Source organism: Microbacterium jejuense (assembly GCF_039544225.1).
GTDB classification, from domain to species: Bacteria; Actinomycetota; Actinomycetes; order Actinomycetales; family Microbacteriaceae; genus Microbacterium; species Microbacterium jejuense.
Genome location: NZ_BAABLG010000005.1, coordinates 402,255 through 457,488 on the forward strand (window position 1 = coordinate 402,255; position 55,234 = coordinate 457,488).

Consider the following 55,234-nt stretch of genomic DNA (forward strand, 5'->3'; position numbering starts at 1 on the left):
CGTCGCGGCGCGCATCGCGGACGACCTGCTCCGGCACCCTCTGGTGCGGGTGGCGCGGGTCACGATCCACAAGCCGCACGCCCCGATCACGGTGCCGTTCTCGGACGTGTCGGTGACGATCACGCGCGGCGCGGTCGATGGGACGCCGGCGTGAACCGGCGGCTCGCGCAGGGGTTCGACGGCGACGTCGATCGGCTCCCGCACGCGTCGGTCGAGGCCGTCGTGGCGCTCGGCGCCAACCTCGGCGACCGCGCCGAGACGATGGCCGCGGCGATCACCGACCTGGCGCGCCTTCCGCTGGTCGACGGGGTCCGGGCCTCAGAGCCTGTCGAGTCGGTCGCGCTGAAGCCCGAGGGGCGGGATGCCGCGGCCCCCGCCTACCTGAACGCCGTGGCCGTGCTCACCACGCGCCTCGCGCCCTCGGTGCTGCTCGCCTACCTGCACGCGATCGAGCGCCGTCACGGGCGCGTGCGCACCGCGGAGCGTTCGGCGCTCGACGCCGGCTGGGAGGACCGCACGCTCGACCTCGATCTCATCGCGTACGGCGACGTCGTGAGCGGCGACCCGCGTCTGCTGCTGCCGCACCCGCGCGCCGCCGAACGCGACTTCGTGCTGGGCCCGTGGCTGGCCGTCGACCCCGATGCGGTGCTGCCGGGCGTCGGACGCGTCGACGAGGCGCTGCGCAGACTGCAGGGGGAGCGATGAAGCGCACCGGCGCGGGCGTGCTCATCGTCGCAGCGGTCCTCGGGCTCGCTGCGGGATTCCTCGTCGACCAGATGCTGACATCGGCGGGACGCTCGACGTTCACTCCTGCCGTGACCCTGCCGATCCTGCTGGTGCTGCTCGGGGCGGTCGTGATCGCGCTCGCGGTGCCGATCCGGCGTGCGACGCACGGCACGTCGAAGGCGGCCGTCAACCCGTTCCGCGCGCTGCGGATCGCGATGCTCGCGAAGGCGTCGAGCATCGTCGGCGCGGCCATCGGCGGGCTCGGCGGCGGACTGTGGATCTTCCTCGCGACGAGGCCGGTCACGCCGTCGATAGGCTCATGGGGAACGGTGATCGCGACGACCGTGTGCGGCGCCCTGCTGGTGGCCGCCGGACTCGTCGCGGAGCACCTGTGCACGATCCGGAAGGACGACGATGACGAACAGCCCGGAGATGATTCCGGACTCGAGCCGCGACTCAGGAACCACTGACACGCCGACACCCGGTGCGACGGCGCCGGGCGCCGAGTCGTTCGAGCGGATCGCCGAGCCGAAGTCCGAGAACCGGCTCGTGCTCCAGGGCGGGGTATGGCATCAGATCTCACCCAAGTACGTCACGGTGCAGCTCATCTCGCACGGGTCCTTCCTCGCGATAGTGATCGCGGCGACGCTCGTGCTCACTCTGCTGCTGCACGTCGGCTGGTGGGCGTGGGCCGTCGGAGGCGTGCTCGCGGTCATCCAGGTGTGGACCCTCGCGATCCTGCCGCGCCAGGCCCGCTCGATCGGGTACCGGCTGCGCGAAGACGACCTGGTGTTCCGCCGCGGCATCCTGTGGCAGCGGTTCGTCGCCGTGCCCTACGGCCGCATGCAGCTCATCGACATCACGCACGGTCCGCTCGACCGCGGCTTCGGGATCGCCCAGCTCAAGTTCGTGACCGCGGCGGCGGCGACCGGCGTGGTGATCCCCGGCCTCGCGCAGTCGACGGCCGAGACGCTGCGCGACCACCTCATCGCGGTCGCCGAGAGCCGGCGCACGGGTCTATGACCGCGGTTCCTGATCCCCCCGGCGGGCCCGTGGTCCCCGAGCCCGGTCCTGCGGGCGGCGCGCCCGGGCCGGCCGCTCCCGGTGCGGAGCCCTCGGTTCCTCTGCCCGCCACGGCGCCCGCCGCTCCGCCGCCGCAGCTGGTGCGCTCACCGCTCAGCGACGGCGAATGGCACCGGCTGCACCCCTTCACGCCGCTGCTGCGCGGCGGGCTGTTCCTGATCGTCGTGATCGGCATCGTGATCTCGAACCTGCGCGACCGGCTGCTCTACATCTTCCTGCCGTGGCTCGCGCCCGGGGTCGGCGACGAGGTCGTGGAGTGGGAGGAGATGGGCGGCGACCCCGTCGACTTCATCATCGCGAACAACCTCTACGTCCTGGCCGCGGTGACGGTGCTCGCCGTGCTGATCATCCTGGTCGCGGTCTTCTACACGTCGTGGCGCTTCCACACGTTCCGGATCACCGAGGACGACGTCGAGGTGCGCAGCGGCATCCTGTTCCGCACGCAGCGGCGTGCGCCGCTGGACCGGGTGCAGGGAGTCAACCTCACGCGCCCGATGGTCGCGCGCCTGCTCGGCATGGCCAAGCTCGAAGTGGTGGGCGCCGGCATGTCGGCGAACGTCAAGCTCGAGTACCTGTCGACCGCGAACGCCGAGGCGGTCCGCGCCGACATCCTGCGGCTCGCGTCCGGGCGTCGACTGGCGGATGCCGCAGCCCCCGGCGGCGCGCGTCCGGCCAGCCGCACCGCGGCACTGGGGCTCACGGTCAGCCGCGAGCTCACCGGGATCATCGAGGGCCCCGAGGCACCCGTCGCCGAGCCCGAGTCGGTGGTGCACATCCCGCTCGGCCGGCTGGTGGCATCCCACATCCTCAGCATGTCGACCGTGGGACTGTTCTTCGCGATCGTCGCGATCGTGATCGGCGTCACGCAGGGCATCACCTGGCTGCTGTTCGGCTTCGTGCCCGCGATCATCGGTTTCGGCGCGTACTGGGTGCGATCGATCTTCAAGTCGCTGCGGTACTCGATCGCACCGACGCCCGACGGCGTGCGGATCACGTACGGCCTGACGACGACGATCACCGAGATCCTGCCGCCCGGACGCGTGCACGCCGTCGAGGTGACGCAGCCGATCATGTGGCGCCCCGCCGGATGGTGGACGATCCGCATCAACCGTCTCACCGGACGCAGCGCTTCGGACGGCAACAACGACGACTTCACGACAGTGCTGCCGGTCGGCACCGTGGCCGACGTCGAACGGGTGCTGCGGCTCGTGCAGCCGGCGATGACCGATGACGAGCGCGCGCTGGTCGTGGAGCAGGGCATGTTCGGTCCGCGCGAGGGCGACCGGTTCGTCAACACCCCGCGACGCGCCTGGTGGATCCGCCCGCTGTCGTACCAGCGCAACGGCTTCCTGCTGACCGACGACGAGCTGCTCATGCGCCGCGGGGTGGTGTGGCGCAAGATCGTGATCCTGCCGCTCGCACGGCTGCAGAGCTTCGGTCTGTACCAGGGGCCGCTCGATCGCCTGACGCGCGTGACGAACGGTCGCGCGCACGTCGTGCAAGGACCTGTCACCCCCTTCCTGGCGGCGATCGACCGCGATGCGGCACTGCAGCTGTTCGACGACGTCGCGCGGGCATCGGTGCGCGCGGCGCAGTCCGATCGCACGCACCGCTGGGCGCAGGACGAGGGCGACGCGGAGGCCGGCGCATGACCCGCGACGGCCGTCTGGGCGTCGGCGTCATCGGCGCGGGCCGTGTCGGCCCCGTGATCGGCGCCGCACTCGCCGGGGCCGGGCACGCGCTCGTGGGCGTCACCTCGGGGTCTGACTCCGAGCGCGTCGAGGCGATCCTTCCCGGCGTCCCCGTGCTCGAGGCCACCGAGGTCGCGCGCCGCAGTGAGCTCGTGATCGTCGCCGTGCCCCACGACCAGCTCGAAGGGCTGGTCGCGGGCCTCGCCGACGTGGGCGCCTGGCAACCGGGGCAGCTCGTCCTCCACACCGATCCGGCGTGGGGGACAGGCGTCCTCGCACCCGCGGTCGCGAAGGGGGCGATCCCGCTCGCCGTGCACCCTGCGATCGAGTTCAGCGGAACGTCGATGGACTTCCGGGCGCTCTCAAGCGCGTATGCGGCCGTCACCGCGCCCGGGCCGGTGCTGCCGATCGCGCAGGCGCTGGCGGTCGAGCTCGGCTGCGAACCGGTGGTCGTGGACGAGTCCGCTCGGCCCGCCTACGCCGAGGCGATCGCGACCGCCCGCGACTTCTCGCGATCGATCGTGCGGCAGGCGACGGCGCTGCTCGCCGAAGCCGGCATCCCGAATCCGGGCGCCTACCTGTCGCAGCTCGCACACACGACGATCGACCACGCGCTGAGCGAGGCCGGCTCCGGGCCAGGGAGCGACCCCGCCGCTACGATCCAAGGATGATCAGCACCGTCGACGCCCTGCGGACGCGGCTCGCCGAGGTGCGCGCGGGCGCACCCGGCGCCCGGGTCGCACTCATCTCGACGATCGGCTCGCTGCACGACGGCCACATCGACCTCGTGCATCGCGCGCGCGAGGTCGCGGACGTCGTGGTGGTGTCGCTGTTCGTCAACCGGCTGCGGTTCGGTTCGCCCGCCGAGTACGAGGCATATCCGCGCACTCCCGACGAGGACGCGCGGCTGCTCGAGTCGCTCGGCGTCGATGTGGTGTTCGCCCCTGGCGCCGACGAACTCCTGCCCGACGGCGCTGCGACCACCAAGGTGAGCGCGGGCGACTTGGGCCTGCGGTACGAGGGGAGATCTCGCCCGTACTACTTCGACGGTCTGCTCACCGTCGAGGCGAAGCTGCTGAACCTCGTGCGTCCCGATGTCGCCGTGTACGGCGAGCGGGACCGCCAGCGGGTGTTCCTCGTGGAGCGCATGATCCGCGACCTGTTCTTCGATATCGAGGTCGCCACCGTGCAGACCGTGCGCCGGGACGACGGCCTGCCGGTCTCGACGCGCGTCGGCCTGCTCGAGGACCGCGACCTCGCCGCAGCCGCGCTGCTCCCCGCCGCCCTCGATGCCGCTGCGTCCAACGCCGATCGCGGGATCGACGCGTGCATCGCCGCGGCGCAGTCGACGCTGATGGGGGAGCCGCGCATCCGTCTGGAGTACCTGAGCGTCGTCGACCCGCAGACCTTCCTGCCGGCCGACGAGGGTTCTCAGGGCCGGGCGCTGGCGCTGATCGCCGCGACCGTGGCCGGCCACCGCTTCGTCGACAACGCCGAGATCTACCTCGGCTGAGGCTCCCTCGACTGAGGCCGCCCTCGACTGAGGCCGCCCTCGACGGAGGCCCGCCGAGCGGGAAGGACACCGGCCGCTCCCGCTCGGCGCACTCCGGTGGGGCGCGCCGTCGCGTCCACACGGAGTGCCGCGGATCAGGAGCCCTTGCGGGTCCGGACCGTGCTCTCTTCGACCTTCGACCGCTTCTGCTCGCGCTTCTCTTTGAGCGACAGCTGAGCCGGTTTCTTCGCCTGCTGCTTCGACATGGTGTGCTCGCTTCCCCTGTGATAGTTGGCGGGTCCGGCCGACCATAGCCCAGTTCACAGGGGAAGTCACTTCGCGCCTGCCGCCCTCGGATCCGGCCCCTGCCGGACTCAGCGGAGCCCCGAGACGGCCCTCGGTAGACTCGACGGGTCCGCGCTCTGCGGAGAACACCCCACTGAGGAGCCCATCTCGTGACCGACACGACCCCGCCCGCCGAGCCGACCGAAGAAGACGTCTTCGAGCAGAAGGCCGTGCGGCTGGCCAAGCGTGAGCGGCTGATCGCCGAGCGGGTGGATGCCGCGGGTGGGGCGTACCCCGTGAGCCTGCCGATCACCGACACGATCCCGGGTCTGCGCGAGCGCTTCGGCGACCTCGAAGCGGGCGCCGAGACCGGCGTGGCCGCGGGTGTCGCGGGACGTGTGGTGTTCAGCCGCAACACCGGCAAGCTGTGCTTCGCGTCGCTGCAGGCCGGCGACGGCAGTCGCATCCAGGCGATGGTGTCGCTCGCGGCCGTCGGCGAGGAGTCGCTGCAGCAGTGGAAGGAGCTCGTCGACCTGGGCGATCACGTGTTCGTCTCGGGTGAGGTGGTCTCCAGCCGCCGCGGCGAGCTGTCGATCATGGTGTCGGAGTGGGCCGTCGCCTCCAAGGCTGTCCTGCCCCTGCCGAATCTGCACTCCGAACTCAGCGAAGAAAGCCGCGTCCGCAGCCGGTTCCTCGACCTGATCGTCCGCGATCGCGCCCGCGAGACGGTGATCGCCCGTGCCAAGGTGAACGCGAGCCTGCGCGAGACGTTCGCGTCGCACGAGTTCATCGAGGTCGAGACCCCGATGCTGCAGGTGCAGCACGGCGGCGCGTCGGCGCGTCCGTTCATCACGCACTCGAACGCCTTCGACGCCGACCTGTATCTGCGCATCGCGCCGGAGCTGTTCCTCAAGCGTGCCGTCGTGGGCGGGATCGACCGCGTCTTCGAGATCAACCGCAACTTCCGCAACGAAGGCGCGGACTCGACGCACAGCCCTGAGTTCGCGATGCTTGAGGCCTATCAGGCGTACAGCGACTACAACGGCATCGCCGACCTCACCCAGGAGCTGATCCAGAACGCCGCGATCGCGGTGTCGGGCTCGACGACGGTCATCTGGGCCGACGGCACCGAGTACGACCTCGGCGGCCAGTGGGACCGTCTGTCGATGTACGGCTCGCTGTCGCAGGCGGCCGGTCGCGAGATCACGCCCGAGACCCCGTTCGAGGACCTCGTGGCGCTCGCCGAGGCCGAGGGCGTCGAACTGCCGCCGCACGCGATCCACGGCAAGCTCGTCGAGGAGCTGTGGGAGCACTTCGTCAAGCCCGGTCTCGTGCGCCCGACGTTCGTCATGGACTTCCCGCTCGACACCAGCCCGCTCGTGCGCGAGCACCGTTCGATCCCGGGCGTCGTCGAGAAGTGGGACCTGTACGTCCGCGGGTTCGAGCTGGCGACCGGCTATTCCGAGCTCGTCGACCCGGTGATCCAGCGCGAGCGCTTCGTCGAGCAGGCGAAGCTCGCTGCGCGCGGCGACCTGGAGGCCATGCGCATCGACGAGGAGTTCCTGCGCGCGCTCGAGCACGGCATGCCGCCGACCGGTGGCATGGGCATGGGCATCGACCGCCTGCTCATGGCGGTGACCGGGCTCGGCATCCGCGAGACGATCCTCTTCCCGCTCGTCAAGTAGCCGCATCCTCACCGCCGGAACGCCCAGTCCGGCAGATGCCCCGCCCGCACGAACGACAGCACGATCTGGGCGAGGCCGTGGTCGGGGTCGACGTCGCACGCCCGCTGGGCGTACTCGCCGGCGTGCGTCGAGCGGCCGAGCGCCCACGACAGCCAGGCGCACATCGCGAGCGGTCCGGCCAGGGCCTCGTGCGGAGCGGATGACGCCACCGCTCGCACCAGCTGCAGGGCGACGTCCAGCCGGGCCGGCGACGGCGGCTCGCCGTCGCCCCACATCCGCATCGCGAGGTGCGGCGGGTACTCCTCGCCTGACTCCCACCGCAGCTGCGCGGCCAGCGCCTCGTCGCCCTGGGCGAGGTTGCCGCTCCACTGCACGAGCGCGATGTCGCGAAGTGACGGACGCTCGAGGCACCAGACGAGCGCCGCGTGATCGTACGCGTCGAGGGCTTCGGGATCCTCGTGCAGCACGGCCTCGAAGAGCTCCGGCAGGTCGTCGAGCCGGCAGGCCGCAGCCAGGGCGCGGGGATCGACGCGGGCGTCGTCGCGGGATGCCGGCTCGGCAGCGGTCCCGCCGACCGGTGCCGGCACCGGCCCGAGGTCTGCGGTCGGCGCATGCGCCGGAGCCGGCGGCTCAGCGGGCGCGGCCTCCGCGGCGTCGGCATCGGATTCGGCTTCGGGGGCGTCGGGGCCGCACAGCTGTGTGAGGGCGCGGCGCAGTTCGCGCAGCGCCCGTGCGACACCCTCGCGCTGCCCGGGATCGGGCTCGGGGAGATCGGCGCCCGATGCCTGGTCGCCGGCGGGGAGGGGCAGATGCCCTCCGTCGTCCTCCGGCTCGAGCTCCCCGAGGCCGCGGCCGCCGGGCGGACCGTCGGCATCGAAGGCCGACGCCCATGCGTCCGCGGCCACGCAGAGCAGGTCGCCGACCCGCAGCCCGCACGCGTCGGCGCGGAACGCCAGGGCGTCGAGCAGAGCACGGTGCGGCATCCCTTCACCCCCGAAGCCGTCGTCGGTGTAGACGATCGCGGCGATCGCGTCGGCCCCGGCCACGCGGCAGACCATGCCCACGACGGTCGAGGCGACGCGGTCCACGGACGAGGCGTCGTCGGGCGGGAGGTCGAATCGCATCGCGCCGAGGCTGCGCGTACCGCCGAACGGGATCACGACGAGGCTGCGGGTGGGCCGGAAGCCCAGCAGTCGCGGGACGAAAGAGAGGAACTGTGCGGCATCCGCGGCTTTCACGATCGTGGGGGTCATGGACGACGACTCTCGTGGCGCGTGCGGTCGTCGCGTAACCCCTGTGGAGAGAGCGCGGCGGCGCGGCCGGTCCGCGGCGCCTGTGGAGAGAGCGATACCCGCACGGCGTATCCTTGAAGACATGGATTTCTGGGCTGCGGCGTTGTGGACACTTCTGCCGACCGTCCTCGTCTCGCTGATCTTCTTCTTCGTGCTGCGCAGCATCGTGCGCGCCGACCGCACCGAGCGGCGCGTGTACGCGAAGATCGACGCCGAGGAACGAGCCAAGCGCGGCCTGCCTCCCCGGGCCGCGGCATCCACTCCCTCAGACAGCTGATCCGGCGCGTCGTGCCATCGGCCGGGCGTGTCGGCCGATCCCGCTAAGGTGAGGCAACACGTCAGCCCCGGTCAGCGCTTGAGAGGCACAGCCCGATGATCACCATCACGATCGATTCGACGTGGTGGGTGCTGACGATCCTCGTCATCGACATCGTGATCCGCGTGACGGCGGTCATCGTGGTCCCGCGCAACCGACGCCCGACGGCGGCCATGGCGTGGCTGCTGGCGATCTATTTCATCCCGATCATCGGCGTGTTCCTGTTCCTGCTGATCGGCAATCCGCGGCTGCCGCGCAAGCGCCGTCGCAAGCAGGAGCGGATCAACGACTACATCCACGACACGAGTGCGTCGCTCGACTTCGGCACGCTGCGTCCCCACGCGCCGGAGTGGTTCCGGTCGCTGGTCACGCTCAACCGCAACCTCGGCGCCATGCCGCTGGCCGGCGACAACGCGGCGCACCTGATCCCGGACTACCAGGAGAGCCTCGACGCGATGGCCCACGCCATCCGCGAGGCGCGGCACTTCGTGCACGTCGAGTTCTACATCCTGCAGACCGACGCCGCGACCGACGGCTTCTTCCGCGCGCTCGAAGAGGTCGCGGCGCGCGGGGTGACGGTGCGGGTGCTGCTGGACCACTGGGCCAACCGCGGCAAGCCGTTCTACCGCAAGACGCTCAAGCGGCTCACGGCGATGGGGGCGCAGTGGCACCTGATGCTCCCGGTGCAGCCGCTCAAGGGCAAGTACCAGCGCCCCGACCTGCGCAACCACCGCAAGCTCCTCGTCGTCGACGGGCTCGTCGCGTTCACCGGGTCGCAGAACGTCACGGCTTCCACGTACAACCTCAAGAAGAACATCAAGCGGGGCCTGCACTGGGTCGACCTCATGGCGCGCATCGAGGGGCCCGTCGTGGCATCCGTCAACGCGGTCTTCCTCAGCGACTGGTACTCCGAGACCGACGAGGTGCTCACCGAGCAGATCGACCTGTTCGACGTGACGGCGGGTCCCGGCGACCTGGACTGCCAGATCGTGCCGTCCGGCCCCGGGTTCGAGTTCCAGAACAACCTCAAGCTGTTCGCGGGGCTGCTGTACGCGGCGCAGCGCAAGATCATCGTGGTCAGCCCGTACTTCGTCCCCGACGAGTCGATGCTCCTCGCGATCACGACGGCCTGTCAGCGCGGCATCCACGTCGAGCTCTTCGTCTCCGAGGAGGGCGACCAGGCGATCGTCTACCACGCGCAGCGCAGCTACTACGAAGCGCTGCTGCGGGCGGGCGTGAAGATCTGGATGTACAAGAAGCCGTTCATCCTGCACACCAAGAGCCTCACGATCGACGACGAGGTCGCGATCATCGGGTCGAGCAACATGGACATGCGCTCCTTCGGTCTCAACATGGAGATCTCGATGCTCGTGCGCGGTGAGGAGTTCGTCGAAGAGATGCGCGGCGTCGAAGACATGTACCGGTCGCTTTCGCGCGAGCTCACCCTGGCGGAATGGGAGAAGCAGCCGCTCCGGTCGACCGTGCTCGACAACCTCGCACGCCTCACGTCCGCGCTGCAGTGAGGCATCCTCTCGGGCGATCGTGACCGGCACGTTATCGAGGCACTGAGATTCCGGGCCCGATTGCGACACCATAGGGGTGACGGATGCCTCGGGGGAAGCATCCGCAGACCACGAGGAGGCTCGCATGCCCGCCCGCTCACGTTCTCTCGCCACCGGTGTCGGTCTGGCCCTGCTCGCGGTCGGTCTGCTGACGGCCTGTGCGTCCCCGGCCGGGTCCGGCTCGACGCCGACGTCCGCGGCGCCGTCGGCTGCGGCATCCGACGGCCCGGCCAAAGAGATCGACGCCGACGTCGCGTGGCTCGACGGCGGCCGCATGATCGGCCTTGTCACGCAGGGCTCATCGACCTGCATCCCGGTCGCCGGCGACGTCGCCTACACGAACGGCGTCCTCGATGTCGAGCTGCTCGACCCGCCCGAGGCGACCGCCTGCACGATGGACCTCGTGCCGCGCGTCACCCCCGTGGCCGTCCCGCCGGACGTCGACCCCACCCAGGAGCTCGAGATCCGCTTCACCGGCGACTACACCGGTGACGCCGACGTCGACGGCGTCGCCGGGCTCACCGGCGGCGGCCAGACCGACTACCTTCCCAGCGCCGGATGGACCGGCGAGGATGGCCAGTTCGTCATCCTGACATGGGGCTCGTCCTCGTGCGTGCCGGTCATCTCGGACGTTGCGCTGACCTCGCCGACCGAGGTCGCGGTGACGTTCGCTGACCCGCCCGCCGACCAGGTCTGCACCGCCGACATGGCGCCGCGCGCCGTCGTCGCCCAGGTCGAGGGCGCCTCCGACGACGCCGAGGTCACCGCCGTCCTCACCGGCGACAGCTTCGAGGGCGTGCGCGTCCCGATCATCGGCCACGACTGACGAGGATGATCCGGGATGCCGCGGACCGCGGCATCCCGGATCATGCCGGTGGGGCGACCGAGGTCAGTCCGCACGCACGAGCAGCTCGCCGATCTCGCAGTCGAGCGCGCGGCAGATCGCCGACAGCGTCGAGTAGCGGATCGCGCGGGCGCGGTCGTTCTTGAGGATCGACAGGTTCACGACCGACACCCCCACCAGCTCCGACAGCCGGGTCAGCGTCATGCCGCGCTCGTCGAGCAGTTCGTCGAGCCGGCAGTGGACTCCGGAGGGTCCTTCGTCGTCGGCGGGGCTCATACCAGCAGGTCCGTCTCGCGCTGCAGCCGAACTCCGCGGCGGAACGCCCGCCCGACGATCCCGATCGAGACGCCGGCTGCCCACGCGGGGGCGAACGTCCAGAACTGCGCGCCGAGGTCGGCTCCCACGTCCTCGGCGCCGAGCGCCGCGAGTACGCCGTTGCGGCCCAGCGCGTCGAAGAACATCACGCCTGCCGCGCCCAGCACGATGGCCCAGCCGATGACGTCGAACGCCCGCGCCGTCGCCGGCACGAAGATCCGGCCGCGCAAGAAGCTGAACGCCACGAGCATCACCGCGGTGATCACCAGCAGCGCCGCAAGGGTGCCCAGGACGATCGACAGCACGATGGCGGTGATCGAGACCGCGTTCACGCCCGACGCGATGACCGCAACCTGAGTGATGAAACCTTCCACGCCCGCAACGTCGGAGTCGAGGGTCGCCGACACAGGCGCCTCATCGACGGAGAGCCGCCACGCGATACCGTCCGGCCGGAAGGTCACGAACGCCCGCAGCACCGCTGCGACCACGACGACGACTGCCGCGAGGGCGCCGACCACGATCACCGTCACCGCGTCCGCGGTCTCGGATCGAGTGGATGCCGCATCCCGCCTCATCGTCATCACACCAGCCCCTCGGTCTCGCGCTGCAGCCGCGTGCCCAGCTGGAACGCGGTCGCGACGAGTGCGAGCGCGAAGCCCCAGCCGATCGGCGCCAGATCCAGCTGCACCAGGAAGATCCAGAACACGTCGGTGACGGCGTCGTCCGTCGCCGACAGGTGCTCGACGAGCATCGCCCGGCCCCACGCTCCCGCGAGCTGGCCGAAGAGGCCGCCGGCGATCACGAGGCACGCCACGATGCCGATCGCGGCCGGCATCGATGCGCGGAACGGTCGGCCGCGAATGAGCGAGACGCCGAGCCACCAGGCGATCGCGCACACGCCGATCGTGGCGAGTGCGGGCAGTGCGCCCTCCAGCAGCAGCATCCAGCTGACGCCGGTCGGCAGCGACGTGAAGGTCACGTCGGCGGCGGTGTAGGTGGCGGCCGTGACGTCGGCGACCCCGTCGAGCGCCTCGACGTCGCCGCCGGTGACGGGCATCGGCACTGTCGGGCTGTCGCCGAAGACGCCGATCGCGCGCTGCACGATCGCCACCAGCGCGGCGATCCCGACGCTGACCGCGCCGGTCGCGATCAGGCCGAGCGTGAATCCCTCGGCGCGCGAGACGTGAGCGCGCGGTGTCGAGTGCATGACCATCCTCGTCTCCATATCGATAAACGTTGTTATCGAAAAACGTTAAACCCTGTGGATGCCGCGGCGCAACCCTTCGACAGGCTCAGGGGCCGTGCGCGCTGTCGATATGCCCACGGCGAACATCGCCGTTCGGTCGGGGCCTGCTGGCTACCCTCTTTGTAAGGCGCAGTGGGTCACAAGCGACCCGAGGCGCCCCGGAGGAGTGAACGATGTTCGAGAGATTCACCGACCGTGCCCGTCGTGTGGTCGTCCTCGCCCAGGAAGAGGCGAAGATGCTCAACCACAACTACATCGGCACCGAGCACATCCTGCTCGGCCTCATCCACGAGGGTGAGGGCGTCGCCGCCAAGGCCCTCGAGAGCCTGGGCATCTCGCTCGACGCCGTGCGCGAGCAGGTGCAGGACATCATCGGCCAGGGTCAGCAGCAGCCGACCGGCCACATCCCCTTCACGCCGCGTGCCAAGAAGGTGCTCGAGCTGAGCCTCCGCGAGGCGCTGCAGCTCGGCCACAACTACATCGGCACCGAGCACATCCTGCTCGGACTCATCCGCGAGGGCGAGGGCGTCGCCGCCCAGGTGCTCGTCAAGCTCGGCGCCGACCTCAACAAGGTGCGCCAGCAGGTCATCCAGCTGCTCTCGGGCTACCAGGGCAAGGAGCCCGCGGGTGTCGCCTCCGGCGCCGGCGAGCAGACCCAGGGCACCACGCAGGGCGGCTCGCAGGTGCTCGACCAGTTCGGCCGCAACCTTACGCAGGCCGCGCGCGACAACAAGCTCGACCCGGTGATCGGGCGCGAGAAGGAGATCGAGCGCGTCATGCAGATCCTGTCGCGCCGCTCCAAGAACAACCCCGTCCTCATCGGTGAGCCCGGCGTCGGAAAGACGGCGGTCGTCGAGGGCCTGGCACAGGCCATCGTCAAGGGCGACGTGCCCGAGACGCTCAAGGACAAGCAGCTGTACTCGCTCGACCTCGGTTCGCTCATCGCCGGTTCCCGCTACCGCGGTGACTTCGAGGAGCGCCTCAAGAAGGTCACCAAGGAGATCCGCACGCGCGGCGACATCATCGTCTTCATCGACGAGATCCACACCCTCGTGGGTGCCGGTGCCGCCGAGGGCGCGATCGACGCGGCCTCGATCCTGAAGCCGCTCCTGGCTCGTGGCGAGCTCCAGACCATCGGCGCCACCACGCTCGACGAGTACCGCAAGCACTTCGAGAAGGATGCCGCCCTCGAGCGCCGCTTCCAGCCGATCCAGGTCGCCGAGCCGAGCCTGCCCCACGCGATCAACATCCTGAAGGGTCTGCGCGACCGCTACGAGGCGCACCACAAGGTGCAGATCACCGACGGCGCGATCGTCGCCGCGGCGAACCTCGCCGACCGGTACATCTCGGACCGCTTCCTGCCCGACAAGGCCATCGACCTGATCGACGAGGCCGGCGCCCGCCTGCGTCTGTCGATCCTGTCGAGCCCGCCCGAGCTGCGCGAGTTCGACGACAAGATCGCCAAGGTCCGTGAAGACAAGGAGCGCGCCTCCGAGGACCAGGACTTCGAGAAGGCCGCCGCGCTGCGCGATGAAGAGAAGTCGCTCCTCGCCGAGCGCCTGCGCCTGGAGAAGCAGTGGCGCTCGGGCGACGTCGCGTCGCACGCGGTCGTCGACGAGGGCCTGATCGCCGAGGTGCTCGCCCAGGCGACCGGTATCCCGGTCTTCAAGCTCACCGAGGAGGAGTCGAGCCGGCTCGTCTTCATGGAGAAGGCGCTGCACCAGCGTGTCATCGGCCAGGAGGAGGCGATCGCCGCCCTGGCGAAGACGATCCGCCGCCAGCGCGCCGGCCTCAAGGACCCGAAGCGCCCCTCGGGCTCGTTCATCTTCGCCGGCCCCACGGGCGTCGGAAAGACCGAGCTCGCCAAGGCGCTCGCCGAGTTCCTGTTCGACGACGAGGCCGCGCTGATCTCGCTCGACATGTCGGAGTTCGGTGAGAAGCACACCGTCTCGCGCCTGTTCGGTGCCCCTCCCGGGTTCGTCGGGTTCGAAGAGGGCGGCCAGCTCACCGAGAAGGTGCGCCGCAAGCCGTTCTCGGTCGTGCTCTTCGACGAGATCGAGAAGGCACACCCCGACATCTTCAACTCGCTGCTGCAGATCCTCGAAGAGGGTCGCCTCACCGACGGTCAGGGTCGCGTCATCGACTTCAAGAACACGGTCATCATCATGACGACGAACCTCGGTTCGTCGGCGATCGCCGGCGGCCCGGTGGGCTTCCAGGTGGAGGGCGACCAGGGTACGACCTACGAGCGGATGAAGGGCAAGGTCAACGAGGAGCTCAAGCGCAACTTCAAGCCCGAGTTCCTCAACCGCGTCGACGACATCATCGTCTTCCCGCAGCTGAACAAGGACGAGCTGCGCCAGATCGTGGGCCTGTTCACCAAGCGCCTCGGCGAGCGGCTGCTCGACCGCGACATGACGCTCGAGCTGTCGGATGCCGCCAAGGACAAGCTGATCGAGATCGGCTTCGACCCGACGCTCGGCGCCCGCCCGCTGCGTCGTGCCATGCAGCGCGAGGTCGAGGACCGCCTGTCGGAGAAGATCCTGCACGGCGAGCTGAACCCCGGCGACCACGTCAAGGTCGACGCCCAGAACGGCGAGTTCGTGTTCGAGCACGGCCCGCGCGGCGAGAAGGTCGCCGTGGGCGTCGTCCACGGCGGCGAGATCACCGCGACGCCCGACCTCGCAGCCAACTCCTGAGCGCCTCGTAGCGCGAGAGACGAAGAGCGGATGCCGGCGGCATCCGCTCTTCGTCGTTCCTGACGGTTCACGGGGTTCTACGCTTGACGGGTGGCAGAGTTCACGATCCGGCCGGCGCGTACGCGCGACGTGCCCCGCATCCAGGCGCTTCTCGAACCGTTCGTGCAGCGGCGCATCCTGCTCGGCAAGGACCTGGTGGTGCTCTACGAGGCCACGCAGCAGTTCCTCGTCGCCGAGGATGCGAACGGCGATCTCATCGGCTGCGGCGCGCTGCACGTCATGTGGGAGGACCTGGGCGAGGTGCGCACCCTCATCGTCGCCGACGGCTGGCTGCACCACGGCGTCGGTCGCGCGATCGTCGACGGGCTGGAGCACAACGCCCGAACGCTCGGTCTCTCGCGCCTGTTCTGCCTGACGTTCGAGGTGGACTTCTTCACGCGCCGCGGCTTCGAGCCGATCGGCGAGCAGGTCGTGGACCCCGACGTGTACTCGCAGCTCATCCGCTCTCCGGACGAGGGCGTCGCCGAGTTCCTCGACCTCGCCCACGTGAAGCCGAATACGCTCGGCAACACCCGCATGCTCAAGCGGCTCTGATCGGGCGTTATCGAACCTCAGGGTTTCGCGGTCCGGCGCGCGCCGGTTCAGGATGCCGCCGACCGCGGTTTAGCCTGTCAACATGACCGGCACCACTGCGCGACGTCGCCACTCACCGGCGGTGTACCGTCGTCGGCGCATGGTGCTGCTCGTCGGCGTGCTGGTGGTCGTGGGTGTCGTGTGGCTGTTCATCGCGCAGCCCTGGGCGGGCGCCGAGAAGGCCGACGCCAAAGACGCCAAGACGGCCGATCAGAACCAGGCGGACTCGCTTCCGGTGCCGTCGTCGGGTGCGACCGAGGTCGCCGGCGACAGCAATGCCGGTGATGCGGGCACGACCGCGGGCGCCACCGACAATGCGACGCCCACCCCCGGTGCGACATCGACCGCCGTGCCGTGCGTGGCGAGTGCGGTCACGGTCGAGGCTGTCACATCCGCCGACACGTACTCGGGCGACGAGAGCCCGCAGTTCAGCATCAAGCTCACCAACAACGGTCCCGACTGCACGCTCAACGTCGGGACGAGCGGCCAGTCCTTCACAGTCTCCAGCGGCGACGACGTGTGGTGGCGGTCCACGGACTGCCAGAGCGAGCCGAGCGATATGGTCGTGACGATCGCCGCCGGGCAGACGGTGTCGAGCGCTTCGCCCCTCGCGTGGGACCGCACCCGTTCCGCCGTCGGCACGTGCGCCGACGAGACCCGTCCGCGCGCGCCGGGCGGGGGCGCCTCGTACAACCTCTCGGTCGAGATCGGCGGCATCCCGGCGACGCAGCCGAAGCAGTTCCTGCTCTACTGAGCCCGATCGGCACCCGCCCCCGCGGCGCGGATCCTCCGCGAAACCGCGGAGCGGGGCGTCCCCCCGGACCGCCCCGCTCCCCGCACCGGGTGTTGGCCGAACACCGGTCGTGCGTGCTTTCGATGATTGTCACCCCTATTGGTACGCTGTGTCTACCTTTGAGGCAGAACTTTTGAGGGGACGGTGGGAATTGGGGTCCACGAGAAGGCCGTTGATCGGCCTGACGACCTACCTTGAGCAGACGACGCAGGGGGTGTGGGATGTCCGAGCGGCGTTCCTCCCCCAGCAGTATTTCGACGGCGTGACCTCGTCCGGGGGCATCGCCGTGCTGCTGCCGCCGCAGCCGGACCCCGAAGAGGCGGCCGAGGCCGTGCTCGACGGGCTGGACGGACTGGTGCTCACCGGGGGCCTCGACGTCGAGCCGGCGCTGTACGGCGCGGCGCGGCATCCACTCACCGACCCGGCGCGACCCGACCGCGACGCCTGGGAGCTGGCACTGTTCCGCGGCGCGGAGCGGCGGGGTCTGCCCGTGCTCGCGATCTGCCGCGGGCTGCAGCTGGTCAACGTCGCGCGCGGCGGGACCCTGCACCAGCACCTGCCCGAGGCGCTCGGCACCGAGCGCTACCGCATCGGCGGCGGCGTGTTCGCGGTCAACGAGGTCGTCGTCGACGACGACTCGCGACTGGCCGAACTGGTCGGCCCGGGCGGACTGTCGGTGCACAGCTACCACCACCAGGGCATCGACCGGCTCGGCGAGGGCCTCGTCGCCTCTGCGCGCACCGACGACGGTCTGGTGCAGGCGTTCGAGTCTGCCGGCGACGGGTACGTCGTCGGCGTGCAGTGGCACCCCGAAGAGAACCCCGGCGACCGCCGGCTCTTCGAGGGGCTCGTGGCCGAGGCATCCACCTTCTCGCTGTCGTCCGCGCTGCGGCCATGACCGACGCGCCCCTGTCGGAGGTGCGGAAGGCCGTCTACCGGCCGGTGCGCGAGGGGAACGCCCTCGAAGACACCACCGCCCGGCTGGTGCAAACCGTGCGGCTGGGCGTCGTCCCGCCGGGGGAGTCGCTCCCCTCGGAACGCGAGCTCGCCGCGATGTACGCGGTCAGCCGCGACACCGTGCGCGAGGCCATCCGAGAGCTCGCGGATGCCGGCTATCTGGTCCGCCGTCGCGGCCGCTACGGCGGCACGTTCGTCGCCGACCCGCTGCCGCACCCCGAGAATCCGCGGCTGGTCACGGCCGAAGAGATGCAGGACGTCCTGGGCATGCGGCGCGTGCTCGAAGCCGGGGCGGTGCGCACGGCAGCCGCCCGCACGCTCGACGCCGCCGCGCGCGACGAGCTGTGGGCGCACTACGAGGCGGTGGCCGCGGCATCCGAATCGGACTACCGGCGGCTCGACACGCAGCTGCACCTCGCGATCGCCGAAGCCGCCGGCATCCCGTCGCTCGTCGCGCTCGCGGCCGAGAACCGGGCGCGGGTCAACGAGTGGCTCAACACGTTCCCGCTGCTGCGCCGCAACATCGAGCACTCCAACGCGCAGCACGAGCGGATCGTCACCCTGATCCTCGCTGGCCGGCCGGATGCCGCGGTCGCGGCGATCCTCGAACACCTCGCAGGCTCGGAAGCACTGCTGCGCGGGTTCCTCGCCTGAACGGCACCGTCGGGCCTGGTTAGGCTGGAGGGGTGGCAGGCAAGAAGCGCGCGAAGAAGGCGAAGGAACCCCTGGAGTTCCGCAACACTCAGCTGAGCGACGCTTTGCAGACGCAGGACATGGCGGCTGTCGCGTTCGCGCTGCGCCACGGCCCAACTGTCGTGCCGCTCATGCAGAAGGGCCAGCGCGACAACCCGCTCGACGTCGGCGAGGTGTGGACCTACCGCGACCCGAACACGGGCGACCTCGCGCTGCTGCTGTTCAGCGACGCCACGCACAAGCCCGAGGCGCTGCCGCCGGACGTCGCACTGCAGTCGCCGGGCTGGCTGCGCGCCTTCCTCGAGACGCATAAGGACCGCATCACGACGGTCTTCTTCGACATCGCCGGGCCGCATCCCATGCAGGCCACGCCCGCCGACATCATCGCGGCTCTCGACCACTGACCCAGGCATCCGCGACACTCCGATCGCGCTGCGCACCGTCGGCGGCTCGGTTCGGCATGCTCACGGGGTGGAATACGTCCTGGTGGGCATGGTGTGCGCGGTCGGACTCGTGATCCCCATCGCGCTGGGCTTCGTGGACCCGCACCGGCATCGCCGCCCGCGCGGGCGCTGACCCCTGGAGGAGCTGTGACCGCCGCGCCGACGCAGACGCTCGACGAGATCCCGGTGCACGACCCGTTCGTCGTCGCCGACGCGCGCACCGGCAGGTATCACCTGTTCACGGCGTTCGACGGCCGCCGCGGGCTGATCCCGGGCACCGGCGTCGTCTCGTACACGAGCGAGAATCTGCGCGATTGGTCGGGCCCGAACGTCGTGTTCCGGGTCCCCGGCGACAGCTGGGCGGATCCGGATGCCGCGCCCTGGGCCCCGGAAGTGCACGAGCACCTCGGCCGCTACTACCTCTTCACGACCCTGCATCAGCCGGCGACCGAGCTGCCGTGGCCGCAGCGCGGGACGACGGTGTTCGAGGTGCGCGCGGCCGATGACGCCGGCGGCAGGCACCCGACGGCGCGCGGCACCGTCATCGCGGTCGCCGACACGCTGGAGGGGCCGTTCGAGCTCGTGCGCACGGACCGCCCGATCCCGCCGCCGGAGTTCATGACCCTCGACGGCACCCTGTACGTCGACGACGACGGCACGCCGTGGATGGTCTACGCGCACGAGTGGGTGCAGGTGATCGACGGGACGTTCGAGGCGATCCGGCTTGCGCCGGACCTGAGCAGCGCGGTCGATGACCCGGTGCACCTGTTCCGCGCCTCGGAGGGATCGTGGCTGAAGGAGTGGACGCCGTCGGCAGGTTCACTGGCGCCCTACATCTCGGACGGCTGCCAGCTGCGACGACTGACCAGCGGTGCGCTGACGATGCTGTGGGCCTCCTACCGACGGCATCCCGACGGCCACGACGAGTACATCGAGACGTCCGCGACATCACCCAGCGGGTCGTTGTTCGGGCCCTGGGTGCACAACGGCATCCTCGTGGACGGGAACGCCGGCCACGGCATGGTGTTCGACGGGTTCGATGGCAAGAGCTACCTGATCCTGCACCGGGGCATGAACACGCCGGTCGTGCGCGCCGAGATCTTCGAGATCGCCGACGACGGCGACCAGCTGCGGATCGTGGCCGACCGTCGCGACCTGTCGCACCCCTCGGAGCGGCGGGAGTGATGCCGGCCGCGCGCGGTGACGGCAGCCGGGCTGTCGCTCGTTCTCGTCGCCTGCGCGTCTCCGCTCTGAACCTGTCTGCGGCCGCGGGGCTCAGAACTCAGGGATGTCGTCGCCGGGGCGGCCCTTCGTGCGCGCGCGGACGTCGTTGAGCGCACCGAGCAGGCGGCCCGAGCGGTTGTCGATGAGGTCGCGGTAGCCCAGGCGCGCCGCCTCGGTGCGGCGCTGTGCGGACTGCGTGACCGGGCGGATCTCGCCCGCGAGGCTCAGTTCGCCGACCGCCGCGATGTGGCGGGGGATCGTGAGGTTGTTGACGGCACCCGCCACCGCGAGCGCGATCGCGAGGTCGGCGGCCGGCTCGGTGAACCGCACCCCTCCCACCGTCGAGACGTAGACGTCCTTGTCGGACGTCTTGACGTCGACGCGCTTCTCGAGCACCGCGAGCACGGTAGCCACGCGGGCGGCGTCGACCCCGTTCACGATCCGCCGCGGGTTCGGCGACTTGCTGTCGATGACAAGCGCCTGCACCTCGACGGGGAGCGCCCTCCGGCCTTCGAGCGCGATCGACACGCACGTCCCCGGCTCTGTCGTGCCGTGCCCGAGGAACAGGGCGCTCGGGTCGGGCACCTCGGCGATGCCGGCGCCGGTCATGTCGAAGCAGCCGACCTCGTCGGTCGGGCCGAAGCGGTTCTTGAGCGCGCGCACGAAGCGCAGCGACGTCTGCCGGTCGCCCTCGAACTGGCACACGACGTCGACGAGGTGCTCGAGGATGCGGGGGCCCGCGATCGAGCCGTCCTTCGTGACGTGCCCGACGATGATCGTGGGGATCGCGCGCTCTTTGGCGATGCGGATCAGCGTCGCCGCGACCTCGCGCACCTGCGACGGATGCCCGGCCATGCCCTCGGACAGCGCCGACGACACGGTCTGCACGGAGTCCACGATCAGCAGCTCGGGTGCCACCTCGTCGACGTGCCCGAGGATCGTCGCGAGGTCGGTCTCGCTCGCCAGGTACAGCTCGTCGTGCAGCGCCCCGGTGCGCTCGGCCCGCAGCCGCACCTGCGCCGTGGACTCCTCTGCGCTCGCGTACAGCACGCGGCGCCCGGCGCGCGCGGACTGCGCCGCGACTTCGAGCAGCAGCGTCGACTTGCCCACACCGGGCTCACCCGACAGCAGGATCGCGGCGCCCGGCACGATGCCGCCGCCGAGCACCCGGTCGAACTCGCCGACGCCGCTCGTGCGCCGCGGCACATCGGAGGTGTCGATGTGCGTGATCGGCTGTGCCGCCCGCGAGGCTCCGGGGGCCACCGGCGTCACGGATCGCAGGATGCCCGTCTGCTCCGCCGCCTCGACCACGGTGCCCCACTGCTGGCACTCGCCGCAGCGCCCGACCCACTTGAGGGTCGTCCACCCGCACTCCGTGCACCGGTACGGCGCGGTCTGCGTGGGGCGTCGGGGTGCTGCCATGCGTTCAGCGTACGTGCGGCGTGCGACATCGCCCGCGAGGCCCGCGCGACGGATGCCGCGGTCCGCGGCATCCGGTCCCCTCCGTCTCAGCCCAGGGCGGCCGCGAGCTCCTCGAACAGGGTCGGGGCGGGCAGGCCTCGACCGTCGAACTCGATGTCGGATGAGGCCACGACGATGATCGTGGCGTCCTGGTCGTACGAGTGGAAGACGGAGGTCGTGTAGCCGGGGATGGTGCCGGAATGGCCCCACCAGCCGTCCGGCCGGGCACCCCACCCGATGCCGTAGCCGCCCTCGGCGGTGTTGGGCGGCGGCGACGACAGGATCGAATCGCGGCGCAGCTGCAGCAGCTCGGGGGTGAGCACGCCCTCGCCGGTGAACAGCGCGTCGGCCCACAGCTCGAGGTCGTCGAGCGTCGAGATCACCTCGCCCGCGGTGTTGCCGAACGACGGGTTCCAGTCGGTGGCGTCGGCGACCGTGCCGTCGGGCTGACCCTGCACGGTCACGCCCGACAGGCGCGGTTCATCCATCGCGGCGGAGCCGTCGGGGTAGACCGTGTGATCCATCCCGAGCGGTTCGAAGAGGCGCTGGGCGAAGACATCGCCGATGGGCTGCGACAGCACCTGCTGGATGACCATGCCGAGCAGGATGTAGTTGGTGTTCGAATACATCCACACGTCGCCCGGCGTGCCATCGAGGGGGAGCGTCTTGGCGTAGTCGAGCAGCTCCTGCGACGTGAAGACGGTGCTCGGATCGCCGAAGTAGGCCGCCTGCCAGTCGGGGTCTGTCGACTACGAGGGGATGCCGCTGGTCATGTCGGCCAGCTGGCGCAGCGTCGCCGAGCCGTTGGGCGCGTCGGGCACGTACATCGAGATCGGGTCGTCGAGGCTGACGAGCCCTTCGCCGACGAGCTGCAGCAGGATCGTCGCGGTCATCGTCTTGGTGAGGCGGCCGATGCGGGTGTGGTCGGTCGCGGCCGGCGTCTCGCCGTTCTCGGGAGAGACCGTGCCCACCGTCCCGCTCCACGTGCCGTCGGGCGTGATGACCCGGGCGATGACCCCCGGCAGCCGGTCGCCGATCGGCGCCTCGTCGAGCACCGTCTGCAGCGCCGCCGCGGTGTCGGCGGGCAGCGTCTGCGCGGTCTCGGCAGGCGTGGACGACGGCGTCGCCGTCGGCGCCGGAGCGGAGCATCCGGTCATCGCCACGAGGGCGACGACGACAGAAGCGGTGAGCGCGAGGCTCCTGGACACACGTGTGTGCGATCGCACGAAGACCCCCCGGTTCGTTCCCCCAGGAGAGGCTACTGGCTCGACGCGGCAGCCGACCAGCACGGCGCGACGCCGGGGCGCAGCAGGTACAGCGAGGGGGATGCCGCGGCCCGCGGCATCCCCCTCGTCAGGTGCGTCAGCCGCGCAGCGAGTCGGCGACCTCCCGCAGCGCGTCGGCGGAGCGGTGGAACAGCTCGAGCTCGCGGGCGTCGAACTGCGTCTGGCGGATCGGGACGGCGCCGGCGGCGCTCACGACGGACGGCACCGACAGGGCGACGCAGTCGACGCCGTGGAAGTCGCGCAGCACCGGCGAGACGGGCAGCACCGCGTGCTGGTCGCCGAGGATCGCCTCGATGATGCGCGCGCTCGACAGCCCGATGGCGTAGTTGGTCGCGCCCTTGCCCTGGATGACCTTGTAGGCGGCGTCGCGCACGTCGATCGCGATCTGGTCGAGCTCCTCGGCCGTCATGCGGTCACCGCGCGGGGTGACCCATTCGAGGATCGGGACGGTGCCGATCGTCGCCTTCGACCACAGCGGGAACTCGGTGTCGCCATGCTCGCCGACGATGTAGGCGTGCACGCTCGACGTCGAGACGCCCGCGCGTTCGGCGAGCTTCCAGCGCAGGCGCGAGGTGTCGAGCACCGTGCCCGATGCGAAGATGCGCTCGGGAGGCAGCCCGGTCTGCTCCTGTGCGAGCACGGTCAGCACGTCGCAGGGGTTCGTGACGATCACGTAGATGGCGTTGGGGGCGGCCTCGAGCAGCTGCGGCATCATCGACTTCATGATGCGGGCGTTGACGCCGGCGAGCTCGATGCGCGTCTGCCCCGGGTCCTGCTTGGCGCCCGCGGTGATCACCACGACGTGCGAGCCCTCGACGACCGACAGGTCGCTGCCGCCGATGATGTCGCTGGAGCCGGTGAACTGCGTGCCGTGGGCGAGGTCGAGCACCTCGGCCTCGACCTTCTGGGTCGCGATGTCGTACAGCGCGACGTGGCGGGCAGAGCCGCGGATGAGTGCCGCGTAGGCGGTGCTCGATCCGACGCTTCCGGCTCCGACGACGGTGACTTTCGAGTTCTCGATGACGGCCATGCGGCCAGTCTGGCAGGGCGGACCGCGGCGGGGCCAGCGTGTTCCGCCGTGTCAATGGGTGAGAGTGGATGCCGCACCCCGACGCGCCTCGGCGCGGACCGTTCCGGGCGGCCGGGGGCGGCATCCCCTCGATCACGACGATGGCTGCGCGGCCGGATCGCGGGGCGGATTGCGGATGCCGAGGAACGACGTGATGCCGCCGGCGATCATGAGCGCGGCGGTCACGATCGCAGACCGGTGGAAGCCGTCGAGGTCGAGCGAGCCGCCGACGATGACCGCGAGCAGGGCGACGGTGACAAGACCGGCGACGCGGGCGACGGCGTTGTTGACCGCGGACGCGATACCCGAGCGCGCGGGCTCGATGGCGCCGAGGATCGCCGAGGTGAGCGGCGCGACGGTGAGCGCCAGGCCCACACCCATCACGATCATGCTCGGCAGCACCTGCCACCAGTACGAGAACTCGGTGGTCGTGGTCAGCAGCAGGAGGGATCCGACGCCCATCGTGAGGGGGCCGACGGTCATGAAGAAGCGGGGGCCCCAGCGGCCGCTCCAGGCGCCCGCGCGCGAGCTGAGGAAGATCATGATGACGGTCATCGGCAGGCTGGCCAGGCCGGCGAGCGTCGCGGGAAGGCCCGGCCCTTCTTGCAGGTACACGACGACGACCATGCCGTTCAGTGCGAGCGCGCCGTAGATGAAGGCCGTGGCGACGTTGCCCGTCCAGAAGTTGCGCACGCGGAACAGGTCCAGCGGCAGGATCGGGTGGGTCACGAACCGCTGCCGCAGGATGAACGCGACGAACAGGATCGCGCCCACCACGAGCGGGATCCAGATGGTCGGCGCCGTCCACCCGGCGTTCGGCTGCTCGATCAGCGCGTAGACCATGCCGCCGAGGCCCAGCGTGCACAGCACCGCCCCGACCCAGTCGATGGACGCGTCGGGATGCCGCACGTCACGGAACCCGCCGCGCGCGAGCAGGATGAGGGTCGCCGCGATCGGCACCACGTTGATGAGGAACGCCCACCGCCACGACACCAGATCGACGAGCACGCCACCGATGAGCGGGCCCACGATCATCGCCGACGTCGTCATCGCCGTCCAGATGCCGATGGCGCGGCTCTGCGCCGCACCCGTGAAGTTCGACGTGATGAGCGCGAGCGAGCTGGGCACGAGGAACGCGCCTGCCGCACCCTGCACGGCGCGTGCGATGATCAGGAACTCCGAGGTCTGCGCGGCGGCGATCGCGATCGACGCGACGCCGAAGCCGATGAGCCCGATGCGCAGCACCAGCACACGCCCGTAGGCATCGCTCACCGAGCCCGCCACCAGGATGAGCGCCCCCAGCGTGATGAGGTACGCGTCGACCACCCACTGCTGCGTGGTCAGGCCGCCGCCCAGCTCTTCGCTGATCGCGGGCAGGGCGACATTGACGATCGTGCCGTCGAGGAACGCCACGAACGACCCCAGCACGGCGATCCACAGCACGAAGCGCTGCGTCGTCGCCATGCGGTCCGGCGCTGCGGCGGCGGGGGCGTCCTCGGTCACCTGCCCCACGCTAGACCTGGCGGGTGACATCGGGACCGGCATCAGCGAACCGTCCCCGCCGTTCGACCGCCGGCATCCACCCCTTCACGGGCGCAGCCGGAATCCGCCGTCGACCCTCACTGCACAGAGGGCTAACCTGACCCCTGGAGCGGACCCCACGCGCTCCGGGAGGACGGCGCGGATGGACTACGGCATTCACATCGCGGACTTCACCTGGCGCAGCGGCGCCCACAGCCTCGGCCCCGCGCTCGCCTCCCACGTGCGCAACGCCGAGGCCGCCGGCATCCGCCGCATCACGGTCATGGACCACTTCTGGCAGCTGCCGGGCCTCGGCCCGGTGGAGCACGAGATGCTCGAGGCGTACGCGACGCTCGGCTTCATCGCCGCGCACACCGAGACGGCGCTGCTGCACACCCTGGTCTCGGGCGTGATCTACCGGCACCCCTCGCTGCTGGCGAAGCAGGTGACGACCCTCGACGTGCTGTCGGGCGGACGAATGGGGCTCGGCATCGGCGCCGCATGGAACGACGAGGAGTGCCGTGGGCTCGGCTTTCCGTTCCCACCGGTCGCGCAGCGGTTCCGCGAGCTCGAAGAGACGCTGCAGATCTGCCTCCAGATGTGGTCGGACTCCGAGGAGCCGTACGAGGGCGCGATCTGGCAGCTGGAGCGCACACTGAACTCGCCGCAGGCGATCACTCGCCCGCACCCGTACCTGCTGATCGGTGGCGGGGGAGAGAAGAAGACCCTGCGCCTGGTCGCCCAGTACGCCGACGCCTGCAACCTCGGCGTGCGCGACGAGCTGCCCACCCACAAGCTCGACGTCCTGCGTGCGCACTGCGACGACGTGGGGCGCTCGTACGACGACATCGAGAAGACCGCGATGGTGGCCATCACGCCGGAGTCGACGGCGTCGTCGCTGGCGTCGCTGGCGGCATCGCTCTCGGACCTCGGATTCACCGCGACCTACGTGTTCGCCGTCGGCATCGACGAGCCGTCACGCGTGGTCGATGTGATCCACGGGGCTCTTGAGCTCGAGTGAATCTCGACGGGATGCCGCCCCCGGCGCCGATTCGCGGCATCGGCCATCGTGACGTAAGCTTGTCGGCGGTGACGTGTCCGAGCGGCCGAAGGTGCAACTCTCGAAAAGTTGTGTAGGGTAACCCCCTACCGTGGGTTCAAATCCCACCGTCACCGCCAGAAAGTTCCTGATCAGACGCCTATTTTTTCGATGGGCGTGAACAATATGGGAACAAACGTGAACAGCCCGTGGAGATTTCCACGGGCTGTTCGTCGTTTCACGCGCTCTGCGCCGGGAGGACTGCCGAACATCCTCGCCGGGTTTCGTGCGTTCTCGGCGAGCGACGGTGGATGCAGAGTGGCGTCCCACGGTAGGGCTTCGCGTCGACATGGGGGACCGCTTTCGGGCATTTCTGGCGGGCGGGGCGTACGAGCATCGCGCGCTCTTCGCCCGCCCAGCCAAGCGCCGCCCGACTTCAACCCCCAGGCCGCTGCGGCCACATGGCAAGGCAGCTGACCAGTCCGGCGATGCACGCTGACCGATCCCGTTGCCGTGTTGGTCGAGAGCATGTCTGGGCCACACCGTGGTGTGGCCCAGACATGCTGCATGGTGGTTATCCGGCGGAGGAGAGTCCGTGGAGCATCTTCGCGATCTGCTCTTGCACCTGTGCGTCGTCGATCTCGAACATGGCGTAGCTGATTCCGGCTGACTGGATGGGCCGGTTCGGGTACTGCTTGTAGGTGGGGAGCACGCCGAGCAGCCGTTCCGCCATCTGCGGCAGCTGCCAGGTCTTCTCGGCGAAGCTGTTCATGAAGATGTCGTACCGCTCCTGCGGGTCCTGCCACAGGTCGAACAGCTCCGGGACGATCGCCGTATACGACGCGGGGCCTCGCCAGCCGTCGCGGACGTTCCAGACCGCCTTCCACTTGCCGAGTCGGACGGCGCCGGGGACGAGCTCCGTCTCGGTCATATAGAACCAGTGGTCCCGGGTCGAGGGTCCCTCACCCTTCAGCAGCGCGGTCTGGTCGTAGCTGTCGAAGATCGTCGGCTCGCCGTCGCGGTCCTCGGTCGGCAGTTCCACACCCGCGATGCTCGCGAACGTGGCCATCAGGTCCAGGGACCCGACGATGTCGGAGTTGCGACGCCCGGCCTCGATCGTTCCCGGCCACCAGGCGATCGCGGGGACGCGGCTGCCGCCTTCGTAGTCGGTGCCCTTGGTGCCGCGATACGGGGTGTACCCGCAGTCGGGGTACACATCCTGCCAGGCGCCGTTGTCGGTGGTCCAGATGATGAGGGTGTTCTCGGCGATGCCGAGCTCGCGCACCTTGTCGACGACCTGACCGACACGGTGGTCGAGCTCGACGAGGGAGTCGAGGTACTTCGACTTGGCCATGGAGGCGCCCTCGAACTCCGGGTGCGGCAGGTTCGGCTGGTGCAGCTTCGCGGTGTTCAGGTACAGGAAGAACGGGTTCTCACCGCCTGCGTGGTTCTCGATGTAGTCGAGCGCGATGTCCGTGGACTTCTCGTCGATGAGCGGGATGTTCGACGAGTCGACCTTCTCCACCTCGTGAGGCTTCTCGCCGGCCTTGCCCTCGAGCGCGCCGATGACATTGCCCCACATCTTCATCGTGGCAGGGTCGTCGAACGGGAAGTCGGGGTTGTACGCCTTATCCGTGTACGTGTACGCGTTCAGGTGGTACAGCGTGGTGTTGTACATCTCGTCGAACCCGTGCGCGGTCGGCATCGCATAGTCGGCTTCTCCGAGGTGCCACTTGCCGATCTGGCAGGTGTCGTACTGCGCCTTCTTCAACACGCTGGCCAGCGTCCACTCGGCAGCCGGCAGGCCGCCGCCCTGGCCGGGGAACGCGACCGTGGTCATACCGCTGCGGATCGGGAGACGCCCGGTCAACGCCGCGGCGCGCCCGGGCGTGCAGCTGGGCTGCCCGTAGAACGACAGGAACTGCAGGCCCTCCGCTGCGAGGCGGTCCAGATTCGGCGTCGGCGCACCACGGTTCTCGCCGCCGCCGTAGCAGCCCAGATCCCCCCAGCCCACATCGTCGGACATGAACAAGATGATGTTCGGCTTCTCGGCCATTTCTCGATCTCCTCGCCTAGGACGTTTCGGTTCGGACGCTATCAGAGGCCACGCTCCTACCGCCGACTGCTCGTCCCCACCTGGTCGGTTGCGATCAGATCTTGATGGGGAAAGACGATGACTCCCACAATGCCCACCCTTGTCGCCTGGATGCGGGCACTGGATACCTGGCTGAACGCGATCGAATCTCACATCTCTGATACGACGTGTCGCGGGCTCCGCCGATAGTCGACTGTTCACGAACCTGAGAGCTACACATCTAGGAGGCGTACCGTTCGATCATGGAGACACAGACACGAACGAGCGGCATCGATGTCGCTGCGCTGGGCCTGGGATCAGTGCTGGTGGGTTCGCTGCCTGCTGCGCTGCTGACAGACCACGCCCCGGAGCGTTACACGGTGGAGGCGGTATTCACCCGTCGCCCTGAACGCGACGAGGTGACCGAGATCCTGGGCACCGAGACCCGGGATCGACTCGCGAGGGCGGGCTACCCGACCGTCGAGGTGACGGTCTCGGACCGCCGGCTGGAGATAGCGAACACGAACCTGGAGGAACTCCGGGACGGGCTTGCGGAGGTACTGGCGGATCGCCTGGCAGAGATCAGCGCGGCGGTTCGAGCTCGACAGGATGCCGCGGCAGTCAAGTTCCACGATGCGGCGGAGACAGAGCAGGCCCGCGCCGCTGCCGTGGCGGCGCTCGCGGAGTCCGTCACATTTCAGGTATCCACGTCGGCGGGGGCGCGAGAGACCCCGACAGATCGCGAGCAGATCGACAGTTGGCGAACCGAGGGCGGGCACAGCCGCTGATCACGGCACGCGTGCCCGGCGCGCCCCCACGATCGCGGATGAGTGGGCCGGAGCAGACGGACGACGGGCGACCGCACGCGGCGGTCGTCTACAACCCGACGAAGGCGCCGCTCGAACGCATCCGCACGGCGGTTGCCGAGCACGAGCGTCAGCTGGCGTGGAAGCCGACACGGTGGTACGAAACCGCGAGCGACGATGGCGGCCGAACTGCCGCGGCGCAGGCTGCCGCGGGCGACCCGGCGGTCGTGATCGTCGCCGGCGGAGACGGCACCGTCCGCGCCGCGGCCGCGGAGTTGCGCGACACGGGCATTCCGATTGCGCTGGTCCCCTCCGGCACGGGGAACCTGCTCGCCCGCGACCTCGGCACACCCCTCAACGACATTCCCGCCAGCGTCTCGGTTGCCTTCACCGGGGCCAATCGCACGGTCGATGTCGGTGTCGCGGAGGTCGAGGACGAGGACGGCGTCCGGCAAGCGCACGTGTTCATGGTGATGGCGGGCATCGGACTCGACGCCCAGATGGCGCAGGAGACCAGCGCGGTCGCGAAGAAGCGTCTCGGGTGGTTCGCGTACGTCACGCCGATCGCACGATCGATCGTCGCGAATCGGCTCTTCCACCTGACGTACCGCATCGACGGCGGACGCAGCAGATCCACCCGCGCGCACACCGTCATCGTGGGCAACTGCGGAACCCTCACGGGCAACATGCTGCTGATCCCGGCCGCGGTCATCGACGACGGACTCCTGGATGTCGTCATCATGCGGCCGGCGGGTCCGTTCGGCTGGGCGCAGATCGGAACGAGGCTGACGCTCCAGAGCGCTGCTCGCCGCTCCCCGTTCACCCGGCGATGGCTCTCACGGTCGCCGGACCTTCACGCGCTCGGCTACGTCCAGGGCAGGCAGTTCGAGGTGCGCTTCGAAACCCCTCACGCGGTGGAGCTGGACGGTGACCCTTTCGGGCACGTCGTCCGTGCGCGCATCAGCGTCGCACCGGGTGCGCTGCACGTTCGCGTCGTGGCCCCGCCGTCGACGGCGTCGTGACCCTGCTCGATCAGGGCTTGGGGCGCCGGGCGCGCTGGCGGAGGATCCCGAAGATGAGGGTGCCGACGAAGAGCACGATCCCGATGATGCCCAGCCACATCAGGCCGTCGAAGACGAAACCGACGATCGACAGCACGACCCAGGCAACCAGCAGGATGAGAAGGACTGTCCACATGTTCCTCACCGTACGCTCCTCGCCCGACCGAAGACAGAGCTCCGCCCGTCGCGCCGATGGCGCGTGTACGCTCATGAGCAGGGCACCGAGACCCCGCGCCTGGTCATTCTGATATGAACGGTGGCGCAAGCGATGTCCACGAGTCCCGACGACCAGCCGGGTGATGCCCTCGAGATCGCCGTGGCCACGCTCACCGCCGCAAGCGACGGCGATCTGTGCTCGCCGTTGTGCGCTGCTGTCTCGATGCCCGGCGCGGTGGTGTCGACACTCGGCTCGCCGATGGGCTCAGAGACGGTGTGTGCCAGCACGAAGCTCGGCGCACGGATCGACGAGATCCAGATCGACCTCGGCGAGGGGCCGTCCTGGGAAGCTCTGCGCACGAGGCTTCCTGTCACGGCGTCCGACCTGCAGGTCGATGGCGGGGCGTTGTGGCCCGGCACATGGGCCGCCCTGCGAGAGCTCGATGTGGGAGCGCTCTTCGCGTTCCCGCTGTATGTCAGCACGCTCGGCATCGGCTCGATCGCCCTTTACTCGATGACCGCCCGCGAGTTGTCCGATGCTGACATCGAACGGATGAGCCGCCTGGCGGCCATCGTCTCGAGCACTCTCCTGAGGAGGGCGCTGAACCGTCTCGATGCACCGGACGACGGTGCGCGGGAGGAACCGTACTCCCGTCGTGAGGTTCACCAGGCGACCGGAATGGTCGCAGCACGGAACAGCGTCGGCGTGGACGACGCCCTCCTGCTCCTCCGCGGCCACGCGTTCGCGGCGGGGCGTCCGGTGCGCGACGTCGCGGCGGACGTCATCGCACGCCGGCTCGACCTGAGACTGTGATCCCAAGGCTTAGGATGACGGCATGACGGCGCTCACCCGCGAGCATCAGCTGCTGGGAACCTTCGTCACTCTGGCGGACTCCCTCGTCGACGACTTCGACATCGTCGACGTACTCCAGCGGCTCGTCGACGACTGCATCTCGCTGTTCGACGCGTCGGCTGCCGGCATCCTGCTGCTCAGCCCGTCCAACCGGCTGGAAGTGATCGCCTCCACGAGCGAGCGGAGCGAACTCGTCGAGCTGATGCAGTTGCGCGTCGGCGCGGGGCCCTGCGTCGAGGCGGCGACGGGGGGAGAGGTCGTCTCGGTCGACGACATCGATCAGATCGCCCATCGTTGGCCCGCATTCGCCACCGATGCGCGCGCTTCCGGGTTCTCGTCGATCCATGCGATCCCGCTGCGGCTGCGCGACTCGACGCTGGGATCGCTGAATCTGTTCCGCGATGAGGCTGGCGCGCTGAACGCGGCCGATGCCGCGGCCGCGCAGGCATTGGCCGATATCGCCACCATCAGCATTCTGCAGCAGCGTTTGGTCGAGGAATCCGAGCTCGCACAGGCTCAGCTGCAGCGCGCGCTCGACAGCAGGGTCGTGATCGAGCAGGCCAAGGGATACCTCGCCCAGATGCGGGACATCGACATGGATGAGGCGTTCGCACGGATCCGGAGCCACGCCCGCTCCACACAGACGCGCATCGGCGTCGTCGCGCGCGACGTCATCGACGGGCGACTGTCACTCTGACTCCTCGATGGCCGGGCGAGCAGCTAGATGGCTTGCCGCTGCTGGAGCAACGGGCACTCGAACGGATCGCGCTCGCCGAGCCCGACTCTGTTGATGTAGCGGACGACGATTCCGTAGGACTGCCAGAGGCCCTTCTCCGTGTAGGGCACACCGTGTTCCTCGCAGAAGGCGCGGATCATCCCCGACGCCTGACGTAGATGCGGTCGCGGCATCGAGGGGAACAGGTGATGCTCGATCTGGTAGTTGAGTCCTCCCATGGCCGTGTCGAGCAGGCGACTGCCACGGATGTTGCGGCTCATCAGCACCTGCCGGTGGAGGAAGTCGACCTTCACGTCGGCCGGGACGAGGGGCATCCCCTTGTGGTTCGGTGCGAACGCCATTCCCATGTAGACGCCGAACAGCCCGAGCTGGATGCCGAGGAAGGCGAATGCGATCCCTGGGGACAGCACCAGGAAGACGAGCACGACGAACCCGACGATCCGCACAGTCAGGAAGGCGATCTCGATCGGACGGTGTCGCAGCTGCTCGCGCGCGAACACACGCCGGACGCTCGACGCGTGCAGCGACAGCCCTTCGAGCAGCAGGATCGGGAAGAACAGCACTCCTTGATGCGCGATCAGCCAGCGCAGCGGACCGCTTCGGCTCGCGCGACGGCGGTCGGCCTGCTCGGGGGTGAACGCGATGACCGGGAGTTCGATGTCGGGGTCGCTGCCGATCTTGTTCGGGTTCGCGTGGTGCCGCGTGTGCTTGTGCTGCCACCAGCCGTAGCTCATGCCCACGAGGAGATTCCCCAGGACGAGGCTGGTCCAGTCGTTCCACCGGCCGGAGCGGAAGATCTGCCGATGCGCGGCGTCGTGCCCGAGCATGGCGACCTGGGTGAGCAGGACGGCGAGGACGGCGCCGGTGACCAGCTGCCACCACGTGTCGCCGAGGAGCACGAAGACGGCGAGCACGCTCGCGATGACGATCGGCGCCGCGATGAGCTTGGTCCAGTAATACCCGTAGCGGCGCCGCATGAGGCCGCTTCCTGTCACCGTCTGCGACAGCTCGGTGTAGAGGTTCGGCGCTTTCGGGGTCGTGGACCGCACGCTGGAGGCGATCGACCCGGCAGTGTTGATGGCCATTTCGTGCTCCTGTCAGATGTAGCGCACGGCGTGCGCCGAATGACAGGGTCTAGGCCATCTGACCTCAGATTACGCCCCTTCCCGAGTGTGGGTGTCGGCATGCAGCAAACACGAAGGCGATCCCCTCGAATTCGCTGCAGGGCTACCGAGCCATGTGCGCGAGAAGCTCGTCGACCTCGATCGAGCACACGCCGATGCGCGAGTCTCCGATGCCGATCGGGACCCAGACCACACCGTCCACGATGAGCCCGCCACACGAGTACACGACGTTGGGCACGTAGCCGTCGCGGCGGTCGTCGATCGGCTGCACGATCGGCGTCGACGTCCGGCCGAGGACGATCGTCGGGTCGTCGAGGTCGAGGAGCAACGCCCCGAGGGAGTATCTGCGCATCGGGCCCACTCCGTGAACGAGCACGATCCAACCGTGCGGCGTCTCGAGCGGCGGGCCGCAGTTGCCGCACTGGACCATCTCCCAGGGCTCCGACGGTGCGTGGACGATCCCGACCTGGTCCCAGATCACGCCGTCGTGAGACTTCGCCAGCGAGATGTTCTCGCCGTCGGTGCGGCTCAGCGCGAGATACCTGCCCGCCACGGGTCGAGGGAACAACGCCATCCCCTTGTCCTGAGCGGCATCGCCGGTCAGCCGATGGATGTCGAACTCGCGCAGATCCGAGGTGATGATGAGACGGGGCGCGATGGTGCGACCGTCGTACGCGGTGTAGGTGCCGCGGTAGTGGGTGGTCCCGGCGAGGCCGGTGAATCGCACGAATCGCGCGTCTTCCATCCCGTGCCGTTCCTCTGCCGCGACAGGGGTGAGCACACGCTGGCTCAGGGACGTCTCGGCAGAGAACACGGCGCGATAGACGGAGATCGCCAGCTCGCGAATCGCCTCGATGTGCCGAGCGCTGTCCGCACGCCGAGAGAGCGCCTTCGGCAGGCGTGTCACGGAGGCCTCGACGTCTGACACGGTGAACCGGTCGTCAAGCCCCTGCAGCACATTGTGCGAGATCTCATTGACGAGCCCCGCCTCTTCGACTGCGGCGCGGAAATGGGCGATGCTCCAGTCTCCTTCGTCGATCCGCGCCCGCCACAGCGGCAGCATCCGATCCAGGAATGTCCAGCGGCGGCCGGGACCGATGATGGCTTCGGCGAATTCGATGGAGGAACGGTGACCCTCCCCGATGGCGCGGAGAGCTACCGCGACACGCAGCTGCCCGGGAGCCAACCCTGTCTGGTCGGGATGCTCGATCGCGCTGGGGTTGCACAGAGCGGCTCCTTCGACGGCGTACTCCGCCGTGAAACTCGCGCCGAGCACCAGACGACGCGCGACGCTGAGGTCGACCGGGTGTGCCAGGCGGGAGCTCACGACGGCGGCGTTCTCCAGGAACAACGCGCGGATATCGGGATGCCGCGAACCGAAGTCATGTGTCAGCTCGGCCGCGAGCGCATCGATCTGTTCGTCCGGTATCGCGATGACGCGAGCGATGATCTCGCCGGCGCGAGAGTGCTCGGCGGACCATTCCTCGCCCGGCAAGAACAATTGGGCGATCACCCGATCCGGCTGCTGCCTCAACCCTGTCGCGTGGATGCGGGCTGTCATGATGCTGTCAGCACACGGTGTCGGAGCGCCTGCTGGTAGCTGCTCAATGCGGCCAATGTCGATTCTGCTCCGCGGTTCTCGTTCCTGCCGCCGGGTTCTAGCCCGTCGAAGCCGGCGCCGGTCTCGGCATCGAACATGGTGGTCCCGCTGTCGTTGAGACCGGTGAACCAACGCCACGCGAGCGCGATCGGAGGGAGCCACGCCGAGTCACCGGTGACGGAGTGTGCCGTCGCACACGCGTCCGCGAGCGCGGCGAGCTCCAGTGGCTGCTGGTCGAACGACGGACCCTTCTCCCCGGGTCCGCGCCCTGCCGTCCCGGTCACGGAGAATCGGTCGTCCGACATCTCCACGGAGAGCAGGAAGTCGAGCATCTGCAGCCCCTGGGTCGTGGCCGCAAGGTCGTCGAGAGCACTGCCTGCGGCGATCAGCGCTTCGGCGATGGAGGCGTTCCCATAGCCGAGGCGACGTTCGGGCCACCGCCACGATGGATCCGGCAGGTCGGGCATCGCCCGGATGTACTCCCGGAGAAGTGTCCGGGCGATGTGGTCGTCGGCGCGCACACGCACGATCTCCGCCGCACCGAGGGCAGCGTAGGCGAGGGTCCGCAGACTCGTCGACCGCTCGCGGGCGGCGATCCGAAACGTCCGCAGGGCGCGAGCACGGGTCCACGGGTCGCCCCGCTGCGCGGCGATCGTGCCGAGCGCCCACAGCAGTCGTCCCCACCAGTCGCCCATGGCCGGGTTGTCGGACCACTCGCCGTCAGCATTCATCCGGTTGTGCGCGAGACCGTCTGCGCGCACCGCCGACTCCAGGAAACGCAGATAGGTCGCAGCCAGTCGCCGGAGCTCGACGGTCTGCTGCCGCTCGCGCGCGACCACGATCAGCGCGCGCGCCACATCGTCGACGCAATATCCGTGTTCGCGGCGAGGCGCGGCAAGGAGAGCGTGCTCGAAGATGCCGTTGTGATCCGTCAGCGCGCAGAGGTGATCGTATGGCGGAGAGGGGACGATCATGCTGCCCTGCCGGCGGCGAGCCTCGCTGTCACGGTACGGTAGCGGTCGGCGACCGCGGACCACGTCGTCTCGTTCGTCTCGCGGAGCGCTGTTTCGCGCATGCGATCGGCGACGGCGGTGCCGGTGATGATCTCACGGAGCGCCCGCGCCGTGGCGTCAGGGTTCTGGTGCGGGACCACGATCCCGGCTCCGCTCGACAACAGCTCCACAGCGTGAGGGAATGCCGTGGCGACGACGGGAACGCCGGCTGCAACGGCTTCGGCAAGGACGCCGGAGGTCGCCTGGTCGACAGAGTCGTACGGGAGGAGCACGACATCCGCCGACGCGATCAGTGCGGCGAGCTGGGACGCCTCGAGGTAGCGGCCGTCGATGCGGACCGATGACCCGATGCCGAGGTCGCCCGCGAGACCCGCGAGCATGGTGCGGTAGCTCTCCCCGGCATGCGCGAGCACCTTGGGGTGCGTCTGTCCAGCGACGAGGTACTCGACAGTCGGCGTGATGTCCGTGAGCTGCGCCATGGCGCGGATGCCCCACTCGATGCCCTTGCCGGGCGAGAGGAGGCCCCACGTGACGACGCGGCGGCCGCTGTGCGGCTTCGATTCGCGGAGAGCCACATGCTGCACGCCATGCGGGATGACGCGAACGCGGGCGAGATCGACCGCGTAGGTCGCGGCGAGGTTGTCACGGGCGTGGATCGTCATCACGACCACCACGGACGCGAGTCGGCACACCTCCTCGAGGACCTCCCGCTGATGCGGCGTGGGCGCCACGAGCACGGTGTGGAGCACGACGACGGCGGGGATCCGCAGTGCGGCGAGCACATCGAGGACCTGATCACCGTCGCGACCGCCGTAGATCCCGTATTCGTGCTGCACGATCACGACGTCGCACGCATTGAGGGCCATGGTCGCGCGCAACGTGCTGAGGCTGTCGTCGGCGATCAGGTCGGTGCTCACGCGCGATCGCACGCGAGGATCGTGCCGATCCCGCTCTCCGGGCTGATCGAGCGCACGAACGATGGTGCCCTCGTCGTCGTGCCGGACGAGCGCGGTGGAGAGCGACTCGGTGAATGTGGCCAGCCCGCAGCGGGTCGGCGGAAAGGTGCTGAGGAATCCGTAGTGGGTCACGGCGACGCTCTCTGATGATGCCCGTGGGCAATCGCTCCGGGCGATGGCGAGACGTCTGCCGGCGGCATCCCTCGTGGAACCGCGCCTTCATCGCCGCGGTCCGGTCCACCTCCGGGTTCGCACCCGGACGCTGTGGTTGCACGCTACACGGCCGACCTGGACGTCGTCACAGGATCAGCGAGCCAGCACCGTCTCGTAGACGCTCAGGTACTCGTCGACCATCCGCTCCACGCCGAATCGCGCGACGGCGCGTTCGTGGACGCGACGGCGGTCCAGCGACGCGACGGCCGGGAGGGCCGAGATCGCCTCGTCGATCGAGGCCACGGTGCTGCCCGTCACACCCTCGTCGATGACCTCCGCCATCGATCCCCGGCGGTACGCGAGAGCCGGCGTTCCACACATCATCGATTCGGCCACCGAGAGCCCGAACGGCTCGTCGAAGTCGATCGGGTGCAGCAGTGCGGCGGCGTGACCGAGGACGCGCGCGCGTTCCTCGGGTGCCACGGCGCCGAGGAAGACGACGCGGTCCCCGTCGATGTGGGGCTCCACCTCGTCGCGGAAGTAGTCGACGTGCTGGACGAGGCCGCAGATCACCAGCCGGCGGCCGGCCCGCCGCGCGATCTCGATCGCCGTAGCGGTGCCCTTGTCGGGGTGGATGCGTCCGAACGACACCAGGTAGTCGCCAGGCTCGGGTACGTACGGGAGCTCCTCGGGATCGATCCCGTGGTGGATCGTCGCGACGTAGTCCAGGCCGGGGGAGCGATCTGCGTCGGAGATGGAGACGAACGTCGAAGCCGAGGCGAGATACGCGGGCAGGATCGCGGGACCGGAGAAGCCGTGGATCGTCGTGACCATCGGGGCGGCCCAATGGGCGGTGAAGGCGAGCGGCAGCCAGTCGAGCTGGTTGTGCACGAGATCGTATTCGCTCGACCGTTCCAGCGCGTGTGCGACGTGGAGCGCCTCCCACACCCGGCCGTCCATCGCCGGGTCCTCCGCGTAGCCGTGCGGCGCGACGGCATCGAGGTAGCCGCCGGTGATCGAGTCGGCGGTGGCGAACAACGTCACGTCAACCCCGCGACGCACCAGCCCCTCGGTCAGCAGGCTCGTCACGCGCTCCCACGGTCCATAACTGATCGGCGGCGTCCGCCAGGCGATGGGACCGAGCATCGCGACCTTCACTGGAGCACTCGTCGGTTCGTCGCGGTGGCCGGCACGTCGCTTCCGTTCGTCTGTGCCTGTGCGCTCATGATCGGACGTTACGCCCCCATCCTGGATGGCTCACAGCTCGAGTCGGCACGTGCACCCGACGCACGACTCCGCGAGCACTCCGGGCTGCTCGCGCTCGGCCCCCACTCGCGCCTGCCGCATGGGACGATGAGGCATGGAACAGTCATCACGCGCCCGCTCGTGCGCCGTGGGAGATCTCGACGACTTCGACATCAACCACCGTGTTTCGTTCGCGCGCCCTCCGAACCACAGCAGTTCACGACCTCGCGTGAGCGGTCGCCTCAAGCGCATCAGGGGTGTGGACTACCTGATGGGAAACATGCGTCGCCCAGGCATTGAACTCGTGGTCGCCTTTCCGCGACAGCTCGGCGGCGAGGTCGCGGACGTCTTCGGTCCGCTGCCCTTGACATATCTGGTCGAGGTGGGGCAGCCGATGCAGGACCTTCGCAAACCGTTCGCGTACTGACCGGCATCATGCGGAGCTTGCTCGCACTCACGTCGCGATCCTGAAAGACCGTGATCTTCCGCGTGTGCCGCCGGCGGCCGATGGGCCGACCGACTCTCCTTCCCTGAACAAGGGCGTGAACAATGCGTGAACAAGTGCTGGGATCGTCTGCAGTCGCATGCAGTGTCTGATGCCTCGATACCCGCGTGATTGCAGGCGAACGCAGAGTTTGAGATCACGCTCTGCTGGGGGTGATGCCCATCTACCAGAGTTCAAATCCCACCGTCACCGCCAGCAAGTTCCTGATCAGACGCCTATTTTCGGTGGGCGTGAACAAGATGGGGAACAAACGTGAACAGCCCGTGGAGATTTCCACGGGCTGTTCGTCGTTTCACGCGCTCCGCGCCGGGAGGATTGTCGAACATCCTCGCCGGGACTGGCGCCTTCTCGACGAGCGACGGTGGGTCTGCAGAGTGGCGTCCCACGGCAGGGCTTCGCGTCGACATGGGGGACCGCTTTCGGGCATCTCTGCGGGCGGGGCAAACGAGCATCGCGCGCTGCTCGCCGGCCACTGCCGTTACAAAGCGGCAAGTGATCGCTGAAGGACCGGGCTGCGCACGATTGCACCAGGTCAGTTAGCGTCGTGAGCGTGAGCCACATTCTTGTCACCGGTATGTCTGGGGCGGGCAAGACGACGCTTCTCGATGAATTGCGACGCCGCGGCCACCAAACGCTCGACACCGACTATGACGGTTGGACGCTGCGTGACGGCACGTGGGACGAGCCGCGTATGGCCGCATTGCTGGCGAACGGGAACCCGATCATCGTTTCCGGGACGGTCGAGAATCAGGTGAGGTTCTACGACAATTTCGATGCGATCATCCTGCTGAGCGCACCACTCAGCGTGCTCGTGGAACGCGTCTCGGCACGCGTCAACAACCCGTACGGCATGACGAGCGAAGAACGCGAAGAGATCTCACGCAACCTCCGTGACGTCGAACCGCTCCTCCGAGCGGGAGCAACGCTCGAACTAGACGGCCGCGAGACCGTCTCGGCACTCGCCGACCGCGTCGAAGCCGTCATCCGCGACACGAGGTCGCGCTAGCAGCCGATCAGGGACCGGCAATCGCGCTGCGCCGAGTCAGGGGGTCTGATCATCGAGATCTGTGAGATCGATGAACGCGTCGCGCTCGGGATGGGCGTGGGCATTGTCGGCAGGTGGGGATTCGCGTGGAAGTGCGACAGCGGTGGAGTCCGCCTCACCGTAGGGAACGATCTCGACCGCAACGGAATCCCAGCGGGACAACGTGGTGCCCGCTGCTGGGCTCTGTGAAGTGATGTAGTAGAGCCCCGGCCACGCCAGCGCACTGATCGGCGGGCCGTCTGGATCGGGGTTGGCGAGCGTCACGCCCGCATCGTTGGCCACATCGCGGCCGACATGAAACGGAAGCCCGACAACGTCAGGCACGGTCACCTGATCTTCGAGCCGACCCTTCATGCTCCGACGCTACGCGCGTACCCGCACTCTCCGATAGGCCCGATCAAGGACCGGCATCCGCACGCTCGGCGACCTATGTGTGCCGCAGGTGCCGGAGATCTCCCATCGCCTCGGTATGGTGGCGGCGTGGCGGACGACCGACAGAACACGTTGGCGCGTCGCGAGATCCTCGCGGCGTACATCGACATCATTAATCGACTCGGCGAACTCATCGAGATCTGCTCGGCCGTCGAAGGGGACACTGAGGAACTGCGAAAAGCGGTGCAAGCGAGCTTCGGGCTGAGTCCGGTGGCGGCCGACGCGGTTCTTTCTATGCAGGTGAGGCGCTTCACTCCGAATGAGCGTCAGAAGATCCGCGACGAGCTCGCCGACATCGACATCTGGTTAGCGGAGACCAACGTCACGTAGGCCGACCTGTCAGGGGCCGGGCGGTCGTGCAACTGAGCGCAGGTCAGCGATCCAGGCGTGTCCGAGGTGTGTGACCTCCAATGCCGCGCGCAGCCAGGTCGTTGCGTGGTCGCTGAGGAGCGGTCGGCATGCGTCGAAGTCCTGCTGATCCTGGACGCGCCGACCGGCTGCTTTGTAAAGGAGTTGCACCTCCGGGCGCAGGTACACGATTCCATCGCGCCGCCACAGGATTTCGTCGGTCGGCAGGGAGGTCCGCGGGTTCCGCTTGAACGTCCACCGCTCCGCGGCGGCATCCATGAGCAGCACGTCGTACTCCCACGGTGCGGCGCCGTTCGGACGCAACCAGAGGTTGCTGCATGTGGGCGAGACCGTGGCGGCGTCATCGAGTACGGGCGTCAGTGTGCCGCCATCCGCTGCCCAGAGGCGCGGGACTGCTCCTGACTGCAGTCGAATGCAGGGTTCAAGCCCGGGGCGAACGTAGGTGACGCCAGGTCACCAGAGTTCAAATCCCACTGTCACCACCATGACAACCCCTGTTCAGCACGGGTTGTCTCTTGCCCTGCCCACGGTTTGCCCACATCTGCTCAGGACGTGACTGGCGGGTAGGCGTCGATTGAGCAGGTCGGTGAGCGACGAGCGCGAGCCCGGTCGTGCGGGTGTCCGCCCTCAGCTCGCGAGATTCCGCGGTTTGACGCGGGTTTCGTCGAAACCACTGGAGATGCCATGACCTCCGTGGTCGTCACTCCGGTGGGCATCCCGCCCACTGAGGGACGTCGGCTCGAGGCCAGCCAAAGGAGCGTGAGCGCGGCACTCGAGAACTCGGCCGGTTAGCCAGTAGTCAGGCCAGCCCGATGGACCGCAGCCAGCGTTGAACGTCGGGGCGGGCGTCATGGACGGTCTCACCTTGGATGGCGAGTCCTTCGGTGACCATCGTGTCGGGGAGCATCTCGGCGTAGTCGTCGCGGACGCGGCCCATGCGGCTGACGGCGTAGGTGGCGAAGGGGTGGACCGTCTTGCCGGTGAGGGCGACGGACTCGACGAAGGTGCGCATGATCATCGGGGCCCGGACGTTCCAGACGGGACTTCCGAGCAGGATCGTGTCGTATGTGGCGAGGTCCGGCAGTGCCCCGGCGATTGCGGGGCGCGCGTCGTCTCGCTCCTCCCGCACGTTGCGTTGGACTGTTGCCTCGTAGCCGTCGGGGTAGGGGTCGGCGGCGAGGATCTCGTACTCGTCGATGTCGATCAGGTCGCGGATGATGCCGGCGGCGACCTTCGTGTTACCGACCTCCAGGTCCACGCGATCGCCGTAGGAGTAGTTCTCCCCGGCCCGAGAGAAGTAGACCAGGAGGGCCCGGTTCTGAGTCGACGTGGGCAACGGGGATCCCTGCGGTCGGGAGGTCGGGGTGTTCTGCGCGGGCCGTGGGGTGCACGCAGTGAGGACGATACCGCCGGCGCCGACGAGCATCGTGGCGAGGGCCGCGCGCCGGCTGATCATCGGTTCTCGGGCGGAATCGCAACGGAGGGCCCTGAGTTCACGTTCCGGTGTTGGCGGACGATCAGGAGCACGGCCGAGGTCAGTGCCAGCGCGAGCAGGACGGCGCCGGTGGCGAACCCGGTGGATGTTTCCGCGGCGATGGACGACGATTCGGCACCCGTGATGCCGGTTGTCGCGACGGCGACCATGATGCTGACGCCGAGCGCCCCACCGAGTTGGTGGGCGACGTTGACGGTGCCGGCGGCGGCTCCGGCATCGCGGAGTTCGATGCGGGTCACGCCGGCGGCGGTGAGAGGGGCGAATCCGATGCCTTGCCCGGCGCCGAGGAGCAGCATGGGCAAGGCGAAGGCGGTCCAGTAGTCGCTGTCCGGGCTGACGAAGCTGATCCAGATCATCCCGGCGAGGGTGACCGCAAGGCCGGTGGCGACGAGGGTGCTGTTGCCGTAGCGGCGGGTGAGGCGAGGGACGGTGAGGGACAGCGCGAATTGGACGGCCGTCATCGGGAGGAATCCCAGGCCGGCGAGCAGCGGCGTGAATCCGAGAACGCCTTGCATGTACTGGGAGGCGAAGAAGAAGTAGCCGAAGATGGCGCCGGCGAACAGCATGCGGGCCAGGAACGCGCCGCCGCGGACCGGGTCGGCGAGCACCCTGAGCGGCAGGATCGGCTGCGGCGCACGCCATTCGATCACGATGAACCCGGCGATGACGACGAGCCCTGCGGCGATGGATGTCAGCGCGACCGGTTCGGTCCACCCGGCGTCCGCAGTGCGGGTGATGCCATACACGAGAGCGGTCATGCCCAGGGTGGAGGTGATGGCGCCGGCGACGTCGAAGCGGCCGCCGGTGCGCGGGGTCTCCCGCACGGAGACGAGGGTGGCGACCAGCAGCGCGGCGCCGATCGGGACGTTCATGAGGAAGCCGACCCGCCAGGATGCGACGTCGGCGAGCAGCCCGCCGACGACCAATCCCAGGCTCGCCCCGATACCGGCGGTCGACCCGTACGCCGCGACTGCGCGGGTGCGGGCAGGTCCTTCGGCGAAGGTGCTCGTCAGAAGAGCCAGTGAGGTCGGGGCGAGAATCGCCGACCCGATGCCCTGGACGGCGCGGGAGGCGATCATCCATTCCGCAGTCGGTGCCAGGCCGATCGACAGCGACGCGAGAGAGAAGATCGCGAGGCCGATGACGAACAGGCGGCGCCTGCCGACGAGGTCGCCGGCTCGCGCGGCGAGCAGCAGCAGTCCGCCGAACACCAGCGCGTAGGCGGTCTGAACCCACGAGAGGCCTGCGGTGGTGAAGTCGAGCTCGGTCCGGATCCGCGACAACCCGGTGAAGACGATCGAGTTGTCCAGCACGATCATGAAGTAGCTGACCAGAACGATCCCGAGAATCACGGATGGGTGCACCGAACGGGTCGCGATCGTGCTCGAGGAGTTCGTCGACGTCATGGGAACCATTCCAGGCGCGAACGGTGCACGGTGGCAGGGACGGGTTATCCGTGTACTGACAGTCACTCCCACCCGTGTTGCGGCGCGCTTAGTGTCGGCGTCATGAGCACAGTGACTTTGAACAACGGCGTGGTGATGCCCGCCCTCGGCTTCGGTGTCTTCCAGACCCCGCCGGCCGAGACGAAGGATGCCGTGACAGAGGCTCTGCAGTCCGGGTACCGGCTGATCGATACGGCCGCTGCATATGGCAACGAGCGCGGTGTCGGCGACGCGATCCGTGAGTCGGGACTTGCCCGCGATGAGGTCCTCATCGAGACGAAGGTGTGGATCAGCGACTACGGATACGACCAGACACTGCATGCGTTCGAGAAGAGCAGCCGCAAGCTCGGCGTCGACCAGATCGACCTGCTCCTGCTGCACCAGGCGCTCCCAGGCGAGTTCGACAAGACCCTCGCTGCCTACCGCGCACTCGAAACACTCCTCGCAGACGGCAAGGTCCGCGCGATCGGGGTGAGCAACTTCATGCGCACCCACCTCGACATGCTCCTCGCGGAAACCGAAGTGGTGCCTGCGGTGAACCAGATCGAGGTGCACCCGTACTTCACCCAGCCGGATGTACAGGCAGCCGACTCCGAGCACGGCACCCTGACCCAGGCGTGGTCTCCGATCGGCGGGATCACCTCCTACCGTGGCGAGACGGCGACGAGCACGTTCGCCGACCCGAGCATCGTTGGCATCGGGGAACGGTACGGGAAGACGGCGGCGCAGGTGATGATCCGCTGGCACCTGCAGGAGGGTCGCTCCGCAATCCCGAAGTCCGTCAAGCCGGAGCGCATCCGCGAGAACTTCGACGTGTTCGACTTCACCCTCACCGACGACGAGCTGCACCGCATCGACGCCCTCGACAAGGGCGTCCGCGGCGGTCCCGAACCCGAGGCGATCACCCTCGAGACCTTCGGCCGCGACATCCCCGAAGAGTGACCCGCGCGGGGAGGACGCTGCCTGGTGTCCTCCCCGGCAGGTGAGACGGAGCATGAACCGTATGGACAACCAGACCGAGGTGCGGGAGTTCCTGACGACCCGGCGCGCCCGCATCACCCCCGAACAGGCCGGGATCATCGGCGGCGGGAGACGGCGGGTGGCGGGGCTGCGCCGGGAAGAGGTCGCGCTGCTGGCAGGGATGAGCGTGGACTACTACGCGAAGATGGAGCGCGGCCACCTGTCGGGCGTCTCTCCGGAAGTCCTCGACGCACTCGCCCGCGCGCTGCAGCTCGACGACGCCGAGACCACACACCTGCAGGACCTCGCCCGCGCCGCGGCGCCGGTCAGCCCGGTCCGCAAACGGCCGCGAAAGGCCGCCGCGCCCGTGCGCCCGACTCTCCAACGGTTCCTCGACACGATCACCGACACCCCCACGTACGTGTCGAACACGCGCAAGGACATCGTGGCGACGAACGCGCTCGGGGCGGCCGTGTTCGCGCCGATCATCGATGACCCCGCCAACGGCCGCAACAACGCTCGATTCGCGTTCCTGAACCCGGCCTCGCATGTCTACTACCCCGACTGGGAGGCCGGGGCGCGCAGCATCGTCGCGTCGCTGCGGATCGACGCAGGCAAGAACCCGCACGACAAGGACCTCACCGACCTCATCGGCGAGCTCGTCACCCGCAGCGATGTGTTCCGCACCCTCTGGGCGGCACACGACGTCCGCTTCCACCGCAACGGCACGAAACGCATCCACCACCCGATCGTGGGGGATCTCGTGTTCGAGTACGAAGCGTTCGATCTGCCCGGATCGGACGGGTTGATCATGTACGCCTGCACCGTGGAACCAGGCTCTCCCACCGCTGAGCGCCTGCAGCTGCTCGGCAGCCTCGCCGCGACGCCGAGAACGGTGTCGTGATGCACCTGCGTGAGCAGACGCCTGCCAGCCAAGGGCCGGCGGAGAGGTTCATCGGAGACGTGCGGGTCGAGGCGATCCCCGGCGGTGACCACGAATACCACGAGGCCGCACGCGCGGCCGAGAAGGAATGAAACCATGACCGAACCCACCCCCGCTCAGCGCGCGATCGGCGACTTCGCGCCCAAGCTCGTCGATCTCACCGACACCGTCCTGTTCGGCGACGTGTGGGCGCGCCCCGAACTGAACCGGCGCGATCGCAGCCTCGTCACCGTCGCCGCCCTGATCGCAAGCGGCGCGTTCGAGCAGCTGCCCAACCATCTCCGTCTCGCCCGAGAGAACGGGCTCACCGAAGACGAGCTGAAAGAAGCGATCATCCATCTCGCGTTCTACGCGGGCTGGCCCAAGGCCATGTCCGCGATCCAGGTCGCAAAGACCGTCTTCTCCGACTGACCCCAGGAGCACTCATGACTGCCCCGATCGCTGTCGTCACCGGAGCCTCATCCGGTATCGGCGCCGCCACCGCGCGCGCCCTCCACGCAGCCGGCTACCACGTCGTCCTCCTCGCTCGCCGCGTCGAGCGCATCAACGAGCTCGCTGCAGAACTCAGCGACCGGGCCACCGCGATCGCCGCCGACGTCACCGACCGGGACTCACTCCTCGCCGCGGCCGAACAGGTCCAGCGCCTCGGCGGCGCCGACGTGCTGGTCAACAACGCCGGCGTCATGCTGCTCGGTCCGTTCTCCGCGGATCAGCGCGACGACTACCGGCAGATGATCGAAGTGAACCTCCTTGGCGCGATCACGGCCACCGAGGTGTTCCTCGGACAGATCAAGGCGAGTGATCGCGGCGACATCATCAACATCTCCTCCGTCGCCGGACGCACTGCCCGCGCCGGCAACGGCGTCTACGCCGCTACCAAGTGGGGCCTCAACGGGTGGTCCGAGTCGCTCCGGCAGGAGCTCCTGCCCGGTGTTCGCGTCACCCTCATCGAGCCCGGCGTCGTCGCCACCGAACTGCCCACCCACATCACCCACGCGGACACCAACGCGGCAGTCAACGAGATGTACAGCCACGCCGAAGTCACCGCAGACGACATCGCCGAGATCATCACCTTCACGATCACCCGGCCACGCCACCTCGCCATCAACGAGATCCTTCTCCGCCCCGCCGGCCAAGTTTGATACCACTCGCGTCCCTTCGAGCTCCATCGCGTGCCCACGTCGTGCCCACGACTGAAACGGGACGACACGGAATCAGGACGTGCTTGTGGCGATTCAGGTGGCGGCGAAACCGCACAATCGCGCGGCGCCCGGCCGAGATGGAATCGGAAGGGTCGGATCTCTCCGGGTTCATATCCCACCGTCACCGCCAGTCTCACCAGATCAGCCCCGCTTCGTGCGGGGCTGATCTGCGTTTCGGGGCACGTCGCGGATGCGCCCACGCGGGAATCCCATCCGGCCTTGGCGGATACGCTGGCCAGGTGAACGCGCCTGCTCCGACGAGCCCCACTCCTGCACCGCGGCCGGGCGCCGTCTACTTCGTCGGACGAGTGGTCCTGCGGCCGCTGTTCTGGCTGATGTACCGGCCGCGCATCGTCGGGCGGGCGAACGTGCCTGAGCAGGGGCCGGTGCTGCTGGCGAGCAACCACCTCGCGTCGCTCGACACCGTCATCATCCCGACCTCCGCGGCACGCCCGGTGCAGTTCCTCATCAAGTCGTCGTACTTCACCGGCTCCGGGATGCTGGGCCGCGTCAAGCGGTGGTTCTTCACCTCGATCGGCGGCGTCCCGGTCTATCGCGCGGCAGGCCGCGATGCGAGGGCCGCGCTGGATGCCGGCGCCGGCATCCTGCGGGCAGGAAGCGTGTTCGCGGTGTTCCCCGAGGGGACCCGCTCCCGCGACGGAAAGCTGCATGAGGGGCACGGCGGCGCGGCGTGGATGGCACGCGACACGGGTGCCGCGGTCGTGCCGGTGGGACTGATCGGCACCGGCACGATCAAGCCGCTGAGCCATCTGCTGCCGGGGAGGCCGCGCCTCGAGGTGCGGTTCGGCGAGCCGCTCGACCTGTCGGATCTGGAGGGCGTGCCGGACGGCAAGGCCCGTCGCGAGATCACCGAGCGCATGATGGCCGCCATCGCCCGCCTGAGCGGACAGGAACGCTCCGGCAGCGTGAACGCCACGTCGCGCGACTGACGCGCCGCACATCCCGGCGGCGCCGCGTGTCGGCCCCCACCTCGACGGGGCCGACGGCGCGTCGCGGCGCCCAGCGGAGGACAATGCCTGCATCGGCGCAGAGCGGAGTCGTGATGACCAACACGGTGCTGTACATGTCCATGTCGCTCGACGGCTACATCGCCGGGCCCAACGAGACCGATGACAACGGGCTCGGCGACGGCGGCGGCCGCCTGCACGAGTGGGCGTTCCCGCCACAAGGCGAGGTGAATCGGCAGATCCTCGACGAGTTCATGTCGACCGGCGCCGTCGTTGCCGGCCGCGGCACGTTCGAGCCTGCCCAGGGTTGGCAGGGCGATCATCACGACGGGGTGCCGATCTGGGTGCTCAGTCGCCGCCCGGTTCCGGCCTGGGCGGACTCGATGCCGCTCGTCGAATACACGAACGACATCGCGAGTGCCTTCGCACAGGCGCGACGGGCTGCGGGCGAGAAGGACGTCCTGGTGCACGGTGCCGCCACGGCGCAGCGCGCGATCGCAGCGGGTCTGCTCGACGAGATCGAGATCCACCTGGTGCCGGTGCTGTTCGGAGCCGGGCGCCGGCTGTTCGAGGGCCCCGGCTTGCCTCGCCGGGAACTCGAAAGGGTGCGTGCCCTGTCCGGCGAGGGCGGCGTCACGCACCTTCGCTTCCGCGTCCGGTACTGACGGCTGCTACGCGTCGCGCGAGCGCCAGAGCAGCCACACGAAGTACGGCGCACCGATCAGCGCCACCACGAGGCCTGCCGGAAGCTGGGCCGGCGCGATCACCGTCCGCCCCAGCGTGTCGGCGGCCCCGACCAGCACCGCGCCCAGCAGCACGGCGACCGGGATCACCCGACCGTGCCGCGCCCCGACGAGCGCGCGGGCGGCATGCGGGGCGACGAGCCCGACGAAGCCGATGACACCCACCGCCACGACGCTCAGAGCCGCCAGCACCGCAGCGGTGACCAGCAGCAGCAGTCGCGTCCGCTCGAGCCGGATGCCGACGAGCCTCGGGGTGTCTTCATCCATCGTGAGGATGTCGAGCTCGCGCCGGTGCGCGAACGCGAAGGGCAGCGCCACGGCGAGCACGATCATGAGCGGGATCACCTGCTCCCAGATGCGCCCGTACGTCGTTCCCGACAGCCAGGTGTAGATCTTCGGCGTGTCCCACGGGTTCGAGCGCAGCAGCACGAACGTGGTCAGCGCGACGACGCCGTATGAGACGCCGATGCCGATGAGGATGAACCGGTCGGCGCTGTGACCGCCGCGCCAGGCCAGCGCGTAGACGAGGGCGAACGCCAGGAGCCCGCCGATCACCGCGGCGACCAGCATCCCGAGCGTCGTCGCGGTGGCGCTCGTCACGACGAGCACCGCGCCGAGGCCGGCGCCGCCGGTGATGCCGAGCAGGCTGGGGTCGGCCAGCGGATTGCGGCTCACCGCCTGCGTGACACTGCCCGCCAGCCCCAGCGCTGCTCCCGCCACCACGGCGGCGATCACTCGTGGCGCGCGCTCGTCGAGGGCGAACGCGATGCGCGGGGGTGCGGCATCCTGAAGCCAGAGCAGGATGTCGCCGGTCAGCAGCCGCGTACTGCCCAGCAGCATGCCCACGAGCACGATGGCGATGAGGGCGACCGCGCCGGCGATGACGACGACGGCGAAGCGTCGGCCGCTGCGCACGCCGATGCGGATGGTCGGCGGCTGCCGGGTCGGCCCCGAGTCGCGCAGGCGCCGTGCCATCACGACGAGCACGACCGCGCCGAAGATCGTCGTGGCGACGCCGGTCGGCACCGAGATGGCGCCTTCGGGACCGATCAGTGCGCGCAGCAGCGCATCGGCGAGGATGACGACGATCGCGCCGATCAGGCCCGACAGCGGGATCAGCAGCAGATGCCGGCCGAGGGCGGGCACGACGCGGGCGAGCAGCCGCGCAAGCACCGGTGCGCACAGGCCGACGAAGCCGATGGGGCCGGCGAGCGTGACGGCCGTCGCGGTGAGGAGGACGGAGAGGAGGATGCCGAACATCCGCGTCGACCGGATCGGCACGCCGAGCGACGACGCGGTGTCGTCGCCGAGCGCGAGCACATCGAGACGGCGCGACATGACCAGGGCGAGCACGACGCAGACGACGACCACCGGCGCCGCGCGCAGGAAGCTCTCGAGCCCGAGCTGCGACAGGCTGCCGCTGCCCCACGCGAGCAGGCCCTTCGTCTCTTCGGCGAACAGCACGAGCAGCGTCGACGTGCAGGCCTGGAACGCGAGCGCGAGGGCAGAACCGGCGAGCACGAGTCGCGTGGTCGAGGTGCCCGCGCCGCCCGCGAGGCCCAGCACGAGGGCGGCTGCGGCCAGACCGCCCGCGAATGCGACGAACCCGGAGGCCCAGAACGGCACCGCGATGCCGAAGGCCGCGACTGCGGTGACCGCGAGGTAGGAGCCCGCCGTGACGCCGAGCGTGTCGGGCGAGGCCAGCGCGTTGCGTGCCAGGGACTGCATGAGCAGGCCGGCGACGCCCAGCGCGATCCCCACCGCGACGCCGGCGGCGAGGCGGGGGACGCGGGATCCCCACAGCACATCGGCGTCGGCGAGGACGGCGCCGCTCGTGCCCTGTGTCAGGTGCCAGCCCGCGGCGAGCACCAGGACGGCCAGGAGAGCGAGCAGGAGGCCGACGGCGACACCGGTCGTTGAGCGAGTGGCGCGCGGCGAAGCCGCACGGGCATCGGCGGCGGGACGTGGAGAGTCTGCGCCGCCTTCGGCTTCACTCGACGAACGGATGGCCCGCTCGCTCAACGACCGCGCACTCACTTCGTGATCGCGGCGACGTAGGCGTCGATGATCTGCTCGGCCGAGCGAGGACCGCCGAAGGTCCAGATGCCGCCGGGGAAGGCGGCGAGACGGTCCTCGGCCACAGCGGGGATGGAGGCCCACGCCGGGTTCTGGGCCGCGGCGTCCACGAAGCTCTCCGAGTCGGGATCGACCGTGCCGGTGTAGAAGAGGCTCGCGTCGCCGATGGTCGTCATGCCCTCGATGTCGGTCTGGCCGAGGCCGTACGCGGGATCGACCTCCCCGGTCCATGCATTGGTGAGTCCGAGCTCCTCGCCGAGCTCACCGACGAGCGAGCCCTGCCCGAACGGCCGCAGCGACACGTTGCCGCCGTCGACCCAGCCGTCGAAGTACACGAAGTCGGTCACTGCAGGGGCGGAGTCGGCGATGTCGGTCTTCGCGTCGGCGAGGTGCTGCGCGAACTCCTCCTTGACGACATCGGCACGTTCGGTGCGTCCGGTCGCCTCGGCGATCAGGTCGAAGGTGCCGAGCATCTGTGCGATCGGGTCCTCGGCGTTCGCACCCAGGGTCGCGAGCACCGGCACGCCGTACTTCTCCAGCTGCGTGATGATCGCGTCGTCCCGCGTGTAGGCCTCGACGATGACGAGGTCGGGCTCGGTGGCGAAGAGGGTGTCGAGGTTCGGCTCCTGACGCGTGCCGACGCTCTCGACGCTCTCGGGCAGCTCCTCGGCGGTGTCCCAGGTGCGGTAGCCGTCGGCGTCGGCCACGGCCACCGGCGTGAGGCACAGCGACAGGACGTCCTCGATCTGCTGCCACTCGAGCACGGCGACCTTCTGGGCCGGCTGGTCGAGGGTGATCGTCCGGCCGAACGCGTCAGTCAGATCGACCGGGCCGGTCGACGTGGTGGTCGCGTCGTCGGCGCAGCCGACACCGGTCGCGGCCGAGGTGTCGGTGTCGGCCGAGGCGGCGACGTCGGTCGTGCCGCACGCGGTCAGGGCGAGCGCGAGGGCGCCGAGCACGGCGAAGGCGGAGATGGGCTTGATCATCGGGGCTCCAGAATCGGGGGAGGGTGTGCAGGGTCGGGTGGGAACGACGCGTCGCGAGGCGACGATCGGGATCGTCAGGCGTGGAGGGCTTCGAAGCGGCGGGAGCGCTCGTGGTGCCGGCCGCGGGGGACGACGCGCACGCGGTGGGTCGAGGCATCCACTTCAGTGTCGATGGGGAACCCGTACACCTCGGTGAGGTTCTCGGTCGTGAGCACTTCGTGCGGTGCGCCGGATGCGTGCACGCGGCCGTGGTGCATGAGCACGACTTCGTCGGCGACGGATGCCGCGTGGTCGAGGTCGTGCAGCACCACGCCGACGGCGGTGCCCTGATCGGCGAGGTCGCACACCAGGTCGAGGGTCTCGATCTGGTAGCGCAGGTCGAGGTGGTTGGTGGGTTCGTCGAGGAGCAGGATGCCGGTGCTCTGCGCCAGCGCGGTCGCGAGCCACACGCGCTGGAGCTCTCCACCTGAGAGCTGGTCCACCGGGCGATGGCCCATCGCGGTGAGGCCGGTCAGCGCGAGCGCGCGGTCGATGGCGTCGCGGTCGGCCTCGGTGACGCCCGAGAAGCGGCCACGGTGCGGGTGCCGCCCGTACGCGACGACATCGCGCACCTCCAGACCCGAGGGGTGAGGGCGCGACTGCGAGAGCATCGCGACAGTGCGGGCGAACGCTTTGGCGGAGAGGGATGCCGCGTCCCGCCGCCCGTCGGCACCGTCGAGGTGCACCGTGCCGGCGTCGATCCGGTGGAGGCGGGCCAGCGAGCGCAGCACCGTCGACTTGCCGCTGCCGTTGGGGCCGATCAGGGCGGTCACGACGCCGGGTCGGAGGTGGAGCGACACCTCGTGGACAACGGGGGTGCGACCGTAGCTGAGGGCCAGCGAGTCACCGTGCAGCTCATCGGTCGGTCGCGTGGGGCGGGCATCCGAGATCACATTAGGTGAGCCTAACCTATTTCGGCGCGGCGCTTCGGCGACAAGAAACTGGACAACCCTGTCCGGTCTGGCTCTACGATGAATCGGCGGTCGACGACGACCGGTGGGAATGGAGCAGGCATGGACATCTCGGCAGTGAACCCGGCACTGCGCGACGCGACCGAGAAGGCGCCGACCGTCAACATCGAGAACAGCGCCATGCGCTGGTTCGCGGCGACCGCGTCGGCACTTCTTCCCGGCAAGCGCGTCGACGGCGTCGACCGTCGCACACTGCGGCACGACGGTGTGAAGCTGCGGGTCTACACGCCTGCCCGGCCCTCCGGCGCGGGGCTGCTGTGGATCCACGGCGGCGGGCTGGTGCTGGGTGCGGCCGCGATGGACGACGTGCACTGCGGCGAGACCGCGCACGCGACCGGGGCGACGATCGTCTCGGTGGACTACCGCCTCGCGCCGCGGCATCCCTTCCCTGCTGCGATCGACGACTGCTTCGCCGGCTGGCAGTGGTTGCGAGACAACGCCTCGGCGCTCGGCCTCGACACGACGCGTCTCGCGATCGGCGGGCAGAGCGCGGGCGGCGGGCTCGCCGCGAGTCTGGTCCAGCGTGCGATCGACGCGGGCGACCCCGTCGCTGCGCAGTGGCTGTTCTGCCCGATGCTCGACGATCGCACGGCCGCGGACCGAAGCCGGGATGCCGCCGATCACTTCATCTGGAGCAACCGGTCGAACCGCGTCGGCTGGTCGTCCTACCTCGGGGCGTCCGTCGGGGCGGAGTCGCTCCCGCCCTACGCGGCGCCAGCGCGCCGTGAAGAGCTCACGGGGATGCCGCCGACCTGGATCTACACCTCCGACATCGAGCTGTTCCACGACGAGGACGTGGAGTACGCGGAGCGGCTGCGCGCGGCCGGTGCGGACGTCACCCTCGAGGTCGTCGACGGCGCGCCGCACGGATTCGAGGCGTGGGCGCCCGACAACCCGTTGGCGCGGCAGCTCTTCGCCACCGCGCGCGGCTGGCTGGGGGATCGACTCGGGCGCTGAGGCGCCCGCGCCAGTATCACGAGTTGATACCGCTCGGCGCTGTGCCGCCGGTCTCGGCGCACACTTGACGCATGTGGTGGAGCTTCTTCAAGGCGCTCAAGCGCGGTGAGCACCGCGTCGCGCCGTCGACGTGGGTCGCCGCGGCTGCCGCGGTCGTCTATGCCGTCTCGCCGATCGATCTGATCCCCGAGCTCGTCCTCGGACCCCTGGGCTTCGCGGACGACGTCGGGGTCTGGAGCATCCTCGGGGTGCTCGTGCTCCGCGAGCACCACCGCTGGCACAGCCGGCTGCAAGCGCCGGCCCCGGCTGCCTGATCACGCGGCCTCGGTCTCGGCGCGTTCCTCGTCGAGGATCTCGAGCAGCCGCGGGGCCAGCGGGGCCGTGCGGGCGACGAGGGTCGAGACGATCCACTCGGGTGCGCGCGGCGGGACCGGCAGCGTGACCAGCCCTCTTGCCTGCGGCTTGCCGGCGACGTGCTGCGGCACGATGGCGATGCCCAGCCCCCGCAGGACGAGGTCCAGCAGCGTGTGCACGTCATCGACACTGCAGCCCACCTGACGTTCGACGCCGTGCCGTTCGAACGCACCGTCGTTGATCGTGCGCAGGGCCCATGCTGGGCGGAAGTCCACGAAGTCGGTTCCTTGCAGGTCCTTCCAGCGCGCGGGCGGCTTCTCGGCCAGGCGGTGACCGGGCGGGACCAGCAGCACGAGCGGGATGCGCGCGAGCTCGTCGACGGCCATCGCCGGCCGGGCGTCCGCGCTCGCGACGAAGGCCACATCGAGCTCGCTGACCGCGACCTGTTCGACGAGCTGATTCGATCCCGCCTGCACGAACTGGATGTCGACGGCGGGGTAGCGGCGATGGAAGCGTTCGAGCAGCAGGTTCACGTCCACCGCGCCCAGGCACTGCTCGGCCCCGACCCGGAGCGAGCCCGCCAGCTGGTGCGAGGCGCGCACGACGGCGTCGCGCGCGGCACTGGTCTGCGCGAGGATCTCGCGCGCGTGCGGCAGCAGTGCGAAGGCGGCGGGCGTCGGCTCGACCGAGCGCGTCGTGCGCTCGAAGAGCTTCGCGCCGAGCTCCTGCTCGAGACGGCGGATCCCCGCGGAGAGCCCCGACTGCGAGACGCGACACCGCTCGGCGGCACGGGTGAAGTGCCGCTCCTCGGCGAGGGTGACCAGGTATTCGAGCTGGCGCTGCTCCACGGTGCCTCCGGTGTGGATGCGGGACCGGCATCCATTCGCACTGATTCTCAATCGCAGAATATACAGTTGTTGGACTTCTTTGTCTCCCATGCCTAACGTGGACCGCGTTGCAGGGAGTCCGTCGCGTCCGGCGGACTCCGAAGCTCGACCCGGGAGCGATCCATGAAGACCATCGAACTGACCGGCATCGACCGGCCGGCGCCCAACGTGGTGCTCGGCCTGATGCGCATCCAGGACCTCGACGACGACGCCGTCCGCACGCTCGTCCGCACCGCGCGCGACGCCGGGATCGACTTCTTCGACCACGCCGACATCTACGGTCGCGACCTGCACGGCTGCGAAACACGCTTCGCGGAAGCCCTGCGGCTCTCGCCGGCGGAGCGTGCGCAGGTCACGATCCAGACCAAGGCCGGCATCGTGCGCGAGGGCCCGTACTTCGACTTCTCGTACGAGCACATCACCGAGTCGGTCGAGGGCTCGCTGAGCGCGCTCGGCACCGACTACATCGACATCCTGCTGCTGCACCGCCCGGATGCGCTCGTCGAGCCCGACGAGGTCGCCCGTGCGTTCGACGACCTCGAGGCCGCGGGCAAGGTGCGGGCGTTCGGCGTCTCGAACCACACGCCGCGCCAGATCGACCTGCTCAAGAAGTCCGTGCGCCAGCCGATCGTCGCCAACCAGGTCCAGCTGTCGATCACGCACTCGCCGACCATCGCCCAGGGCGTGGCGGCGAACATGCAGGCCGAAGAGCAGTCCGTGACGCT

At 69.3% G+C, this 55,234-nt stretch carries 58 protein-coding genes, 1 tRNA gene and 1 pseudogene (2 of these 60 only partly in view); 37 read left to right on the forward strand and 23 right to left on the reverse strand.

The window, feature by feature from the left end; translation table 11 throughout:
* The 8 genes from folB to lysS form a co-directional block, all read left to right on the forward strand.
* Positions 1-154, forward strand: the 3' portion of a protein-coding gene (gene folB / locus ABEA46_RS11430) for a dihydroneopterin aldolase (RefSeq protein WP_345544670.1). Its footprint begins 230 nt before the window's first position; the window shows 154 of its 384 coding nt (coding positions 231-384); the start codon falls outside the window, past its left edge; it ends in the stop codon at positions 152-154.
* Positions 151-705: a 2-amino-4-hydroxy-6-hydroxymethyldihydropteridine diphosphokinase gene (gene folK / locus ABEA46_RS11435; RefSeq protein WP_345544671.1), complete on the forward strand. Its 555-nt coding sequence runs from the start codon at positions 151-153 to the stop codon at positions 703-705. Before folB ends, folK begins: the two co-directional genes overlap by 4 nt.
* Positions 702-1,196, forward strand: coding sequence for a DUF3180 domain-containing protein (locus ABEA46_RS11440; RefSeq protein WP_345544672.1), 495 nt, complete (start codon positions 702-704; stop codon positions 1,194-1,196). The genes folK and ABEA46_RS11440 overlap by 4 nt, the downstream gene beginning before the upstream one ends.
* Positions 1,141-1,749 (forward strand): PH domain-containing protein, encoded by a 609-nt coding sequence (locus tag ABEA46_RS11445; protein ID WP_345544673.1) that lies wholly within the window; start codon positions 1,141-1,143, stop codon positions 1,747-1,749. The genes ABEA46_RS11440 and ABEA46_RS11445 overlap by 56 nt, the downstream gene beginning before the upstream one ends.
* A complete protein-coding gene (locus tag ABEA46_RS11450) occupies positions 1,746-3,461 on the forward strand; it encodes a PH domain-containing protein (RefSeq protein ID WP_345544674.1) in 1,716 nt (571 codons plus the stop codon). The genes ABEA46_RS11445 and ABEA46_RS11450 overlap by 4 nt, the downstream gene beginning before the upstream one ends.
* Positions 3,458-4,171, forward strand: coding sequence for a DUF2520 domain-containing protein (locus tag ABEA46_RS11455; RefSeq protein ID WP_345544675.1), 714 nt, complete (start codon positions 3,458-3,460; stop codon positions 4,169-4,171). Before ABEA46_RS11450 ends, ABEA46_RS11455 begins: the two co-directional genes overlap by 4 nt.
* Positions 4,168-5,013: a pantoate--beta-alanine ligase gene (panC, locus tag ABEA46_RS11460; RefSeq protein ID WP_345544676.1), complete on the forward strand. Its 846-nt coding sequence runs from the start codon at positions 4,168-4,170 to the stop codon at positions 5,011-5,013. The genes ABEA46_RS11455 and panC overlap by 4 nt, the downstream gene beginning before the upstream one ends.
* Positions 5,014-5,447: 434 nt before the next feature.
* The gene (gene lysS / locus ABEA46_RS11465) at positions 5,448-6,962 is read left to right on the forward strand and encodes a lysine--tRNA ligase (protein ID WP_345544677.1); all 1,515 of its coding nucleotides are present in this window, start codon (positions 5,448-5,450) and stop codon (positions 6,960-6,962) included.
* Positions 6,963-6,970: 8 nt separating this feature from the next.
* On the opposite strand, the gene ABEA46_RS11470 is transcribed toward lysS, so the two are convergent.
* Positions 6,971-8,215, reverse strand: coding sequence for a DUF4192 family protein (locus ABEA46_RS11470; RefSeq protein WP_345544678.1), 1,245 nt, complete (start codon positions 8,213-8,215; stop codon positions 6,971-6,973).
* 121 nt (positions 8,216-8,336) lie between these two features.
* On the opposite strand from ABEA46_RS11470, the gene ABEA46_RS11475 reads away from it, so the two are divergent.
* The 3 genes from ABEA46_RS11475 to ABEA46_RS11485 all read left to right on the forward strand — a co-directional run bounded on the left by ABEA46_RS11475 (position 8,337) and on the right by ABEA46_RS11485 (position 10,958).
* Positions 8,337-8,531, forward strand: coding sequence for a hypothetical protein (locus ABEA46_RS11475; RefSeq protein WP_345544679.1), 195 nt, complete (start codon positions 8,337-8,339; stop codon positions 8,529-8,531).
* Between the two features lie 95 nt (positions 8,532-8,626).
* The gene (gene cls / locus ABEA46_RS11480; protein WP_345544680.1) at positions 8,627-10,093 is read left to right on the forward strand and encodes a cardiolipin synthase; all 1,467 of its coding nucleotides are present in this window, start codon (positions 8,627-8,629) and stop codon (positions 10,091-10,093) included.
* Positions 10,094-10,217: 124 nt separating this feature from the next.
* Positions 10,218-10,958: a hypothetical protein gene (locus tag ABEA46_RS11485; RefSeq protein ID WP_345544681.1), complete on the forward strand. Its 741-nt coding sequence runs from the start codon at positions 10,218-10,220 to the stop codon at positions 10,956-10,958.
* 63 nt (positions 10,959-11,021) lie between these two features.
* Here the strand turns inward: ABEA46_RS11485 and ABEA46_RS11490 are convergent, their stop codons facing one another.
* Genes ABEA46_RS11490 through ABEA46_RS11500 form a run of 3 tightly spaced genes read right to left on the reverse strand, consistent with a single transcriptional unit; the run spans position 11,022 to position 12,498 of the window.
* Positions 11,022-11,252 carry a helix-turn-helix domain-containing protein gene (locus ABEA46_RS11490; protein ID WP_345544682.1) on the reverse strand — a complete coding sequence of 77 codons (231 nt, stop codon included), beginning with the start codon at positions 11,250-11,252 and terminating at the stop codon, positions 11,022-11,024.
* Positions 11,249-11,872 (reverse strand): hypothetical protein, encoded by a 624-nt coding sequence (locus ABEA46_RS11495; RefSeq protein ID WP_345544683.1) that lies wholly within the window; start codon positions 11,870-11,872, stop codon positions 11,249-11,251. The genes ABEA46_RS11490 and ABEA46_RS11495 overlap by 4 nt, the downstream gene beginning before the upstream one ends.
* Complete coding sequence (locus tag ABEA46_RS11500; protein WP_345544684.1) at positions 11,872-12,498, reverse strand: hypothetical protein; 627 nt, start codon at positions 12,496-12,498, stop codon at positions 11,872-11,874. The genes ABEA46_RS11495 and ABEA46_RS11500 overlap by 1 nt, the downstream gene beginning before the upstream one ends.
* A 212-nt stretch (positions 12,499-12,710) precedes the next feature.
* Between ABEA46_RS11500 and ABEA46_RS11505 the strand changes: the two genes are divergently transcribed.
* The 7 genes from ABEA46_RS11505 (at position 12,711) to ABEA46_RS11535 (ending at position 19,940) form a co-directional block, all read left to right on the forward strand.
* Positions 12,711-15,236 carry an ATP-dependent Clp protease ATP-binding subunit gene (locus tag ABEA46_RS11505; RefSeq protein WP_345544685.1) on the forward strand — a complete coding sequence of 842 codons (2,526 nt, stop codon included), beginning with the start codon at positions 12,711-12,713 and terminating at the stop codon, positions 15,234-15,236.
* A gap of 90 nt (positions 15,237-15,326) precedes the next feature.
* Positions 15,327-15,830 (forward strand): amino-acid N-acetyltransferase, encoded by a 504-nt coding sequence (locus ABEA46_RS11510; RefSeq protein ID WP_345544686.1) that lies wholly within the window; start codon positions 15,327-15,329, stop codon positions 15,828-15,830.
* Between the two features lie 82 nt (positions 15,831-15,912).
* Entirely contained in the window at positions 15,913-16,623 is a 711-nt protein-coding gene (locus tag ABEA46_RS11515) for a hypothetical protein (protein WP_345544687.1), read from the forward strand.
* A 211-nt stretch (positions 16,624-16,834) separates the two neighbouring features.
* Positions 16,835-17,560: a gamma-glutamyl-gamma-aminobutyrate hydrolase family protein gene (locus tag ABEA46_RS11520; protein ID WP_345544688.1), complete on the forward strand. Its 726-nt coding sequence runs from the start codon at positions 16,835-16,837 to the stop codon at positions 17,558-17,560.
* Complete coding sequence (locus ABEA46_RS11525) at positions 17,557-18,273, forward strand: FadR/GntR family transcriptional regulator (RefSeq protein WP_345544689.1); 717 nt, start codon at positions 17,557-17,559, stop codon at positions 18,271-18,273. The genes ABEA46_RS11520 and ABEA46_RS11525 overlap by 4 nt, the downstream gene beginning before the upstream one ends.
* 32 nt (positions 18,274-18,305) lie before the next feature.
* Entirely contained in the window at positions 18,306-18,716 is a 411-nt protein-coding gene (locus ABEA46_RS11530; RefSeq protein WP_345544690.1) for a dehydrogenase, read from the forward strand.
* Between the two features lie 186 nt (positions 18,717-18,902).
* Positions 18,903-19,940, forward strand: coding sequence for a glycoside hydrolase family 43 protein (locus tag ABEA46_RS11535; protein ID WP_345544691.1), 1,038 nt, complete (start codon positions 18,903-18,905; stop codon positions 19,938-19,940).
* A gap of 90 nt (positions 19,941-20,030) precedes the next feature.
* On the opposite strand, the gene radA is transcribed toward ABEA46_RS11535, so the two are convergent.
* The 4 genes and pseudogenes from radA to ABEA46_RS11555 form a co-directional block, all read right to left on the reverse strand.
* On the reverse strand, positions 20,031-21,401 hold the full coding sequence (gene radA, locus ABEA46_RS11540; RefSeq protein WP_345544692.1) for a DNA repair protein RadA: 1,371 nt from the start codon (positions 21,399-21,401) through the stop codon (positions 20,031-20,033).
* 86 nt (positions 21,402-21,487) lie between these two features.
* Positions 21,488-22,597: pseudogene (locus tag ABEA46_RS11545) on the reverse strand (serine hydrolase domain-containing protein).
* A 205-nt stretch (positions 22,598-22,802) separates the two neighbouring features.
* Entirely contained in the window at positions 22,803-23,756 is a 954-nt protein-coding gene (locus tag ABEA46_RS11550; RefSeq protein ID WP_345544693.1) for an L-lactate dehydrogenase, read from the reverse strand.
* Positions 23,757-23,888: 132 nt separating this feature from the next.
* The gene (locus ABEA46_RS11555) at positions 23,889-25,259 is read right to left on the reverse strand and encodes an MFS transporter (protein WP_345544832.1); all 1,371 of its coding nucleotides are present in this window, start codon (positions 25,257-25,259) and stop codon (positions 23,889-23,891) included.
* Positions 25,260-25,479: 220 nt separating this feature from the next.
* On the opposite strand from ABEA46_RS11555, the gene ABEA46_RS11560 reads away from it, so the two are divergent.
* Both ABEA46_RS11560 and ABEA46_RS11565 read left to right on the forward strand, forming a co-directional pair.
* The gene (locus tag ABEA46_RS11560) at positions 25,480-26,337 is read left to right on the forward strand and encodes an LLM class F420-dependent oxidoreductase (protein ID WP_345544694.1); all 858 of its coding nucleotides are present in this window, start codon (positions 25,480-25,482) and stop codon (positions 26,335-26,337) included.
* 67 nt (positions 26,338-26,404) lie between these two features.
* Positions 26,405-26,495 (forward strand) — tRNA-Ser (locus ABEA46_RS11565).
* A 434-nt stretch (positions 26,496-26,929) separates the two neighbouring features.
* Here ABEA46_RS11565 and ABEA46_RS11570 read toward each other — a convergent pair.
* Positions 26,930-28,411 carry an arylsulfatase gene (locus tag ABEA46_RS11570; protein ID WP_141892299.1) on the reverse strand — a complete coding sequence of 494 codons (1,482 nt, stop codon included), beginning with the start codon at positions 28,409-28,411 and terminating at the stop codon, positions 26,930-26,932.
* A 281-nt stretch (positions 28,412-28,692) separates the two neighbouring features.
* On the opposite strand from ABEA46_RS11570, the gene ABEA46_RS11575 reads away from it, so the two are divergent.
* Both ABEA46_RS11575 and ABEA46_RS11580 read left to right on the forward strand, forming a co-directional pair.
* Positions 28,693-29,217, forward strand: a complete 525-nt coding sequence (locus ABEA46_RS11575; protein ID WP_191173237.1) for a hypothetical protein — start codon at positions 28,693-28,695, stop codon at positions 29,215-29,217.
* A gap of 38 nt (positions 29,218-29,255) precedes the next feature.
* Positions 29,256-30,257: a diacylglycerol/lipid kinase family protein gene (locus ABEA46_RS11580; protein WP_345544695.1), complete on the forward strand. Its 1,002-nt coding sequence runs from the start codon at positions 29,256-29,258 to the stop codon at positions 30,255-30,257.
* A gap of 10 nt (positions 30,258-30,267) precedes the next feature.
* Here ABEA46_RS11580 and ABEA46_RS11585 read toward each other — a convergent pair whose 3' ends face one another.
* Positions 30,268-30,432, reverse strand: a complete 165-nt coding sequence (locus ABEA46_RS11585; RefSeq protein ID WP_191173235.1) for a hypothetical protein — start codon at positions 30,430-30,432, stop codon at positions 30,268-30,270.
* Between the two features lie 180 nt (positions 30,433-30,612).
* On the opposite strand from ABEA46_RS11585, the gene ABEA46_RS11590 reads away from it, so the two are divergent.
* On the forward strand, positions 30,613-31,266 hold the full coding sequence (locus ABEA46_RS11590; protein ID WP_345544696.1) for a GAF and ANTAR domain-containing protein: 654 nt from the start codon (positions 30,613-30,615) through the stop codon (positions 31,264-31,266).
* 22 nt (positions 31,267-31,288) lie between these two features.
* Positions 31,289-32,002, forward strand: a complete 714-nt coding sequence (locus ABEA46_RS11595; protein WP_018170308.1) for a GAF and ANTAR domain-containing protein — start codon at positions 31,289-31,291, stop codon at positions 32,000-32,002.
* 23 nt (positions 32,003-32,025) lie between these two features.
* Here the strand turns inward: ABEA46_RS11595 and ABEA46_RS11600 are convergent, their stop codons facing one another.
* From ABEA46_RS11600 to ABEA46_RS11620, 5 genes are all read right to left on the reverse strand, one after another.
* Positions 32,026-33,126: a fatty acid desaturase family protein gene (locus ABEA46_RS11600; protein WP_345544697.1), complete on the reverse strand. Its 1,101-nt coding sequence runs from the start codon at positions 33,124-33,126 to the stop codon at positions 32,026-32,028.
* A gap of 142 nt (positions 33,127-33,268) precedes the next feature.
* Positions 33,269-34,726 carry a glycoside hydrolase family 130 protein gene (locus ABEA46_RS11605; RefSeq protein WP_345544833.1) on the reverse strand — a complete coding sequence of 486 codons (1,458 nt, stop codon included), beginning with the start codon at positions 34,724-34,726 and terminating at the stop codon, positions 33,269-33,271.
* A complete protein-coding gene (locus tag ABEA46_RS11610) occupies positions 34,723-35,622 on the reverse strand; it encodes a glycosyltransferase (protein WP_345544698.1) in 900 nt (299 codons plus the stop codon). Before ABEA46_RS11610 ends, ABEA46_RS11605 begins: the two co-directional genes overlap by 4 nt.
* Before the next feature lie 113 nt (positions 35,623-35,735).
* A complete protein-coding gene (locus ABEA46_RS11615; RefSeq protein WP_345544699.1) occupies positions 35,736-36,866 on the reverse strand; it encodes a glycosyltransferase in 1,131 nt (376 codons plus the stop codon).
* A gap of 174 nt (positions 36,867-37,040) precedes the next feature.
* The gene (locus tag ABEA46_RS11620) at positions 37,041-38,033 is read right to left on the reverse strand and encodes a glycosyltransferase family 4 protein (RefSeq protein ID WP_345544700.1); all 993 of its coding nucleotides are present in this window, start codon (positions 38,031-38,033) and stop codon (positions 37,041-37,043) included.
* A gap of 214 nt (positions 38,034-38,247) precedes the next feature.
* Here ABEA46_RS11620 and ABEA46_RS11625 point away from each other — a divergent pair, with 214 nt between their 5' ends.
* Positions 38,248-38,559, forward strand: coding sequence for a hypothetical protein (locus tag ABEA46_RS11625; RefSeq protein ID WP_345544701.1), 312 nt, complete (start codon positions 38,248-38,250; stop codon positions 38,557-38,559).
* A gap of 622 nt (positions 38,560-39,181) precedes the next feature.
* Positions 39,182-39,643 carry an AAA family ATPase gene (locus ABEA46_RS11630; protein ID WP_345544702.1) on the forward strand — a complete coding sequence of 154 codons (462 nt, stop codon included), beginning with the start codon at positions 39,182-39,184 and terminating at the stop codon, positions 39,641-39,643.
* Between the two features lie 36 nt (positions 39,644-39,679).
* Here the strand turns inward: ABEA46_RS11630 and ABEA46_RS11635 are convergent, their stop codons facing one another.
* A complete protein-coding gene (locus ABEA46_RS11635; protein WP_345544703.1) occupies positions 39,680-40,036 on the reverse strand; it encodes a PASTA domain-containing protein in 357 nt (118 codons plus the stop codon).
* A gap of 126 nt (positions 40,037-40,162) precedes the next feature.
* Between ABEA46_RS11635 and ABEA46_RS11640 the strand changes: the two genes are divergently transcribed.
* A complete protein-coding gene (locus tag ABEA46_RS11640; protein ID WP_345544704.1) occupies positions 40,163-40,444 on the forward strand; it encodes a hypothetical protein in 282 nt (93 codons plus the stop codon).
* Between the two features lie 9 nt (positions 40,445-40,453).
* On the opposite strand, the gene ABEA46_RS11645 is transcribed toward ABEA46_RS11640, so the two are convergent.
* The 3 genes from ABEA46_RS11645 to ABEA46_RS11655 form a co-directional block, all read right to left on the reverse strand.
* Positions 40,454-40,750, reverse strand: a complete 297-nt coding sequence (locus ABEA46_RS11645) for a hypothetical protein (RefSeq protein WP_345544705.1) — start codon at positions 40,748-40,750, stop codon at positions 40,454-40,456.
* A 532-nt stretch (positions 40,751-41,282) separates the two neighbouring features.
* The gene (locus ABEA46_RS11650) at positions 41,283-41,819 is read right to left on the reverse strand and encodes a flavodoxin (RefSeq protein WP_345544706.1); all 537 of its coding nucleotides are present in this window, start codon (positions 41,817-41,819) and stop codon (positions 41,283-41,285) included.
* 116 nt (positions 41,820-41,935) lie between these two features.
* On the reverse strand, positions 41,936-43,393 hold the full coding sequence (locus tag ABEA46_RS11655) for an MFS transporter (protein ID WP_345544707.1): 1,458 nt from the start codon (positions 43,391-43,393) through the stop codon (positions 41,936-41,938).
* Between the two features lie 93 nt (positions 43,394-43,486).
* On the opposite strand from ABEA46_RS11655, the gene ABEA46_RS11660 reads away from it, so the two are divergent.
* The 7 genes from ABEA46_RS11660 (at position 43,487) to ABEA46_RS11690 (ending at position 48,161) form a co-directional block, all read left to right on the forward strand.
* Positions 43,487-44,365 carry an aldo/keto reductase gene (locus tag ABEA46_RS11660; RefSeq protein ID WP_345544708.1) on the forward strand — a complete coding sequence of 293 codons (879 nt, stop codon included), beginning with the start codon at positions 43,487-43,489 and terminating at the stop codon, positions 44,363-44,365.
* Positions 44,366-44,426: 61 nt separating this feature from the next.
* Positions 44,427-45,287: a helix-turn-helix transcriptional regulator gene (locus ABEA46_RS11665; RefSeq protein WP_345544709.1), complete on the forward strand. Its 861-nt coding sequence runs from the start codon at positions 44,427-44,429 to the stop codon at positions 45,285-45,287.
* The gene (locus ABEA46_RS11670) at positions 45,287-45,418 is read left to right on the forward strand and encodes a hypothetical protein (protein WP_345544710.1); all 132 of its coding nucleotides are present in this window, start codon (positions 45,287-45,289) and stop codon (positions 45,416-45,418) included. Before ABEA46_RS11665 ends, ABEA46_RS11670 begins: the two co-directional genes overlap by 1 nt.
* A gap of 4 nt (positions 45,419-45,422) precedes the next feature.
* Entirely contained in the window at positions 45,423-45,737 is a 315-nt protein-coding gene (locus tag ABEA46_RS11675) for a carboxymuconolactone decarboxylase family protein (RefSeq protein WP_345544711.1), read from the forward strand.
* Positions 45,738-45,751: 14 nt separating this feature from the next.
* Positions 45,752-46,468: an SDR family oxidoreductase gene (locus tag ABEA46_RS11680; RefSeq protein WP_345544712.1), complete on the forward strand. Its 717-nt coding sequence runs from the start codon at positions 45,752-45,754 to the stop codon at positions 46,466-46,468.
* A gap of 299 nt (positions 46,469-46,767) precedes the next feature.
* Entirely contained in the window at positions 46,768-47,478 is a 711-nt protein-coding gene (locus ABEA46_RS11685; protein WP_345544713.1) for a lysophospholipid acyltransferase family protein, read from the forward strand.
* A 113-nt stretch (positions 47,479-47,591) separates the two neighbouring features.
* Positions 47,592-48,161, forward strand: coding sequence for a dihydrofolate reductase family protein (locus ABEA46_RS11690; RefSeq protein ID WP_345544714.1), 570 nt, complete (start codon positions 47,592-47,594; stop codon positions 48,159-48,161).
* Positions 48,162-48,167: 6 nt separating this feature from the next.
* Here the strand turns inward: ABEA46_RS11690 and ABEA46_RS11695 are convergent, their stop codons facing one another.
* The 3 genes from ABEA46_RS11695 to ABEA46_RS11705 all read right to left on the reverse strand — a co-directional run bounded on the left by ABEA46_RS11695 (position 48,168) and on the right by ABEA46_RS11705 (position 52,233).
* The gene (locus tag ABEA46_RS11695; protein WP_345544715.1) at positions 48,168-50,261 is read right to left on the reverse strand and encodes an iron ABC transporter permease; all 2,094 of its coding nucleotides are present in this window, start codon (positions 50,259-50,261) and stop codon (positions 48,168-48,170) included.
* 11 nt (positions 50,262-50,272) lie between these two features.
* The gene (locus ABEA46_RS11700) at positions 50,273-51,301 is read right to left on the reverse strand and encodes an ABC transporter substrate-binding protein (RefSeq protein WP_345544716.1); all 1,029 of its coding nucleotides are present in this window, start codon (positions 51,299-51,301) and stop codon (positions 50,273-50,275) included.
* A gap of 74 nt (positions 51,302-51,375) precedes the next feature.
* Positions 51,376-52,233, reverse strand: a complete 858-nt coding sequence (locus ABEA46_RS11705) for an ABC transporter ATP-binding protein (protein WP_345544717.1) — start codon at positions 52,231-52,233, stop codon at positions 51,376-51,378.
* 120 nt (positions 52,234-52,353) lie between these two features.
* Here ABEA46_RS11705 and ABEA46_RS11710 point away from each other — a divergent pair, with 120 nt between their 5' ends.
* Positions 52,354-53,268, forward strand: coding sequence for an alpha/beta hydrolase (locus ABEA46_RS11710; protein ID WP_345544718.1), 915 nt, complete (start codon positions 52,354-52,356; stop codon positions 53,266-53,268).
* A gap of 71 nt (positions 53,269-53,339) precedes the next feature.
* On the forward strand, positions 53,340-53,582 hold the full coding sequence (locus ABEA46_RS11715; protein ID WP_345544719.1) for a YkvA family protein: 243 nt from the start codon (positions 53,340-53,342) through the stop codon (positions 53,580-53,582).
* Here the strand turns inward: ABEA46_RS11715 and ABEA46_RS11720 are convergent, their stop codons facing one another.
* Positions 53,583-54,470 (reverse strand): LysR family transcriptional regulator, encoded by an 888-nt coding sequence (locus ABEA46_RS11720; RefSeq protein WP_345544720.1) that lies wholly within the window; start codon positions 54,468-54,470, stop codon positions 53,583-53,585.
* 162 nt (positions 54,471-54,632) lie between these two features.
* Here ABEA46_RS11720 and ABEA46_RS11725 point away from each other — a divergent pair, with 162 nt between their 5' ends.
* Positions 54,633-55,234, forward strand: the 5' portion of a protein-coding gene (locus ABEA46_RS11725) for an aldo/keto reductase (RefSeq protein ID WP_345544721.1). Its footprint extends 334 nt past the window's final position; 602 of the gene's 936 nt are visible here — the first part of the coding sequence; it begins with the start codon at positions 54,633-54,635; its stop codon lies off the right edge, out of view.

Coding starts and splice junctions, on each gene's coding strand:
- ABEA46_RS11560 (WP_345544694.1), top strand. CDS start 25,480: ATGGACTACGGCATTCACATCGCGGACTTCACCTGGCGCAGCGGCGCC.
- ABEA46_RS11475 (WP_345544679.1), top strand. CDS start 8,337: ATGGATTTCTGGGCTGCGGCGTTGTGGACACTTCTGCCGACCGTCCTC.
- ABEA46_RS11485 (WP_345544681.1), top strand. CDS start 10,218: ATGCCCGCCCGCTCACGTTCTCTCGCCACCGGTGTCGGTCTGGCCCTG.
- ABEA46_RS11600 (WP_345544697.1), bottom strand. CDS start 33,126: ATGGCCATCAACACTGCCGGGTCGATCGCCTCCAGCGTGCGGTCCACG.
- ABEA46_RS11620 (WP_345544700.1), bottom strand. CDS start 38,033: ATGCTCGGTCCCATCGCCTGGCGGACGCCGCCGATCAGTTATGGACCG.
- ABEA46_RS11635 (WP_345544703.1), bottom strand. CDS start 40,036: ATGAAGGGTCGGCTCGAAGATCAGGTGACCGTGCCTGACGTTGTCGGG.
- ABEA46_RS11440 (WP_345544672.1), top strand. CDS start 702: ATGAAGCGCACCGGCGCGGGCGTGCTCATCGTCGCAGCGGTCCTCGGG.
- ABEA46_RS11500 (WP_345544684.1), bottom strand. CDS start 12,498: ATGCACTCGACACCGCGCGCTCACGTCTCGCGCGCCGAGGGATTCACG.
- ABEA46_RS11585 (WP_191173235.1), bottom strand. CDS start 30,432: ATGTGGACAGTCCTTCTCATCCTGCTGGTTGCCTGGGTCGTGCTGTCG.
- ABEA46_RS11690 (WP_345544714.1), top strand. CDS start 47,592: ATGACCAACACGGTGCTGTACATGTCCATGTCGCTCGACGGCTACATC.
- ABEA46_RS11700 (WP_345544716.1), bottom strand. CDS start 51,301: ATGATCAAGCCCATCTCCGCCTTCGCCGTGCTCGGCGCCCTCGCGCTC.
- ABEA46_RS11605 (WP_345544833.1), bottom strand. CDS start 34,726: ATGACAGCCCGCATCCACGCGACAGGGTTGAGGCAGCAGCCGGATCGG.
- ABEA46_RS11580 (WP_345544695.1), top strand. CDS start 29,256: ATGAGTGGGCCGGAGCAGACGGACGACGGGCGACCGCACGCGGCGGTC.
- ABEA46_RS11710 (WP_345544718.1), top strand. CDS start 52,354: ATGGACATCTCGGCAGTGAACCCGGCACTGCGCGACGCGACCGAGAAG.
- ABEA46_RS11680 (WP_345544712.1), top strand. CDS start 45,752: ATGACTGCCCCGATCGCTGTCGTCACCGGAGCCTCATCCGGTATCGGC.
- ABEA46_RS11470 (WP_345544678.1), bottom strand. CDS start 8,215: ATGACCCCCACGATCGTGAAAGCCGCGGATGCCGCACAGTTCCTCTCT.
- radA (WP_345544692.1), bottom strand. CDS start 21,401: ATGGCAGCACCCCGACGCCCCACGCAGACCGCGCCGTACCGGTGCACG.
- ABEA46_RS11660 (WP_345544708.1), top strand. CDS start 43,487: ATGAGCACAGTGACTTTGAACAACGGCGTGGTGATGCCCGCCCTCGGC.
- ABEA46_RS11715 (WP_345544719.1), top strand. CDS start 53,340: ATGTGGTGGAGCTTCTTCAAGGCGCTCAAGCGCGGTGAGCACCGCGTC.
- ABEA46_RS11655 (WP_345544707.1), bottom strand. CDS start 43,393: ATGGTTCCCATGACGTCGACGAACTCCTCGAGCACGATCGCGACCCGT.
- ABEA46_RS11505 (WP_345544685.1), top strand. CDS start 12,711: ATGTTCGAGAGATTCACCGACCGTGCCCGTCGTGTGGTCGTCCTCGCC.
- ABEA46_RS11450 (WP_345544674.1), top strand. CDS start 1,746: ATGACCGCGGTTCCTGATCCCCCCGGCGGGCCCGTGGTCCCCGAGCCC.
- ABEA46_RS11575 (WP_191173237.1), top strand. CDS start 28,693: ATGGAGACACAGACACGAACGAGCGGCATCGATGTCGCTGCGCTGGGC.
- ABEA46_RS11675 (WP_345544711.1), top strand. CDS start 45,423: ATGACCGAACCCACCCCCGCTCAGCGCGCGATCGGCGACTTCGCGCCC.
- ABEA46_RS11495 (WP_345544683.1), bottom strand. CDS start 11,872: ATGACGATGAGGCGGGATGCGGCATCCACTCGATCCGAGACCGCGGAC.
- ABEA46_RS11555 (WP_345544832.1), bottom strand. CDS start 25,259: ATGGCGACGACGCAGCGCTTCGTGCTGTGGATCGCCGTGCTGGGGTCG.
- panC (WP_345544676.1), top strand. CDS start 4,168: ATGATCAGCACCGTCGACGCCCTGCGGACGCGGCTCGCCGAGGTGCGC.
- ABEA46_RS11515 (WP_345544687.1), top strand. CDS start 15,913: ATGACCGGCACCACTGCGCGACGTCGCCACTCACCGGCGGTGTACCGT.
- ABEA46_RS11595 (WP_018170308.1), top strand. CDS start 31,289: ATGACGGCGCTCACCCGCGAGCATCAGCTGCTGGGAACCTTCGTCACT.
- cls (WP_345544680.1), top strand. CDS start 8,627: ATGATCACCATCACGATCGATTCGACGTGGTGGGTGCTGACGATCCTC.
- ABEA46_RS11670 (WP_345544710.1), top strand. CDS start 45,287: ATGCACCTGCGTGAGCAGACGCCTGCCAGCCAAGGGCCGGCGGAGAGG.
- ABEA46_RS11490 (WP_345544682.1), bottom strand. CDS start 11,252: ATGAGCCCCGCCGACGACGAAGGACCCTCCGGAGTCCACTGCCGGCTC.
- ABEA46_RS11550 (WP_345544693.1), bottom strand. CDS start 23,756: ATGGCCGTCATCGAGAACTCGAAAGTCACCGTCGTCGGAGCCGGAAGC.
- ABEA46_RS11625 (WP_345544701.1), top strand. CDS start 38,248: ATGGAACAGTCATCACGCGCCCGCTCGTGCGCCGTGGGAGATCTCGAC.
- ABEA46_RS11455 (WP_345544675.1), top strand. CDS start 3,458: ATGACCCGCGACGGCCGTCTGGGCGTCGGCGTCATCGGCGCGGGCCGT.
- ABEA46_RS11665 (WP_345544709.1), top strand. CDS start 44,427: ATGGACAACCAGACCGAGGTGCGGGAGTTCCTGACGACCCGGCGCGCC.
- ABEA46_RS11445 (WP_345544673.1), top strand. CDS start 1,141: ATGACGAACAGCCCGGAGATGATTCCGGACTCGAGCCGCGACTCAGGA.
- ABEA46_RS11570 (WP_141892299.1), bottom strand. CDS start 28,411: ATGGCCGAGAAGCCGAACATCATCTTGTTCATGTCCGACGATGTGGGC.
- ABEA46_RS11525 (WP_345544689.1), top strand. CDS start 17,557: ATGACCGACGCGCCCCTGTCGGAGGTGCGGAAGGCCGTCTACCGGCCG.